Source organism: Chitinophaga sp. 180180018-3 (assembly GCF_037893185.1).
Taxonomy (GTDB): Bacteria; Bacteroidota; Bacteroidia; order Chitinophagales; family Chitinophagaceae; genus Chitinophaga.
On record NZ_CP140772.1, the window covers coordinates 519042 to 576712 of the forward strand.

At 46.1% G+C, this 57671-nt stretch carries 46 protein-coding genes and 1 tRNA gene (1 of these 47 only partly in view); 33 read left to right on the top strand and 14 right to left on the bottom strand.

Translation table 11 applies throughout. The features are described 5' to 3' along the window. The 4 genes from UNH61_RS02085 to UNH61_RS02100 all read left to right on the top strand — a co-directional run. Nucleotides 1-632: the final stretch of a RagB/SusD family nutrient uptake outer membrane protein gene (locus tag UNH61_RS02085; RefSeq protein WP_326990451.1), read on the top strand. The gene continues 967 nt to the left of window position 1, outside the view; 632 of the gene's 1599 nt are visible here — the last part of the coding sequence; its start codon lies beyond the left edge, outside the window; it ends in the stop codon at nt 630-632. Nucleotides 633-808: 176 nt separating this feature from the next. Then, on the top strand, nt 809-2233 hold the full coding sequence (locus tag UNH61_RS02090) for a hypothetical protein (RefSeq protein WP_326990452.1): 1425 nt from the start codon (nt 809-811) through the stop codon (nt 2231-2233). Between the two features lie 143 nt (nt 2234-2376). Then, nucleotides 2377-3537, top strand: coding sequence for a sialidase family protein (locus tag UNH61_RS02095; RefSeq protein ID WP_326990453.1), 1161 nt, complete (start codon nt 2377-2379; stop codon nt 3535-3537). A 114-nt stretch (nt 3538-3651) separates the two neighbouring features. Next, nucleotides 3652-4077, top strand: coding sequence for an SRPBCC family protein (locus UNH61_RS02100; protein WP_326990454.1), 426 nt, complete (start codon nt 3652-3654; stop codon nt 4075-4077). A 27-nt stretch (nt 4078-4104) separates the two neighbouring features. Here the strand turns inward: UNH61_RS02100 and UNH61_RS02105 are convergent, their stop codons facing one another. Continuing rightward, nucleotides 4105-4830 (bottom strand): methyltransferase domain-containing protein, encoded by a 726-nt coding sequence (locus tag UNH61_RS02105; protein WP_326990455.1) that lies wholly within the window; start codon nt 4828-4830, stop codon nt 4105-4107. A 103-nt stretch (nt 4831-4933) separates the two neighbouring features. Between UNH61_RS02105 and UNH61_RS02110 the strand changes: the two genes are divergently transcribed. After that, nucleotides 4934-5434 carry an anthrone oxygenase family protein gene (locus UNH61_RS02110; RefSeq protein WP_326990456.1) on the top strand — a complete coding sequence of 167 codons (501 nt, stop codon included), beginning with the start codon at nt 4934-4936 and terminating at the stop codon, nt 5432-5434. Here UNH61_RS02110 and UNH61_RS02115 read toward each other — a convergent pair. Further along, the gene (locus tag UNH61_RS02115) at nt 5431-5775 is read right to left on the bottom strand and encodes a YciI family protein (protein ID WP_326990457.1); all 345 of its coding nucleotides are present in this window, start codon (nt 5773-5775) and stop codon (nt 5431-5433) included. The genes UNH61_RS02110 and UNH61_RS02115 overlap by 4 nt on opposite strands. Before the next feature lie 100 nt (nt 5776-5875). Between UNH61_RS02115 and UNH61_RS02120 the strand changes: the two genes are divergently transcribed. Further along, nucleotides 5876-6763, top strand: a complete 888-nt coding sequence (locus UNH61_RS02120) for an aldo/keto reductase (RefSeq protein WP_326990458.1) — start codon at nt 5876-5878, stop codon at nt 6761-6763. Between the two features lie 14 nt (nt 6764-6777). Here the strand turns inward: UNH61_RS02120 and UNH61_RS02125 are convergent, their stop codons facing one another. Further along, nucleotides 6778-7677, bottom strand: a complete 900-nt coding sequence (locus UNH61_RS02125; protein WP_326990459.1) for an AraC family transcriptional regulator — start codon at nt 7675-7677, stop codon at nt 6778-6780. 253 nt (nt 7678-7930) lie between these two features. Between UNH61_RS02125 and UNH61_RS02130 the strand changes: the two genes are divergently transcribed. Further along, entirely contained in the window at nt 7931-10501 is a 2571-nt protein-coding gene (locus UNH61_RS02130; protein WP_326990460.1) for a hypothetical protein, read from the top strand. A 15-nt stretch (nt 10502-10516) separates the two neighbouring features. Further along, complete coding sequence (locus tag UNH61_RS02135) at nt 10517-12823, top strand: hypothetical protein (RefSeq protein ID WP_326990461.1); 2307 nt, start codon at nt 10517-10519, stop codon at nt 12821-12823. A 75-nt stretch (nt 12824-12898) separates the two neighbouring features. On the opposite strand, the gene UNH61_RS02140 is transcribed toward UNH61_RS02135, so the two are convergent. Beyond that, nucleotides 12899-15169, bottom strand: coding sequence for a tetratricopeptide repeat protein (locus UNH61_RS02140; protein WP_339070651.1), 2271 nt, complete (start codon nt 15167-15169; stop codon nt 12899-12901). Between the two features lie 233 nt (nt 15170-15402). Continuing rightward, complete coding sequence (locus UNH61_RS02145; RefSeq protein WP_326990463.1) at nt 15403-16824, bottom strand: hypothetical protein; 1422 nt, start codon at nt 16822-16824, stop codon at nt 15403-15405. Between the two features lie 169 nt (nt 16825-16993). Here UNH61_RS02145 and UNH61_RS02150 point away from each other — a divergent pair, with 169 nt between their 5' ends. Continuing rightward, entirely contained in the window at nt 16994-19717 is a 2724-nt protein-coding gene (locus tag UNH61_RS02150; protein ID WP_326990464.1) for a bifunctional YncE family protein/alkaline phosphatase family protein, read from the top strand. A gap of 64 nt (nt 19718-19781) precedes the next feature. On the opposite strand, the gene UNH61_RS02155 is transcribed toward UNH61_RS02150, so the two are convergent. Next, a tRNA-Asp gene (locus UNH61_RS02155) sits at nt 19782-19855 on the bottom strand. 280 nt (nt 19856-20135) lie between these two features. Here UNH61_RS02155 and UNH61_RS02160 point away from each other — a divergent pair. From UNH61_RS02160 to UNH61_RS02235, 16 genes are all read left to right on the top strand, one after another. Then, nucleotides 20136-20978, top strand: a complete 843-nt coding sequence (locus UNH61_RS02160) for a rhomboid family intramembrane serine protease (protein ID WP_326990465.1) — start codon at nt 20136-20138, stop codon at nt 20976-20978. Nucleotides 20979-21080: 102 nt separating this feature from the next. Continuing rightward, on the top strand, nt 21081-23972 hold the full coding sequence (locus UNH61_RS02165; RefSeq protein WP_326990466.1) for a triple tyrosine motif-containing protein: 2892 nt from the start codon (nt 21081-21083) through the stop codon (nt 23970-23972). A 40-nt stretch (nt 23973-24012) separates the two neighbouring features. Next, nucleotides 24013-24357 (top strand): DoxX-like family protein, encoded by a 345-nt coding sequence (locus UNH61_RS02170; RefSeq protein WP_326990467.1) that lies wholly within the window; start codon nt 24013-24015, stop codon nt 24355-24357. A gap of 9 nt (nt 24358-24366) precedes the next feature. Next, nucleotides 24367-25104, top strand: a complete 738-nt coding sequence (locus UNH61_RS02175) for a DUF2071 domain-containing protein (protein WP_326990468.1) — start codon at nt 24367-24369, stop codon at nt 25102-25104. Further along, nucleotides 25092-25841: a methyltransferase gene (locus UNH61_RS02180; RefSeq protein ID WP_326990469.1), complete on the top strand. Its 750-nt coding sequence runs from the start codon at nt 25092-25094 to the stop codon at nt 25839-25841. Before UNH61_RS02175 ends, UNH61_RS02180 begins: the two co-directional genes overlap by 13 nt. Next, on the top strand, nt 25825-26220 hold the full coding sequence (locus UNH61_RS02185; protein WP_326990470.1) for a hypothetical protein: 396 nt from the start codon (nt 25825-25827) through the stop codon (nt 26218-26220). Before UNH61_RS02180 ends, UNH61_RS02185 begins: the two co-directional genes overlap by 17 nt. Nucleotides 26221-26321: 101 nt before the next feature. Continuing rightward, nucleotides 26322-26891 (top strand): RNA polymerase sigma-70 factor, encoded by a 570-nt coding sequence (locus UNH61_RS02190; protein ID WP_326990471.1) that lies wholly within the window; start codon nt 26322-26324, stop codon nt 26889-26891. Nucleotides 26892-26978: 87 nt separating this feature from the next. After that, a complete protein-coding gene (locus UNH61_RS02195) occupies nt 26979-28067 on the top strand; it encodes a FecR domain-containing protein (protein WP_326990472.1) in 1089 nt (362 codons plus the stop codon). Between the two features lie 161 nt (nt 28068-28228). After that, entirely contained in the window at nt 28229-31549 is a 3321-nt protein-coding gene (locus tag UNH61_RS02200; protein WP_326990473.1) for a TonB-dependent receptor, read from the top strand. 17 nt (nt 31550-31566) lie between these two features. Then, on the top strand, nt 31567-33051 hold the full coding sequence (locus tag UNH61_RS02205; RefSeq protein WP_326990474.1) for a RagB/SusD family nutrient uptake outer membrane protein: 1485 nt from the start codon (nt 31567-31569) through the stop codon (nt 33049-33051). Nucleotides 33052-33069: 18 nt separating this feature from the next. Beyond that, the gene (locus tag UNH61_RS02210; protein WP_326990475.1) at nt 33070-33897 is read left to right on the top strand and encodes a LamG domain-containing protein; all 828 of its coding nucleotides are present in this window, start codon (nt 33070-33072) and stop codon (nt 33895-33897) included. Between the two features lie 8 nt (nt 33898-33905). Then, nucleotides 33906-35570: a glucoamylase family protein gene (locus UNH61_RS02215; protein WP_326990476.1), complete on the top strand. Its 1665-nt coding sequence runs from the start codon at nt 33906-33908 to the stop codon at nt 35568-35570. 10 nt (nt 35571-35580) lie between these two features. Then, a complete protein-coding gene (locus UNH61_RS02220) occupies nt 35581-36891 on the top strand; it encodes a glucoamylase family protein (protein ID WP_326990477.1) in 1311 nt (436 codons plus the stop codon). A 2-nt stretch (nt 36892-36893) separates the two neighbouring features. Then, nucleotides 36894-38660 (top strand): family 43 glycosylhydrolase, encoded by a 1767-nt coding sequence (locus UNH61_RS02225; protein ID WP_326990478.1) that lies wholly within the window; start codon nt 36894-36896, stop codon nt 38658-38660. Between the two features lie 24 nt (nt 38661-38684). Next, nucleotides 38685-40973 carry a beta-glucosidase BglX gene (bglX, locus tag UNH61_RS02230; protein ID WP_326990479.1) on the top strand — a complete coding sequence of 763 codons (2289 nt, stop codon included), beginning with the start codon at nt 38685-38687 and terminating at the stop codon, nt 40971-40973. A 358-nt stretch (nt 40974-41331) separates the two neighbouring features. Next, nucleotides 41332-42324 (top strand): hypothetical protein, encoded by a 993-nt coding sequence (locus UNH61_RS02235; RefSeq protein ID WP_326990480.1) that lies wholly within the window; start codon nt 41332-41334, stop codon nt 42322-42324. Nucleotides 42325-42382: 58 nt separating this feature from the next. Here the strand turns inward: UNH61_RS02235 and UNH61_RS02240 are convergent, their stop codons facing one another. Beyond that, nucleotides 42383-42826, bottom strand: a complete 444-nt coding sequence (locus UNH61_RS02240) for a DinB family protein (protein WP_326990481.1) — start codon at nt 42824-42826, stop codon at nt 42383-42385. A gap of 86 nt (nt 42827-42912) precedes the next feature. Here UNH61_RS02240 and UNH61_RS02245 point away from each other — a divergent pair, with 86 nt between their 5' ends. After that, the gene (locus tag UNH61_RS02245) at nt 42913-43182 is read left to right on the top strand and encodes an Ada metal-binding domain-containing protein (protein ID WP_326990482.1); all 270 of its coding nucleotides are present in this window, start codon (nt 42913-42915) and stop codon (nt 43180-43182) included. 1 nt (nt 43183) lies between these two features. Here UNH61_RS02245 and UNH61_RS02250 read toward each other — a convergent pair whose 3' ends face one another. Continuing rightward, on the bottom strand, nt 43184-43954 hold the full coding sequence (locus UNH61_RS02250; protein WP_326990483.1) for a DeoR/GlpR family DNA-binding transcription regulator: 771 nt from the start codon (nt 43952-43954) through the stop codon (nt 43184-43186). 367 nt (nt 43955-44321) lie between these two features. Here UNH61_RS02250 and UNH61_RS02255 point away from each other — a divergent pair, with 367 nt between their 5' ends. The 5 genes from UNH61_RS02255 to UNH61_RS02275 all read left to right on the top strand — a co-directional run bounded on the left by UNH61_RS02255 (nt 44322) and on the right by UNH61_RS02275 (nt 50456). After that, a complete protein-coding gene (locus UNH61_RS02255; protein WP_326990484.1) occupies nt 44322-44582 on the top strand; it encodes an FAD-dependent oxidoreductase in 261 nt (86 codons plus the stop codon). A gap of 172 nt (nt 44583-44754) precedes the next feature. Continuing rightward, nucleotides 44755-45996: a TolC family protein gene (locus UNH61_RS02260; RefSeq protein ID WP_326990485.1), complete on the top strand. Its 1242-nt coding sequence runs from the start codon at nt 44755-44757 to the stop codon at nt 45994-45996. Between the two features lie 6 nt (nt 45997-46002). After that, the gene (locus UNH61_RS02265) at nt 46003-46923 is read left to right on the top strand and encodes an HlyD family efflux transporter periplasmic adaptor subunit (protein ID WP_326990486.1); all 921 of its coding nucleotides are present in this window, start codon (nt 46003-46005) and stop codon (nt 46921-46923) included. 5 nt (nt 46924-46928) lie between these two features. After that, nucleotides 46929-49991, top strand: coding sequence for an efflux RND transporter permease subunit (locus UNH61_RS02270; RefSeq protein WP_326990487.1), 3063 nt, complete (start codon nt 46929-46931; stop codon nt 49989-49991). 72 nt (nt 49992-50063) lie between these two features. Then, nucleotides 50064-50456, top strand: coding sequence for a hypothetical protein (locus UNH61_RS02275; protein ID WP_326990488.1), 393 nt, complete (start codon nt 50064-50066; stop codon nt 50454-50456). 3 nt (nt 50457-50459) lie between these two features. On the opposite strand, the gene UNH61_RS02280 is transcribed toward UNH61_RS02275, so the two are convergent. Then, nucleotides 50460-51623 (bottom strand): hypothetical protein, encoded by a 1164-nt coding sequence (locus UNH61_RS02280; RefSeq protein ID WP_326990489.1) that lies wholly within the window; start codon nt 51621-51623, stop codon nt 50460-50462. Between the two features lie 5 nt (nt 51624-51628). Then, nucleotides 51629-51901, bottom strand: a complete 273-nt coding sequence (locus UNH61_RS02285; protein WP_326990490.1) for a hypothetical protein — start codon at nt 51899-51901, stop codon at nt 51629-51631. A 360-nt stretch (nt 51902-52261) separates the two neighbouring features. On the opposite strand from UNH61_RS02285, the gene UNH61_RS02290 reads away from it, so the two are divergent. Next, nucleotides 52262-52660 (top strand): hypothetical protein, encoded by a 399-nt coding sequence (locus tag UNH61_RS02290; RefSeq protein ID WP_326990491.1) that lies wholly within the window; start codon nt 52262-52264, stop codon nt 52658-52660. Here UNH61_RS02290 and UNH61_RS02295 read toward each other — a convergent pair. From UNH61_RS02295 to UNH61_RS02305, 3 genes are read right to left on the bottom strand one after another with little or no spacing between them, the layout of a single operon-like run. Continuing rightward, nucleotides 52657-53715, bottom strand: coding sequence for a response regulator (locus tag UNH61_RS02295; protein ID WP_326990492.1), 1059 nt, complete (start codon nt 53713-53715; stop codon nt 52657-52659). The genes UNH61_RS02290 and UNH61_RS02295 overlap by 4 nt on opposite strands. Before the next feature lie 2 nt (nt 53716-53717). Further along, the gene (locus tag UNH61_RS02300; RefSeq protein ID WP_326990493.1) at nt 53718-55295 is read right to left on the bottom strand and encodes a PAS domain-containing sensor histidine kinase; all 1578 of its coding nucleotides are present in this window, start codon (nt 55293-55295) and stop codon (nt 53718-53720) included. A 9-nt stretch (nt 55296-55304) separates the two neighbouring features. Next, nucleotides 55305-56084, bottom strand: a complete 780-nt coding sequence (locus tag UNH61_RS02305) for a TIGR00730 family Rossman fold protein (RefSeq protein WP_326990494.1) — start codon at nt 56082-56084, stop codon at nt 55305-55307. A 134-nt stretch (nt 56085-56218) separates the two neighbouring features. Between UNH61_RS02305 and UNH61_RS02310 the strand changes: the two genes are divergently transcribed. Then, entirely contained in the window at nt 56219-56617 is a 399-nt protein-coding gene (locus tag UNH61_RS02310) for a hypothetical protein (RefSeq protein ID WP_326990495.1), read from the top strand. 115 nt (nt 56618-56732) lie between these two features. Here the strand turns inward: UNH61_RS02310 and UNH61_RS02315 are convergent, their stop codons facing one another. Then, nucleotides 56733-57569 carry a universal stress protein gene (locus UNH61_RS02315; protein ID WP_326990496.1) on the bottom strand — a complete coding sequence of 279 codons (837 nt, stop codon included), beginning with the start codon at nt 57567-57569 and terminating at the stop codon, nt 56733-56735. Between the last annotated feature and the right edge of the window lie 102 nt (nt 57570-57671).

Consider the following 57671-nt stretch of genomic DNA (forward strand, 5'->3'; position numbering starts at 1 on the left):
AATATGAAGTCAATGATCCTCGTCGTGATGTTACCATCCTGAACTTTGGTGATAAATTCACTTACTTCGGATTAGACAAATCATATTTCTCTACCAACAGCCAATCCGGATTCCAGATCAATAAATACATGGAACCATATAGCTACGGTAAGAATGGAGATAGAACTACCAATCCAAACATCAACCAGAACGGCGACTATCCTACTACCACACTCAACCTGCCACTCATGCGTTACGCTGAGATCCTCCTGTTCAAAGCAGAAGCGCTGATCAAACTCGGCAGAGGCGGAGAAGCTGCTGGTCCGCTGAATGAAGTGCGAGCCCGCGTAGGACTTGCTCCGGTAGCTGCACCCACTATGGCCGACCTGAAGCATGAGCGCCGCGTGGAGCTTGCATGTGAATGGACAGACCGGTTCCAGGATCTGAAACGCTGGGGTGATTACGACAAAATCAATGCGCCACTGCATGGCCGTATCCATTCCAATAAGCAGGATCCGGCATCACCGTATGTGCTTAAGGAAGTATGGCCTGCCCGCCATTTCGATCCGAACAAACATATGGCATGGCCAATGAATCCGGATGAAGTAGCAAAAAGTGCAGGTGCTTACAAGCAGGTACCAGGGTGGAATTAAGAATTAAGAATTAAGTATTAAGAATAAAAGCAGAGGCAGTGGCAGAGTTGATCTTTGCTACTGCCTTCGCTTTTGTGGTTTATTAGAGAAATAAATTGTAACTTTTGATCACTATTAGCGAATACCCCCGCCTGTAATTAATTCGTAATTCGTAATTTTTAATTCGTAATTCTCCTATGCGTAGCTACATTCCCTTCCTGTTCCTCCTGCTTGCCGGCTGTACAACCCGTCCGGGGCTAAATAAGTCCACTCAAACAGATACGGCTGTTGTGGTCGGGAAACCCCTCTTTAAAGATTTTATGGGTATCAATGGACATGTTACTTTCAAACCGGCACTGTACGGGCAGGTATGCAGGCTTGTGAGGAACTATCATAATATCGACTGGGATGTGAATGCTCCCGGTGATTCCCTGACTATCCCGCTGACCAACAATAATATTAACTGGCAGAAAGATATATATGGCCCCTGGAAGACTACCGGCTTTGAAACGGATATCTGTATGCAGTTTCTTTCATTTGGTGTTGGCAATCCTGGTTATAAGAACCTGTGGGATGGACATCAGCAATGGGCTTATGATTACGGGAAAGCAATGGCTGCTTTTTACGGTCCGTCGGGATCGCAACAACTGGCTACCTCCCTTGAAATTGATAATGAGCCAGGCAGCCGGTTCGACACGGCACTTTTTAAAACCCTGTTCGTGAATATGACGCGGGGAATCCGGGCAGGCGATAGCCGCATGAAAATTGTTACGCCGGCGGTTACCGCCGGGAAGCCTGATCCTTATCTGCAGGCGCTGAACGGGATGTATGCCAACAGCGATATCCTGCCGTTATATGATGTCATCAATCTGCACACGTACCCTACGATGGAGCAGTCTGCCACCAATGAAAACAGCTGGAACAGAAGTTTTCCGGAAGATAATAGCCTGCGGTTTCTGAAAGAGGTTGATGATGCGGTACAATGGCGAAATCAATATGCAAAGGAAAAGGAGATCTGGGTAACGGAATTTGGTTACGACGCCTGCACACCGGAAGCTATGACACGTCGTAAAGACTGGGCCCTGAAACTTAATTGGCAGGGGGCTACTGATCTGCAGCAGGCACAGTATCTTGTACGTTCTTTCCTGATGCTGGCTACAAAGGATATTCAGCGGGCCTACCTTTATTTCTACAATGATGATGATGAAGCATCCTTTCATGCTGCATCGGGTCTTACCAGGCATTTTGAGCCTAAGATGTCGTTCTGGGCGGTAAGGCAACTGTATCAGACGCTGGGCGATTACCGGCTCAGACGTACCGTTAAAAAACAAGCTGGCGAACTATATGTACTGGAGTTTGAAAAAAATAATGATCCGCATACATTGATATGGGTGGCCTGGTCGCCAACAGGAACCAGTACCAATAAAAAAGACGGCTATCAGCCGCATGTTACCCAGGCAGTATTGGAGAACCTGCCAGCCCGGCCCCAACATATAACTGCCATGGTTACTGCCGACGGAGCTGCTCCGCAGGTGCAATGGAAGGAGGCCGGTAATGCTTCCATTAGCCTCGCGGTAGGTGAGAGCCCGGTTTATATCAGTATGAAAACCAGAAACGAATAATAGCCAGCTGTTCATTCATGTAAATAAAGCAGGGGAGTTAAACCGGGTTAATTATATTAGCCTGATGATTAATGCTCCGGCCCTGCTGCTGTTGCTGTACGCAGCAACAACAGCAGGTGGAATAGGATACCAAAATAATGAACATGAGAAAAGAGATGTTTTTATCGTTGATACTGCTGTTTATCAACCTGATTAGGGTGACTGCACAACAGCGGGAAGTACCTGTATTTGTATCGGGTACAGAGGGGTATAAAACATTCCGGATACCTGCTTTTATACGTTTACCCAACAATGATCTGTTGGCATTTTGCGAAGGCAGGGTAGACGGCCCCGCTGATTTCGGGAAAATTGATATTGTGATGAAAAGAAGTCAGGATGACGGTAAAACATGGTCTGCCTTACAGGTGGTAGTCAACGACGGGCAGCCGCAGCTAAGCAACCCTGCCCCGGTGCTGGATCTCACTGATCCTGCATTTCCCGGTGGGCGGCTATTTCTGTTTTATAATCCCGGCAACTCCCGGGAAGCGGATGTTCTCCGTGGCAAAGGCGTAAAACATTGTTTGTATAAAACCTCTGCTGATGGAGGCGCTACCTGGGCGCCTGCTGTGGATATTACCCTGGAGGTACACCGGCCTAAACAGCCGGTTATAGATCCCGCCTTTAATTTCGAAGAAGACTGGCGCTATTACGCTAATACACCTGGTCATGCGATGCAGTTCAAAAAGGGCCCGTATAAAGGACGGATCTTTGTAGCCGCTAATCATACTGTTGGGAACCCTTTACCGGGAAGCGGCAATAACTTTGCGCATGGCTACTATACGGATGATCATGGAAAAACATTTAAGCTGGGAAATAGTATATCCGTTCCCGGTAGTAATGAATCGACTGCTGCAGAACTGCCAGATGGAAAACTGATGATGAACAGTCGTAATCAGCGCGGAAATATCAAGGCCCGGATCGTATCCGTGAGCAGCGACGGAGGCGCCACCTGGGACACCAGCTACCTGGATACCCGGCTGCCGGACCCTGTATGCGAGGGGAGTCTGCTGAGCCTGGACAAAGGTATGCTGGCCTTTTCCAATGCTGCCGATACAACGGCCAGGAATAATCTTACAGTGAGTATCAGTAAAAACGGTGGTCGTACCTGGACTAAACGTATACAGATATATAAAGGAAATGGAAGAAAGCCTGGCTATGCCTATGCTGCCTATTCGGACATGGTGCAGCTGGGCCGGCGGAAGATAGGCCTGTTATATGAAAAAGACCAGTATTCCTCGATTGTATTTACAGCAATAGATTTTTAACGACAGTGGCTGTCGTATTTAATCCACTATTTTGTCGTATTTGGCCTGCCTCAAATTTGCCGACTCGTTTTAAGTTTGCATCAACAACATTCATCACGCTTAAAATTTAAACAAATGAGTACAGCAGAAAAAATCACCGTTAGTGCTACTGTTAATGCGCCTGTAGCTAAAGTATGGGAGGCATGGTCGGAACCCGAACATATAAAAAAATGGAACAGCGCATCTCCCGACTGGCACACTCCCCGCGCAGAGAACGACCTGCGCACCGGCGGTAAATTCTCTTCCCGCATGGAAGCCAAAGACGGCAGTTTTGGATTCGATTTCGGTGGTGTTTATGATGAGGTCAGAGTACATGAATACATCGCATATACTATGGAAGATGGCCGTACGGTAGTGATTGATTTTGCCGGTAATGGTAATACCACTAAAATCGCGGAAACCTTTGACGCAGAAGGCACCAATCCCGCGGAAATGCAACGCGCTGGCTGGCAGGCAATCCTGGATAATTTTAAGAAATATGCAGAATCGCTGAATCAATAATACCGGCAGATGGGCATTTCGCCATATTTACTTCTGCGCAACAACAATAAACCTGTCCTTTCTTACATCGAGGTACGGATTAGTTTGAAAGTAGCTGTTCAGCAGTTGAGTGATATGATTGAAATCGAACTCCTCATAGTTCTCAAATATATACGGCATCGAACGAATATAGAATAACAAAGCCTCTGTATCGTAGAAACGCATAAAACCTGCATCTTCCATTTGTAGCAGTATATGGAAAGGGCTGGAGTTGAGTTCATCTAATACGTAGCTGAGATTGAAATCAAGGTATTCCGTATTGGGTTTTGCCTGTATAACGTCGGCTATGGAGAGGTCGCTTTTGCCATCGACCTGTTGGGTAATGAAGTAGCCACCGGGTTTCAGGATACGGTATATTTCGTCGATGTCGTAGCTTTCGTGCCGGTCGGTTATAAGGTCGAAATAATTATCCGGGAAGGGCAGTTCTTCATCAGTGTATGTTGAAATCAGGGTGCCATTGAAGGTCCGGAGTCGTGCTGCCGCTACTGCTACATTGGGAGCGTATCCCTCTGTTGCATGGATGTGGAGGAGATCTTTATCCGGCAGTAGGCTGAGGAATTCGCCTCCACCGGTACCGAGGTCGAGCAGGGTGCATCCGGGCCTGAGCCGTTGGCATATTTGCATATAATAATTCCAGGGCAGTGGGCTTTCCATCATTCTGCCGGTATTGGTGAGATAGCTGAAATCCCAGCCGGAAGTTTTTTCGGGTTGCATGGTGTAGAAAAATAAATTACCGGCAATATAGGAAGCAATCAGGGATTTCCGTTAGTCAAACATTTGACTGCATATTCTATCTTCATACTTCAATATTACATGTATGACACCAGCTATCCTACCAATCATTTCAGGCGTTACCGCTGTATCCACTGCATTGATTGCGGGCCTGATTTACGCTTATTCCTGTTCTGTAACTCCCGGACTGGGGCGCCTGGCCGACAATGTCTATTTATCTGCCATGCAATCCATTAACAGGGCTATCCTTAACCCGGCATTTTTCGCGTCTTTCATGGGCTCGTTGATCCTGCTGCCACTGGCTACCTGGGCGCATTTCAGCTATTCTGTAACCTGGAGTGGCTGGAGTATGCTGGCTGCCACGGTGATATACGTTGCCGGCGTGTTTGGTGTAACTGTCGCCGGCAACGTACCGTTGAATAATGCGCTGGATAAAGCAGATCTCAGCGCTGCTACAAAAGAAGAGCAGACCCGGTACCGGCTGGCGTTTGAAAAGCCCTGGAACCGCCTGAATACTGTTCGTACAGCGGCTGCCATTGTTGCTTTGGTGCTGGTAATAGCCGGTATCCTCGCCGGCCGCAGTTAGTGTTTATCTTCAGGAGTCAGTACCGCTCTCACTTCCACGTTACCGCCCATTTTAAGAATGGGGTTTTCCATTGCCAGCAGTACGGCTTCGTCTATGCTGGCTGCTTTGACGATCATGTACCCTGCCACAAATTCCTTGATCTCTGTGTAGGGCCCGTCGGTAATGACGTTATTCGGGCGTACGGTTTTGGAGTTAGTGGCAGAAAGACGGTTACCCTTGTCGGCCAGCTTATTCTGTGCCGCAATACCGGCCATCCAGTTCATCCTTTCCTGCATCTGTTCCGGAGAAGGGGCTGCATGTGTGTTGTTGCTGTGTCTGAAAATTAATACGAACTCTTTCATAATAGTAATGTTTTATAGTTTTGAATGAATAACGAGGGAAGAAGAAGAAGGGGGACAGGAAATAGCATCTCTTTTATATTTGCAGTATATAATCTTTATTATGATCGACGAACGACTGGTACTTGGCACAGCAGCATTGGGGGGCGTTTGGGGCAAAATAAACCCGGATCACTCTGTAGCAGCGATCCTTACGGCACTGGAATCGGGAATACCGGCTATTGACACGGCGCCTGCTTATGGCGATGCGGAATTATTCCTGGGAACAGCATTGCGTCAGTGGAAGGGCCAGCGGCCCATTATCAGCTCCAAAACAGGCAGATTACAGACATTTGCAGCGCATGATGGCAAATACGATTTTACGGAAAAGGGAATGCTGACCGGTGTGGAAAACACCCTGCGTACACTGAATATTACCGCCCTTGATATCCTGTTTTTACATGATCCTGAAGTTATCAGGAAAGAAGATGCCGGTAAGATAATGGAAACCCTGATCAGGTGCCGGGAGCAGGGGCTTGCAAAATACCTGGGTACCGGAGGTAACCGTCCTGCATGGATGACTGATTATTTAAACGCCGGCGTCTTCGATGTCATGATGGAGTTCAACCGGCTGAACGCTGCAAACGTAGCAGCAATGCAGGACTCGCTGCCTTTTTGCAGGGATCGGCATATCCGTTATTATGCGGCGAGCCCGCTTAATATGGGGCTGTTGGGTAAAAGTCTCGATGCTTTCAGACAAATGAAGCCGGCATGGCTTCCGGCAGCAGCGCTGGGCACAGCAGGTAAGCTGGAAGAACTTGCTGCCAGTAATGGTATGTTGCTACGAACCCTGGCACACCGCTTTCTCATTTCACTTCCCTATCAGTTTAATATCGTTATTGGCCCCGAAAATAAAACTGAATTAGAGGACAGCCTGACCGATTTTGCTGCAGGCCCTTTACCGGAGCAGGTGCTGGAAGAAGTACTGCTTTGCAGCCAGGGTAAATTGTAATTGCAGGAGACAATTCAGGATGGTATGATATGTCCGGAAGCAGCTTTATTGCCGGCATCTTCATACTGCTTTAAAAACTCCCGGGGAGAAAGTCCTTTGATTTCCCTGAAGTGTTTGTTGAAGTTGGAGATATTATTATACCCACTGTTATAGCAAGCTTCAGACACATTGTGATGCCCTTCCAGCAATAGTTTGGCAGCATGACCGATACGCACTTCCTTCACAAAATCGATCAGTGTACGGTTGGTATTACGTTTGAAAAAACGACAGAATGCTGCGGACGACATGGGAATAAGATCCGCCACGTCCTGTAGCAGGATCTCCTCTCTGAAATGCTGGAAGATATAATCAAATACCTTGTTGATTTTTTTAGCCTCACCGGAATTTTCTACGGCATTGTAATAGGGCGATGATAACACCTGACAGGACTCAGACTGTCCCAATACATCGAGCAGGCGTATCATCAGCGATACCCTCACCAGCCCGGATGAAAACAACATCTGATGTAGTATCATCCTGGCTTCCTGCAACGTACCGTCCGTAAACAATACCCCTTTGGCAGCCCTTTCAAAAAGTTGATGCAAAGGCCTGGCCTCCGGTTTTTCGAGAAAATCTTTCCCCATAAAATCCGGAAAAAAATGTACTACGATGGCCTGCGGCGGCAACAACGGATCTATAGTTTTATAATACTGCCAGCAATGAGGCAGGTAGCTGCCCATCAACACCAGCTCCGGCCCCTCAAAATCATGGATGTGATCTCCTATAAATCGTCTGCCACTGCAGTTCTCCAGCAATGCTATCTCAAAGTTGACATGCGATCTCAATGCAGTATACTTCTTTATTTCAAGTACATCCGATCTGACAGTAAAAGACTGGTCCGGCGGAAATGTAAAATTCTCGTATATATATTGCATTGTACGTATAAGACTTTTAGGCGACCAAGCGGCTCAAATATAGACAAAACTATGCTAAATGGGCCGTCAGAGCCATACCACTCATGTAAAAATAGCATTTATAAAAGTCAAATTAGAGGTGGTGCCCTGGCTGGCTTCGCCCGATCTTTACCTTTGATGGCAAGTGTTATGGAAAACAGCGCACTACACTTACGCCCACATCCATTGTATACCGGGAAACTCGCGCGGTATATACTTTGAATAAACAGGATCAATGAAAAAAATAAGAAAACAACTGGTTGTTGCCACAACAATCATTATGATGCTTTTACTGCATGCCATGTATAATGGCGCAAATGCACAGGAACATATCTACCAGACAAACTATGCAACTTTTAAAATCAATAACGCCGGCTATATCACTTCTATTAAAGATAAACACACTGGAAAAGAATATTGCCCTGCGGGTTTAAGCTCTCCATTGCTAAGCCTTTACAGCCGCAAGACTTATATCCTGCCTGTTAAAGCTGTTTTCAGTGATCCGCTGCATACTATTACGCTTTCTTATACCGACGGCTCCGAGGCTGTTGTGAAAATAAATGAAAAACAACATTATCTCCGACTACAGTTACAATCGGTCAATAACAAAAGCGGCGCTGATAATATCGTCTGGGGACCTTATAAAACCAGCATTTCCAAAACGATCGGTGATATTATTTCGGTAGTACGTGACGATCATTTCGCCATCGGAATGATGGCGTTGAATGATAATACCATCAGTGGTCCTCCTTCCGATGGAGACATGAGTTTTATGTACTACTATATTCACTCTCCCGATCCCGTAAAATACCCGCTGCCTCCACATCTGAAAGAAGGACAAACGTTTAAGATAGGCGGCGATGGTATCAGTGATATTGCTTTTTATTCCCAGCCGGAAGAGTATTTCAGAATGTGTTATGGCGACGGAGCCCGGCTGGAACCGGCTTTCGGCTCTACCATCAGCCTGCACTCGCGCGACCGGCGAAAGGAACAGATGATACGTTTTCCGGTGCTGCCGGATAACCTCGACGGAGGATTCAACTCCGCCCGTTATCAGTTGGTAGCGCCCGTGGATGTGGATTTTAACGGTTCTGCTATTGCATTATATGGATGCCCGGACAACCTCGGTCTGAATACCATTGAAAAGATCGTGCTGAATGAAGGATTACCTCATCCGGAGATAGATGGTATATGGGTGAAAGATCCGCGTGCTTACCGGCCTGATATCGCCTGGTGGGGCGCTCACGACAGCCTCGCGTCTTATGCATCCCAGCTCGGACTTAAGGGAGTACAGGACGAAGGGCTGGGAGAGTATTATCCTAATCCTGCAAACAAATGGGGCCACAAGAAAGTGAATCTGAATAACGCGCCGATGGAAATTCCTGCATGGGGAAAACAAATGCAAACAGCAGGTATTCGTTACGGGCTTCATACCCTTTGCGAATTCCTGCAGCCGGACAATAACAGCGATGTAGCTCCGGTACCGAGTGATAGTCTGGCTATCATGCAACGCACCACTATCACTAACAATATTGGTATAAATGATACCATTATCACTGTGGCCGATACCTGTTACTTCAATGAATTCGGCGGATGGGAAGGCAATCACACCAATGTGTTGAAGATTGGAAAAGAACTGATCGAGTATAATGGTATCACTACCGGTAAACCATATACGTTTTTACATGTGAAGCGTGGATGGCAGGGTACCATGCGTGGCAGCTATCCGGCAGGCACCACCATTGTGAAGCTGCAGCCAAACTGCTATCGCGGCTTTGCGCCTGATATGAAGCTGCAGCCCGTTTATGCAGATTATTATGGAAGATGGCTGACAGATGGCGGCATGGATTATATCGACTTCGATGGCCTGGAAAGCTGTATCTATCAGGGACATGGCCAATACTCATTCAAACAATTCTTCAGAAAATTGTTTAATACCTACAAACAAACAGGCGGGAAATATCTCCGCGTAATGGGCTCCTGTGTGTATGAAGGCAACTGGCATTATATGAGTGTGTGCAATGTTGGCGGAGGAGATCATATGTTTGATCCCGTGCACAATAAATGGGGGATAGAAGGAAAGGACATGCGTTATGTTTTTGAGAGCAACTATTTCCCGGCAACTTTTGGTATCATCAATTATTCAGGCGCGTGGAGCCTGTATGATGCAGAGAATCTCCAGGCGAAGTCCATCGGCTGGAACACCACCTATATGCTGGGGCTCAGTCAACAGACGGTAGAGAAGAGCGGCGAAAAACAGGCTATATTCAAAGCTTACCGTAACTGGCAGGATGCCCGCGCGGCGGGGATATTTACCAAAGCGCAGAAAGAAAAACTGAAAGACCTGCATTACAAATTTCATCTTACAAAAAGTAACAATCGCACGTTTACATTACATACGCTGAAAGAAAGCCGTTTCGCAGATCTGCCGTATCATAACAATGCACAGGCAGTAACAACAGGTATGCTGCCAAATGAAAAACTGCTGGAGCTCACCATCAGGATACAAGCTCCGGAAAAAGCAATGGCAGATGGAATGAGGATCAGGCTGGCAGATGGGAAAGAGATAGTTGTTAAAAATCAGTTGTCTGGCGGACAATTTATTATCTGGAGGAATAATGAATGCTATGTAGCAGATAAGAATAGAAATAAGCTGGAACTACTGCCGGTAAATGGTTTGATAAGCAACAATAACGTGGCATCAGTAACACTGCTTCCGCTGCATGCAGCAACAGAACAGATTAAAATGGAGCTGGTGACAGTAGTAGAGAAATCAACGGAAATTATCAACACCAGGGTTAAGTGATAAACGGATAGATTTATGGCAGCTATCAGGAATGTTATATTTTTTTTATTGGCAGTAATATCGGTTCCGATTATTTCCACAGCGCAATTGCCGCAACAGGAAATCAGCAAACTGCTGAAACCGGTGAATGGATCCATCGTTTTCCTGCAACGACGTTATCATACAACAGATCAGATATCTGAGCAGGTATTACAACCTGTACTTCAGGCGGATACCGGCTTGTGGCGGCTAAGTATAGCCACCTCACCTGTGAAGGATAATAAAAATGCGCTGGATATTACAGCCACCTTCCGGTTAGTGAAGGAACAGGTAAGCGAGGCTACTGTGGCTATTGGGTTCAATTTCAGCGGGTGGAGTGAAGATAATTATCTGCTGGTGCCTGCATCCATATACAACGGAAACCGGTATAGGTCTATTGGCGACGGATATAGTCCATCATACCCGCGTGAAATGTATTATAATCCTGCTGTGCCACTGACGATTTCTAACAATCCGCGCCTGCAGCGGGAGAAGAATAAATCTTCTTTGGTGGAACTGCAAACAGGTAATATGGCCACACCTGCCGTTTGTTTTTTTTCGAAGAAGACAGGGAAAGGTGTTATCGTATTAACCGAACAACAGACGAAATGGGGAAATAGCGGTATCTCCATAAAGGAGGATGCGGGGAAAGAAAATTTATCATTTGATATTTCGGCACCTGCTGTGCGCAAGCTGGCACCTGGTTTCGGGGATTTTCATGTTAGCGGCGACAAAGCTCCTGACTGGAAGCAGGGCGATGAAGTTAAAATACGGTTACGCATATACGTATTCAATGCCGGAAGCATTCCCGATTTACTAACTGCCTTTATGAAAGTGCGGAAGAACGTAGCCTCCCCGCGTGAGCTGAGGAATATGTTGCCAATGAGCCAGCTCCTGGATTGGGACAGGGATATCTGCAGCCGCAACTTTTACAGCGGGTCGATTGGGAGTTACTACCGGCCGGAGAATAGTAACGATTTCCAGCTGGGCTGGGTCAGTGGCATGATCAACACCTATCCGATGCTGGCGTTGAATGATGCTGCCGAACGGAAAAGAGTGATGGACGAGCTGAATTTTGTGGTACATAAACTACAGGGAAAAAGTGGCTATTTTTTTGGTGGAATCAGAACGAATGGTGAGATAGAAGGAGAAAAAATGCATCCTGATTTTCCGAAAGTACAGGCAATGGTGAGGAAGAACGGAGATGCATTATTCTGGTTGATGAAGCATTTACTGCTTTTAAAAGATCAGGGGCATGGGGATCAGGTCAGTAAAGAATGGGAAGCAGCAGCTCAAAAGCTGGCGACCGCCTTTGCAGGAACCTGGCAGCAACATGGGGAGTTCGGACAGTATATAGCCCCGGAAACCGGGGAGATTGCAGTGTTTAATTCTACTGCAGGAGCCGTGGTGCCAGCAGGACTAGCACTGGCGGCCCGATATTTTAACCGGCCCGACTGGTTAAAAACGGCGGCTGAAGCGGCAGCATTTTACTATAAACGGGATGTGGCCGGGCAAGGCTTAACCGGTGGCGACTGCGGCGACATATCGCAGGATGCGAATTCCGAGTCGGCCTTCGGATTACTGGAATCGCTGATGACATTATACAGTAATACCGGTGAACAGAAATGGCTGAAAATGGCGGAAACACAGGCGGCGCTTTGTGCCACATGGACTTTGTCGTATGCGCCCGTTTTCCCGCCGGAGAGTACCATCGGTAAATTGCAGTGTAACATGACAGGAGCAGTTTGGGCAAGTATTCAAAACAAACATGCAGCACCCGGCATTTGTACTTCATCGGGCGATGGTCTCTTCAAACTTTTCCGGGCAACAGGAAACGCGCTGTATGCGGATCTGATCAGGGATATACAACACGCACATGCAGAAGCGGTAAACAGGCCGGGCCACATCACTAATAACCATCTCACCGGCGCTACGATGGAGCGCATCCAGCCAAGTGATGCTGAAGGTAAGGCTGCTGTTGGCAACTTTATTTACACCCGCAACTCCTGGACGGAAACTGCCGGTATGCTGATGGCACTTGAATTACCGGGCATATACATAGCAAAGGATAAAGCAATAGTATATGTATTTGATCATGTTCAGGCGGAGATAGTGAAAAAAGATAAGGGAGCGTTGGTATTGGAAATCAGAAACCCCACCGCTTATGATGCGAGTGTAACAGTAATGGCGGAGAATAGCCGCGAGGCTGCAAAACCATTACAACCCGGTGCTTTCCTGCGGTGGCAGAAAGTAATGGTCAAGGCAGGCGAGCCCATAAGGATTAGTATAAAAAGAAGCATTTAGGTAAACGAGAAATAAGCTATAACGTGAAATCAAGAGGAAAACGAAAGGGGGCTTAGCGCCCCCTTTTTATATTGTTTAAAAGAAGCTCCATCTCGACTTCCATTCTTTCAGTTTTTGTGCTGCTTCCTGGTGGTCTGGCACTTGCTCAAGTATTTCCTTCAGTATCCGTACTGCCTCTTTTTGCTGGCCGTCGTTCTTCAATGCAGTGGCCCGGACGAGGGCAATATTCGCCGTAACCTGATCCCATTTCCAGGTGTTACTGTCGTTTATTTCCAGGCTCTTAGCTGCATAACTGGCAGCAGCTTTATAATCCCCCAGCCCAAGTGCTGCTTCCGCCAGGTAGCCGTAAATATTGAACAGGTCAGAATCTACAGTTTGGGAATCGCCGGCGGTTAGTTGCTGTACCAGCAGCATATCCTGCATGCCCTTTTCGAAGTTACGGGTATGGATATACGCTCTTCCCCGGAAATAGTAGATCCGGGCCTGCGAATATACGGGGATCTCTTCCAGTCCTCCCAGTGATAGCCGGCTGGTGGCGCAACCTATGCAGTGCTCGTATTGTTTGTTCTCGTAATACAGCTGCATCAGATTGAAATATCCGTTGCTGTCGTCCGGATATTGTTCCAGGTGTTTTTCCAACAGTCGTATCCGTTGGGGCAGATCGCCCGGGCTTCCCTGTATCAGTCCACGGGAAGTGGTGATCTCATTCACCTGTTGCTGTGCGGCTTCCTGTTCGTCGGCGGGGAGCTGCGCAATTTCGTCCGACAGTCCGCCGTCGTACACTTCCATGAATTGGTCGTACCAGTAAGCTGCTTTCTCGTGGTTGCTCAGATTACTCATCCACAGATCTATCAGCAGATTGTAGGTGGCGGCCAGTTTCACCGGTTCCAGCATGTTACTGTATTCCAGCAGTGCGGCCCAATCTTCCGCTGCCTGATCGTATTTCCCGGCGTCCCGGCAGGCATAGGCTCTGGAGTCGAGCTGCTCCCAGAAAGGGGACATATTGTAGCCGATGGTATGTATTTCAACCGCTTCTTCATACCGGCCCAGCCGGGAAAGGTTAATGCCGTAGTTGTTGCAGCACATCGCAAAATGATGCGGATGATGGGCCTTGGCAGACCCGCTGTTTTCGAACCAATAAGCTTTATATAGTTTAATGGCGTTGCCGTAGAGATAATCCAGCATTAGTTCCCACTGCTTAGCGGCCTGCTTGCCCTTTACTTCCCATTCGCCGAATGCCACGCCCGCTTCGTACCAGTCGTACGGTGTATCGTGTATCGCAGGTGGATATGTTTCCGGAAATGAGCCGGTAGTCTTATACTTCGCGTAAGCCCAGCGGGCAACAGTCATAGGGTAAGGCCTGATGGCGATTCCTTTTTCTGTATAAGGCAGCGCATCTGCATATTGTCCGGCACGGAAAAGCGCGCGGCCGGTATAATTGCAGTAATACGCTTCATCCGGAAATTGCTGCATCAGTTTTTTTCCAAATGAAACCTGTTGCAGGGTAACATCTGTTTCATCTTCCGCTGTTAATACGATATCCGGGAAAGCAGCTGTAGATGTGCAGTACATAAGCGCCACCTTTGGCGGAACCGGGTTACTGCTATGATACAGTTGTTTGATGGCTTCCAGCAATTCTACAAATTCATCACTGACTTCTTCGAGGGAAGTAGGCAGTATGTCCAGTATAGAGGCCGCCAGATCATAATCGCCGTGATCCAGCGCCAGTTTTGCCACCGGCAGAAACCTCGACTGATAGGGGGAGTGCGAAAAAGACTGGCGATATTGTTCCAGTGCTGCCGGAATATCTCCCGTAACAGTTTCCAGTATCCTTGCCATAGAAAAATAAGTAGCCGACAGTAATTCATTGCGTTGTGGCTGATCGTTGGGATAGAAATTACCGGCTTCGGAGATAATCCGCTGCAGGTCTTCCAGCGCGGCTGCGGGATGCTGCTGCCGGATATAAGCCTGACTGCGCCATTCCAGGTACCTGGTCACCGACACATCTTTCGCCTGGTTAATCAGCGCGGTACAATCACTGATGGTTTGCTCTTCCTGACCTTCTATGTAGTAGCAGTATACACCGATATAAGCTCTGTAAGACAAGGCGCCGTTATGTGCGGGGTCTATAGCAAGTACCTCGCTACACAGTGCATATGCCTCTTTTATCTGCGCTGTGGACTGTTCCTGATCCTCGGTTCTTAATGACAATTCAAACAAGCAACGGGCTTTGATATACAACAAATCCTTGTTTGCCGGTTCCTGCGCCAGGGAGGCATTGGCTGCGTCCAATGCGGCTTCAAACTCCTGGTTTTCGTACAGACTTTCAATTTCTTTCATGTTCATACCGGTTAGTTATAGACGTATGGTGTCCGATCTATCATGCTGTATAGCTGCGCGAGGGGTGGCCTTATTGCCGGAGTTTGGATCGACGCCGGTACGGGCGAGGGTAACAAATACTATGCTGCAACAATGGTTCATCGCCAGATGAATACAGGATGATATAAAGTTTTTACGCGTCTAATATACGTATATCCGGAGATTTGGAAGGCATTATTGCATTTTCCGATATTGATACTTTATCGGATAATGACCACAGCAGCGCTGCCGGCAGGAATATTGATCACGAAGTTACCGTTTGAAGGAGTATAGGACGTGCCCGGTCCGGGTGTGAAATTTCCAGTTGCATCCGGCTGGCTGCCGGCAAACGTTACACCAGACGATGAGGTTAACCCAGGGGCGCTGAGTGGCAGCACCTGTGCCGATTGAGCCTTCATGCCGGGTTGTATGGTAATTGCTATTGATTGCTGCTCCTCCTTATTGATCAATGTAACATATTCAGTGCCGCCATCTTTACAGGCATAAACGCTTGCATTCAGCTGTCCGGTATTTACATCTGCCGGTATCAGGTTACCCACAGCACCGCTGTGGAATGCCAGCAATGCATAATATTCAGGACGTGCTACCGGAACGCCATTGGTCATGGCAATAGGTGTATATGCGCCTCCCTGCCCGCCGTGGAAGTTAACGCCCTGGCAATTATGCCCGGCGGCCGTCCACATAAAATCCAATGTCCATAATGCCGCCGCAAATACATCGCTGACACCTTTTCTGCCGCCGGAGTATACACTGTTACATTCTGAAATCCGGTAGGTAAGCTGATGGGCTTTCGCACTGTTATTCAGCGCATCGAGGTAGCCGGGTAATTTGGTATCAGCAGCCAGTATAGTTTTATACGTGATATTTGAATCACTGGCGGGGCCGGTTCGGTAATAATGTCCATCCAGCAGACTGATATGCTGGCTTTCGGCTGCCGAAAAATTGGCCACCCATTTGGTATTGTAGGCAACATCGGGGCCTGCAAATGCGCAGGATGGGCAAACAGTTTTAACAGCTTTGTAGTACAGTTCCCACTGCAACTGGTAATCGCCGTATTGATAGGTAGCAGGCCGGTGACCGTTGCGGGAGAACAGATCAGGCTCATTGCCACTTTGCCAGTAGGAGATATGGGCGCCGGTTTGGTTATTCAGGTAGTTCACTTCAGCGGCAGCACGATTGATATCAAATACACCCATATTAAGCCCAAAGATCACGGGCCATCCGGTAGCATTGATAAAAGCACTGAGGCGGTTCACATCGGTGGTAGTGAGAGAGTCTTTGCCGGTATTGTTGTTGCGTGGCGCGCCGGTCCACACCAGGTTGTCGCTGCTGTTGCCTCCTATACGCAGATATCCTTTCCCCAGATTTTGTATTAACCGGATTAAAACACTGTTGGACGGAGTAAGAAAATTACTGTCAGTAACAGCTCCGGTTTCGTAGCTGAAGCCGGTAAAGGTGGCGGGTATTGCAGATCCGGGCTGGTCGGGGTGAAGTGTTATGTTCACTGGTGTTCCGGTCAGTGGCGGCGGTACAATAATGGAAGTAGTACTTTTCCTGCAGCTGGCAGATAGCAGCCACAACAGGGGTAGCAACAGGATGTAGGAAAACGCGCTTTTCTGCATGTTTTATTTGTATAGATGGATTGGAATGGGGAGGGTTTAATGGTGTTGATGGAAACTTGCCGAAACACATAACAATTAGATAATGGGGAATTACAGGAGTTAGCTATTAAATATTTTCTTTTTGCATAGAGATCCGATGATCCTTGTCAATATATCAACCACTCGAATTATGAATATAAAAAGAGTCACCTATTTTTTCTTAACTATTATTTTGACTGGTTCCCAGGCCTGGGGCCAGCAGAAGCGTGATACTCACCAACCGGCTACTATCCTTGTTGTTCCGGGGCAAAATCAGTACTGCATTATTGATACTGCCGGGAAATCTGTATTGCCAAGTGGCAGATTTATAACACCTGTCGGTGAAACCATACGCATTACAAATGATCCGTTTGGCATGGCACTTTCCCCGGACGGGAAAAAGATAGTGACGCTGCATGATGACGTGTTCACCATTATAGATGTGCCAACAATGAAGCATACCAGGGTACCTTCTTACGATCGAAGTATTCCATCAACGCTGGCAGATGGATCGTTTCTGGGTGTGGCATTTGCGCCAGATTCAAAGACTATCTATTTAAGCGGTGGAGATAACGGATCTATCATTGTTTATGATATTGAGCATTTTAAACGTATAGATTCTATCTCGCTGAATGGCCCTGTTAATGGCGTTGAGTATGACGACAGCTTTACTTCCGATTTGGTGTATAATGAAAAAGGAAACGAGTTACTGGTGTTAGACAAAGGTAATTTCAGAATGGTGAGGATCGATGCCAGCACTCATAAAATCAAGAGTATGGTAAATGCCGGTCGCCTGCCTTTTGGTATTGCATTAAGTCCTGATAAACAAACAGCCTTTATAGCCAACGTAGGTGCATACGAGTACCCACTCATTAAAGGGCTTACAAAAAAGAATTATGATTCCTTATTGATCCCATATCATCCGTATGGAGATAATACACCGGAGTCTATAAACGGAACCATAATAGATGGTAAAGAAATTCCCGGTGTGGGTAGCCGTCAATCTTCCGAGGCAATGAGCGTGTTCACCATCGACCTGAAAACAAATAAAGTAATAGATAAATTCAAAACAGGCCATCAGATCGGCCATTTCATTGACGATATCGAAGTAGTAGGCGGTGCCAGCCCCAACTCTATTGCCACCGGCAGTCGCTATTCCTATGTCACCAATGCCACTAACGATAACATTTCCATCATTGATTACAAGAAAAGAAAACTCGTTGGCCATATACCCATCACTACAGACAAGCGAATTGATAAATATCGCGGTCTGCTTCCTTTTGGTATTACCCTGAGCAAAGATGAAAAAACACTGTACGTGGCCCTTTTAGGGTTTAATGCGGTAGCTGTAATTGATGTGCCAACCCGTACTACCAAAGGGTTGATCCCAACTGGCTGGGGGCCGGCAAGGGTGTTGCTCAGCAATGATGAGCAGGAGTTGTATGTAAGCAGTTGCCGGGGTTATGGAGCAGGACCAAACGGAGGAAAACATTTCGTGCGCCCTGTGCAGGGTGTTTATATTGGAGATATTCAGTTAGCGACTTTTCAGAAAATAAAAAACCCCTCGCCTGACATCTTGCAGCAATACACCAAACAAGTGATAAGTAATACATTTCAGGAAATACCAGCCAATCTGAAGGAAAAAAATCCACTACCTCCTTATCCTAAAGCCTACGAAAGCCCGATAAAACATATTGTTTACATTACAAAGGAAAACAGGACATATGATGAAGTGTTTGGGCAGCTTAGCCAGGCTAAAGGGGATGCTACTCTTGCGCGTTATGGGGTAGGCGTAAACGTTATAACGAAAACTGATACTATTCTCAATGCGGATATTATGCCGAATCACCATAAATCTGCAAAACAGTTTTCCTTTTCTGATAACTTTTATTGCGATAGTGATGCATCTATCCACGGGCATCACTGGATGATGGGAGTGATACCCAATGAGTGGGTAGAAACTAATTCGAATGCAGGCAAGACAGCTAAATATTTTTCTAAAGCTCCCGGACGCAGGTTTCCTGGAAGCACCGGTAGTATGGATCCTGAAGACTATGCAGAAATTGGCGGACTGTGGGAAGCATTAGACAGGAATAATATTTCCTTCTACAATTTCGGGCAGGGAAATGAAACAGCACACGTCAGGGAAGCCTGGCGCGATACAGCTACAGGAGCTGCACATGGTGTAATGGTTCCTATGCAGAAGGCGTTGTGGCCACGTACCAGCCATGACTATGCTGGCTTTAATACTAATATCCCCGATCAGTTCAGAATGGAACAATTTGAAAGAAATTTTACGGAGAAATGGCTGACCGGCAAAGAGAAGATGCCGCAATTGTTAACAGTGATGATACCCAATGATCATGGTGCCGGGACAAGACCAGAGCATGGTTATCCGTATGTACATTCATATATGGCTGACAACGATCTGGCAGTAGGAAGAATTTTACATTTTCTTAGCCGCACCCCTTATTGGAAAAATATGCTGGTTATTATTACCGAAGATGACCCGCAGGGTGGAGTAGATCATGTGGATGCACATCGCTCTGTACTGATGATGGCAGGCCCTTATGTAAAAAGAAACTACGTATCAAATACCCACGCAAATTTTGGTGCTATTCTCAAAGTAATCTATAACGTACTTGGTATTCCCTATGTAAATCAGTATGATGTTACAGCATCGTTATTGCAGGATTTCTTTACAGAACAACCAGACTATACGCCTTATACACTAACCTTTCCTGATAAGAGAATCTTTGATGCGCAGAAAGCTATGGAGCGTTATGACCGGAGTATTGATTGGCGCAAAATAGAAAAAGGGCCGGAGATGGATAATGAGAGGGAACAAAGAGAAGAACATTATAAGCAAAAATAGTCAGCGATTGCTAAAAACGAAAAAGCGATACAAAATCCGATGATGAATTTTGTATCGCTTTTTGCGGACCGGACGGGACTCGAACCCGCGACCTCCGCCGTGACAGGGCGGCATTCTAACCAACTGAACTACCGATCCTTAATACAGACGCGCTTTTCAGCCAATCCATATCCCCGTTTGGGATTGCAAATGTAGCAACATTATATTCAAACCTCCAAATTTTTTTTCAGAAAATTAAAATTTCGCCCAGGAACAGCCACCAGCAAGTTACCGCAACATTCCGAATATGACGTACAGCCTTCCCCGTTATTGTACAGCTGACCCACTTGCTTTTTTCCGGATATTTTTAATATATTTAAACTATTCTACATATTGTAGATCTGTTTGAAAATTGGCCCGTAAATCAAAGTCCTGATCAATGAACCATACCGGAACCATCAGCCTGATTATACTCCTTGCGAACTTCATCTTTTCCTATAAAGGCTTCGCTAACCGGGCCTTCTTTGAACGGTATTCTTTTGAAATAGAACGGGTATTGGTTTTCCGGGAATACCGCCGATTGATTACTTCAGGTTTCCTCCATGTCAGCTGGAGTCATTTTCTTTTCAATATGATATCCCTGCTGGCATTCTGTTTCCTGCTGGAAAAAGGCCTGGGCAGTATACAATTCTGTAGCATTTACTTCGGCAGCCTGCTCACAGGAAATCTGTTATCGCTGCTGATCCATCGGCACGATAGCGACTACAGCTCTGTAGGAGCTTCAGGAGCCATCTGCGGGGTAATCTTTGCTACCATTGCCATATACCCTGGCATCAGCATCAGTATAATGGGGTTGCTGGCTATACCCGGCTGGCTATATGGTTTGTTCTTTGTACTGATATCTGTATATGGCATCAAATCCCGGCAGGACAATATCGGCCACGATGCACACCTGGGTGGTGCGCTCGCCGGAATGCTGATTGCGCTCTTCTTTGAACCCCACGCTATCTGGCAGAATTTCACCACTATTCTTGCTATCAGCATTCCCTGCCTGTTTTTCATCTACATTATCATTACCCGGCCTTACCTGTTACTGGTTGATAACCTCTTCTACAGGAAACATCACAACTTCGCCAATATAGATCACCGCTATAATTTTGAGCGTGCCAACAAACAGAAAGAATTAGATATGCTCCTGGAAAAAATTCACACTAAAGGAATTAACAGCTTATCTAAAGCAGAACGGGAACGCCTGGAACAATATTCACAGGAGATGAACTGACAACTCGGGTCTTTGTTTATTCCGCCGGAGCCCGCATCCTTTTTTTTCAATTGGCTGATTAATGATAAATTTAAACTACATCAACCAGGGAATTTACTTGCTATGAAAAATTTGTGGCTGATCTTTTTACTGATGGGATGCTGTCAGATCCTGGCCGGGCAAAACACTATCGGCTTGCCCCAGATCATCAATTATAATAAAAGTGACTACCAGGCTGGCACCCAAACATGGGATATTAAGCAGGATAGCCGGGGGATGATGTATTTCGCCAACAACGAAGGGATGCTTACTTACGATGGTAGTCATTGGAAGATATACCCACTGCCTAACCGTACTATTGTACGCGCACTGGCCCTTGATGATCATGATAAGGTATATGCCGGTGGACAGGGAGAACTGGGATTTTTCTCCCCGGACGCTAATGGTAACCTCGTTTATACTTCCCTGAAAACACTGGTGCCTGAAGCCCATAATAAGTTTGCTGATATCTGGAAGATAGAAATATACAAAGAGTCTGTCTTCTTTCAGGCTACCGACAGGATCTTCGAATATCGCAACAACAGCATCAAGGTATATCCCAATGAATGGATGTACATGAAACTCGCCGGGAATAAACTGTATGCACAGGACAAGCAGAATGGCTTGCTACTTTTCCGGAATAACGAATGGGTACCGGTGAATACAGGACTGAAGCTGAATAATATGCTGATTACTGGTATGGCAGAAATCGGGCACGACAGCCTCATGATTAATACCCAAACCAGCGGTGCTTTCCTGTTGAAAGACGGACTGGTAACAGCCCGGCAATCGCCCTTCACCGGCGGTAGTGTGAATACTTCCGCCCGTATTAACGCTGGTGAAATGGTATTGGCTACCTCGGCGGAAGGCTGTATGGTGGTTGATTTCAATGGTAAAGTGGTGCAGAAGATATCACGTGCAGAGGGACTGCAGAATAACGATGTGATTGCATTGTACCTCGACAGGAACAGGAACCTGTGGGCAGGACTCAATAACGGTATCAGCTTTATCGCCTACAACGCCGCGATTAAATATATTACTCCCAGTAAAAGTAATGAGTTGCCTGGCAACTCTACCCGCATTTATAATAACGAATTGTATGTTGCCACCTCTGATGGGGCCTGGTATGTGCCCCTGAGCAGTACTACCGGCGATCTGAGTTTTTGTAAGGGAGAATTCACCCGCGTGAAGAACACCCGCGCGGAAATCTGGAGGATGGATGTGGTGAACAATCAGCTGTTGTTTGGACAACATACCGGCGCTGCCGTTTTAGAAAACCACAGCAGCGTACCATTGTTTTCGGAAACGGGCGCCTGGCTATATAAGCCAATGGCCGCAGTGTTTCCGGCCAGCGAAGTGCTGGTGGGTACTTATACCGGCATCCGTAAGCTGGAATTTGCGCAGCATACATTCCACGATAAAGGCCGGTTGGAAGGAGTGAATGAATCGTTGCGGTTTCTCGAAATCGATAACAACAATGTGATCTGGGCATCTCACCCTTACCGTGGCATATACCGGTTCGAGCTCTCTGCCGACGGCAGCAAACTGAGTTCCCATCTGTATGCCGACAGTGCAGGGCTGCCATCTGCTTTGAGCAACTATGTTTTCAGGGTGAAGAACCGGGTAGTATTTGCCACCAGTAAAGGGATATATGAATTTGATGCTGCCAGCCGCCGTTTCGTTCCTTCCGCTTTTCTTGCACCGGTTTTCGGAAATATGGAGATCCGTTATCTGAATGAAGATGCCGATGGGAATATTTGGTTCTGTAGCGGAAAATCTGCCGGGGTCGTAAATTTCCATCGGCCCTCTGGCAATAAGCCATTTACCATTACCTGGATTCCTGAGCTTACAGGCAAGATATTACTTGGCTTCGAGAACATCTATCCCTATAACAGAGAAAATATTTTCATTGGCTCAGAAAAGGGAACCATTCATCTGAATTATGAAAAATATACCGCCAATAAGCAAACAGTGACGGTATTACTCGGTCAGGTAAAGGCTTTCGGCCGGCCCGACAGCATTATTTTCGGCGGCTACTTCCACCAGCGTAACGCCACAGGATACCTGCAAAGTGCAGAAGAAATTATTTCACTGCCCGATAGTTATAACTCTTTTCATTTTGAATATAGCTCTCCCGCTTACGGCTTGCAGAATACTATTGAGTACAGTTACCAGTTAGAAGGATACGACAGCCGCTGGTCGGCCTGGTCATCCAAATCTGAAAAAGAATATACTAACCTCCCCGCCGGACGGTATACATTCAGAATAAAAGCGCACGATAATCTTGGCCATGAATCAGATGCGGTGGCTTATGCATTTACAGTAAGACCGCCCTGGTATAAAACCATCTGGTCTTATATTCTCTACGTACTGCTCTTCCTCGGAATACTATATCTGCTAAACCGATGGCAGCAGCGGGTATTGCGTATACAACAACGCCGCTTCGAAGAAGAGCAGCAACGCCTGAAATATATTCATCAGCTGGAACTGGAGAAAAATGAAAAGGAAATCATCAAGCTGCAGAATGAAAAACTCGCCAGCGAAATTCATTTCAAAAACAATGAACTCGCTGATGCGTCTATGCATCTGGTAGAACGCGGCGATGCCCTGGGCAAAGTAAAAGAAATACTGGCCTCCATCTACAAAAAAAATGGCAATAATCCGGAAATAAAAAATGCATTGCTCCTGCTTAACGATGCAGAGAAAAACAGCGATAACTGGGACCAGTTTGCCGCGCATTTCGACGAGCTCAATAACAACTTTCTCCGGAAACTGAAAAGCCGGTATCCCGCGTTGACCAATACAGATCTGAAGCTTTGCGCCTATCTGCAGTTGAAGTTATCCACAAAAGAAATCGCTCAGCTGATGGCCATTTCCGTACGGGGCGTAGAAATCAAGCGTTACCGGCTACGCAAGAAACTAAACCTGCCCACAGAGAAATCCATGACCGAATTTTTAAACGAGATTAGTCTTTAGCCATTTTATTTGTATGCTTCGTAATTCGTAATTTCACTGCATGTTGAAATTTTTCATCGCCCTGGTTTGGCTGATAAACGGCTTATATTGTAAATTGTTGAACGGAGTACCGCGGCATGAATTGATAGTAGCGCGTATACTTGGGCCGGAATCGGCGCCATTGTTAACCCGGATCATTGGCTTTCTGGAAATTTTAATGGCGGTATGGATAATATCCGGTATACGATCGCGTTGGTGCGCAGTGCTGCAAATATTGCTGGTGGCTGTTATGAATGTGATCGAATTTATATGGGCGCCGGACCTGTTATTGTTTGGCAGGATTAATATCATTGTGGCAGCGGCGTTTATTAGTCTGATTTATTGGAATGAATACAGGAATTCGTAAAATGAACATATGCTGACCTTTCTGAAAAATCATCCTTTTGCTGTGGAGGCTTTCTTTGAAAGTTCGCTGGTGCTTACCTATGCGCTGCCGGTTGACGTGTTGAGACCATTGGTGCCGCCACAGCTGGAGCCGGATACTTTTATGGACCAGGCTTTCCTGGCAGTGGCAATAGTGCAGACAAGAAACCTGCGACCAAAGGGTTTTCCGGCTTTTATGGGAAATGATTTTGTGTTGACGGGATACCGGATATTTGTTCGTTATACAAACAGCGATGGCCGGCGCCTGAGAGGATTGTACATACTCCGGTCGGAAACAGATAAAAAGAAAATGGCCGTGCTGGGTAATATTTTTACACATTATAATTATCAGACCACAGATATCAGGGTAACGGAAGATGGGAATACGCTGCAGGTGTTATCGAAGCAATCAGATCTGGATATCTCTGTAAATATGGCTAACCCTGATGCAGCATTACCGGCAGGTTCTCCCTTTGCCAGCTGGAAAGAGGCACGGCGTTTCGCAGGCCCCCTGCCGTTTACCTTTACCTGTGATCCCGGATCCCGTAAAGTATTAATCATTGAAGGCGTACGTGAAAACTGGACACCCCATCCGGTAGAAGTGATCGGCAGTAAGGCCGGGTTCCTGAACAGACCGGAGTGGAAGCAGGCAAAGCTGGCAAATGCATTTATCATCCGGAATATTCCTTATTATTGGAAAAAAGGGAAAGTGGACATATGGAAGCAATGAACAGGAAACCATTTCAGGGAATCTGGAATATCATTCGTTTTAACTGGCACTTCTATGTGATAGCGTTGTTGTTGCTGGCAGCAGGTGTCTGTTTCCGGCAGTACTTTCCTGTACTTTTGTTGTTATGGTTGCTGATAGTCAGTTTGCTGTTGTCTTTGACCGTGTCGTGGTACATATACGATGCGTCCGGGCTGTATGATCTGCAATGGCTGGATATTCCGGAAAACGGCGCCCGGTTACTCATGGTGAACATCAACGCAGGGTTCGACGAAACCAGTCATTTACTGGCCGGAAAATACCCGGATGCCAGGTGGAAGGTGTTCGATTTTTATGATCCGGAAAAACATACGGAAGTATCCATCAGGCGGGCCAGAAAAGCTTATGCAGCTTATCCCGGCACGCAGCAGATGCGTACGGATGGAATTCCACTCGATACAGCATCTGCAGATGTGATATTCCTGTTGCTGGCCGCTCATGAGATCCGGGATCACGGGGAACGGTCCGGTTTTTTCACTGAATTAGCCCGCGGGCTGCATGAACAGGGGAAAATAATAGTGCTGGAGCACTTGAGAGATACCCGGAATTTTATCGCATATAATATCGGTTTTCTGCATTTCTTCTCCCGTGAACAATGGCAGCAGACCTTTGAGGCTTCAGGTCTCAGGGTAACAGCAGAACAGAAAATAACCCCTTTTTTATCGGCCTTTATATTACAAAAAAATGGAACTGCATATTAAGATTACAGGATATCTTTTAGTGATATTGTCTTTTGTTCACCTGGTATTTCCCAAGTACTTCAACTGGAAAAAGGAGTTCTCGAAAGTCAGCCTCCTCAGCAGGCAGATCATGTATGTGCATACATTTTTTATTGGCCTGATCGTATTTCTGATGGGCATCTGCTGCATCTATGCCCCCGATGATATATTGCACACAAAGCTGGGGCATATGTTTGCGATAGGACTATTTATTTTCTGGGGTTGCCGCCTGTTGTTTCAGTTTTTTGTATACTCTCCGGAATTATGGAGAGGCAAGCGGATGGAAACAGCCGTGCACATTGTTTTTTCACTGTTGTGGGCCTACTTCAGCGCCGTATTTCTACTGGCTACTAATCGATGATGACAGACTACTGATAATGAGGTCGCTATGATAATGTCATGAAGGTTGACAGTGAGGATAAGAAATTTTTTTCTTTACTTTGATCCGGTAAGCAGTACTTTATGCTCCACGCTAATGAGATCAGAGAATTGCAGCGTCGTATATGCTTATACGATGATGAGGTGGCCTACAGGGATTTATTTATTCATCTGTACAAACCCCTCCTGAAGTTTGCTGTCTCCTTTGTGAAACTACCGGAAGTCGCAGAAGAAGTGGTGTCTGACGTGTTTATCAGCTTCTGGGAGCGCCGGCAGCAGCTGGAGAAAGTGGAGAATCTCCAGGTGTATCTCTATGTAGCCGTAAAAAATACCGCGCTCAAATATCTGCTAAAACAACAAAAACAAGCTTCCATTACCATCGACGATCTGGCGGTAGAGCTGGAAAGTCCTCTCCAGAATCCTGAACAGTTATTGCTGACCGCTGAAATGCTCTCTCGTGTGGAAGCAGCCATCGAAGGCCTGCCACCCCGATGCAAAATAATTTTTAAGTTGATCAGAGAAGATAAACTCCGGTATAAAGAGATTGCGGAAATTCTGAATATTTCCGTTAAAACCATTGATAATCAGCTGGCTGTGGCCATTGCCAGGATCGGAAGAGCGCTGAATATCCAATTGAAAAAAACGCCCCGCTGAACCAGCTTCAAAATTTTTTTTATTTCCCTTTAGTAGATTTTCCCCGGAACAGGTACCTCTAAATAAGCAGCTGTACTAAAAAACGTTATGAACAATAAGCGTATCTGGGAATTGATGGGACGAAAACTTGCCGGCGAAGCCTCTGCGGAAGAACTGCAGGAGCTCGACGCAGCACTGCGTGCCCAGCCCGATTTGCATTTCCCCGCAGAAGCTATTTCAGATATCTGGAAAACCGCTCCCGGTTATACGGACAGGGCTGCAGCTGAAGAAGCCCATCAGCGCCTGATCAGCCGTATGCAGGAGCGCGGCATCAATATAGGATTACCTTCCGAAGAGCAACAGGCAGCTGTTTTTCAGCTGAATGATCCACCCCGCAGAAGAATATGGCCCTGGCTGGCAGCAGCCGTCGTAACCGGTGCTTTGGTACTGGCCGGAGTATGGAAGCGCATGCCGGCAGGCAAGCCACAATCACTCGCCGCACTGAGCGAAGTGAGCACCAGGAATGGTTCCCGTACCTCCATCCGCCTCCCGGATGGATCTCAGGTATGGCTGAATGCAGGAAGTAAACTCATTTACGGAAAAGACTTCGGTAATGGCAGCAGGGAAGTAACCCTCAGCGGAGAAGCCTTTTTTGATGTAGCCAAAAATGCAGGATCACCCTTTATTATCCATACCAACAGAATGGACGTAAAAGTATTGGGAACCAGGTTCAATCTGAAAGCATACCCGGAGGATGAATATACCGAAGCAGCCCTGATACAGGGCAGTATTGAAGCCTCCCTGAACAGCAGACCGGGTGAGAAAATTATATTAAAGCCAACAGAAAAGATACAGGTCACAGAGGAAACCAGTTCCCTGCATCAAACCAGCCCGGGCGCCAACCCGACGATGGCAGTGGGGCATCTGACCTATTACGCAGAAACGGCAGATGCAATTGTAGAAACCTCCTGGATGGACAATAAACTGGTTTTCAGAGACGAAAATTTTGCCAACCTCGCCGAACAAATGGAACGCTGGTATGGCGTCTCTATTAAGTTTGCCGATGAACATAAAAAGACACTTCGTTTTACCGGCGTATTTGCCCAGGAAAACATACAACAAGCCTTGCAGGCATTACAGATGACTGCCGCGTTTAACTTTAGTATCCACGGTACTGAAATTATTATTAACCAGTAATTATTTCCGTTATGAAAAAGGAGATCAAACTCAACTCTTCCTGAACACACTGGTAATAAAAAAGGGAAATGCGCCAACATTTCCCTCAAGAAGTAGAACAGGAAGCTGACCAAATCCAGAAACCGGGCGGCTTCCATTTTATTACCTCTAGATCTAAATGTATGAAAAAATCGCTAATTACTGCGAAACGACCTTCCCATGCCTTCACCAAAGCACTATTAATTATGAATTGGACCGCCGTACTGCTGCTGGCAGGTGTGCTCCAGGTATCCGCCAGCGCAAAGGGACAAGGAAACGTAACACTCCGTCTGAAAGAAGCTGAAATAGCCAAGGTATTAAGTACGATAGAAAAACAAGGCGAATATCGTTTTCTGTATAACAACGCGCTGAAAGATATCCGGAAAAAAGTAAATGTGGATGTGGCCAACACACGTCTGGCAGATCTCATGAGCACTATTCTGAGCGATACAGATCTCAAGTACAAGATCATAGAGAATAACCTGGTGGTGATCATGGCAAACACCCCGGAATTACAGGATATACGCATTACTGGTAAAGTTACCAGCGCAACGGATAATTCTCCGCTGCCCGGCGTAACCATCAGCGTAAAAGGAACCTCCCGCGGCGCTGTTACCGGGGCGGATGGTACTTATACCATGACCGTTCCTGAAAACGCCACCCTCGTGGTTTCATTTATCGGATTCAGTTCGCAGGAAATTCCGGTAAACAGTAAATCAGTTATCAACATTGCCCTCAAAGAAGCCATCAGCCAGGTAGAACAGGTAGTGGTAGTAGGGTATGGTGTACAACGTAAAGTGGATGTAACCGGTGCTATCGGCCAGATAAAAGCGGAAGAAATCAATAAACAACCGGTTTCCAACCCTATTAGCGCATTGCAGGGAAAAGTACCAGGTGTGCAGATCACTAATAACGGAAAACCCGGCGCCGCACCTGAAATAAGAATCCGTGGTGTTGGTTCCGTTTATGGCAGCAATAGCCCGTTGTATGTGGTAGATGGAGTCTGGTACGATGATATCTCCTTCCTGAACCCTGCCGATATCGATAACATGAGCATCCTGAAAGATGCCTCCAGTGAGGCTATTTATGGTGTGCGTGCGGCTAACGGCGTGGTACTGATCACCACCAGAAGAGGTAAGGCCGGTGTTGCTACCGTGAACTACAACGGCTACATCGGTTATCAGAAACCTACCAACGATGTGAAAATGGCGAATGCCAACGAGTACGCCATACTGACGAATGAATTGATGGGACAGGTAGGCAAGCCGCCATTACTGGATCCTTCCCAGTTCGGAAAAGGAACCGATTGGTATCATCAGGTGCTGAGAAACGCTATGGTAACTAACCATCAGCTGTCTGTCAGCGGTGGCTCTGATAAATCAACGTATAATTTCTCCGTAGGATATTTTAATCAGCAGGGCCTGGTAAGATCCAATGACTTCACACGTTTTACCGCCCGTTTGCAGAATGATTTCCAGGTATTTGAACCTTTGAAAATCGGATATACCGTGACCGCTTCTTCCGGTAAATCAAATGATATCCCCGATGGTATCTGGCACCAGCTGTTTGCTGCCAGTCCTGTTGTGCCGGTTCGTTACAAGGATGGCGCTTATGGCGATCCTAATGACTTTAACCTGGGTGATGGTGCAAACTTCAACCCTCAGGTTACCCTGGATTTCTTTAACCAATACACAAAAAGGCAAACCGTAACTGGTAGCGTCTATGCAGACCTGAGGATCGCGAAACATTTTGTATTCCATTCCAGCCTGGGTGGTGAATATACCGACAGCCTGATGCGCAATTATGTACCGGTTTATGCTGCCACACTGTCACAGCGCAGCACCAACAGTAAACTTACACGCGATGGCACAAACATCCGCAACTGGATATTGGAAAACACACTGACTTACGACAATAAATTTGGCGATCATAACCTGAAAGTGATGATAGGACAGGGAGCACAAGGGTTACAGTTTTATAAACTGACAGCCACCGCACCAAATGTGCCTAATAACAGCGAAGGTGATATGTACCTGAAACTGGGTAGTACAGCCGGCAGAGAAGTGAAAGATGCGGGGGCGAAATCTACGGTGGCGTCTTATTTTGGCCGCGTGAACTACTCCTACAAAGACAGATACCTGCTCACGGCTTCTCTGCGCGCCGACGGATCTTCCAAGTTCTTCGGTAACCATCGTTGGGCTTATCTGCCTTCTGTTGGCGTGGGTTGGGTAATCAGCGAGGAAAAATTCATGAAGAATCAGGATTTCTTCAGTAACCTGAAACTCCGCGGTAGTTGGGGACAAATAGGAAATGCTTCTGTGCTTGCTGATATCTCTATATTGAGAGTGTCTCAGGATCCTTATCTGACGGCTATTTTCGGAGATGTGCCTTATACCGGAGCCAGTATCACGATGGTGGTTCCTCCCACCACTTTCTGGGAAAAAGGTGTGGGAACAGATGTAGGACTGGAAGCAGCTATGCTGAAGAACAGACTGTACCTGGAAGCGGGGTACTACAACAGGAAAACCCAGGACGCCATTTTTGATGTGGCCATTCCAGGCTCTGTAGGTACTACTTCCGGCAACATTGTTGCTAACCAGGCAACTTTCCAGAATCGTGGTGTGGAAATATCACTTTCCTGGAAAGATAAGATAGGAAAGGATTTCACGTATTCCGTAGGCGGTAATGTTGGTTATAATGCCAATAAAGTACTGGATGTAATTTCCAGGACACCGATTTACGACGGTGGCGGCGGATTGACTGGTGGCGCCAGGAGTACCCGTACGATTGTTGGCCGCCCCATCGGTGAATTTTATGGATATATCGTAGATGGTATTTTCCAGACAGATGCAGAAGCAGCGGCTTCCGCACAGCCTACCGCTAAAGCCGGCGACTTTAAATACCGTGATGTGAGCGGTCCGAAAGGTAGCCCGGATGGCGTGATCGACTTTAACGACCGTGTGCCGTTAGGTAATCCGAATCCAAGATATACCTATGGTATCAATACCTTCTTCTCTTATAAACAATTTGATCTGACAATCGATCTGCAGGGGGTTTCAGGTATGGAAGTGTATAACGCCAATCTGGGTGCGCGTTTCGGAAACGAGAATTTTACAAAGGATTTCTATAACAACCGCTGGCATGGGCAGGGTACTTCCAATACCTATCCGTCAGCGAATATCGGTGGCCGCGACAACTATCTTCCTAACTCTTTCTTCGTGGAAAACGGTAGCTACTTCAGGGTAAGAAACCTGCAGCTGGGATATAATATTCCTTCAGCACTTGCTGAAAGATGGAGAATGAAGAACCTGCGTCTCTATGTAAACGCGCAGAACGCATTTAACTTCTTCCACTATAGAGGCTTCTCTCCGGAGATTGGTGGAACTGTGAGAAACATAGGTATCGATAACAATGTATATCCGCTCTTCGCTACCTACAACTTCGGTGTAAACGTTACTTTCTGATTAAAAGCTGAATGACCATGAAACGAAATATTAATCTTCATATACAACGTTTAGCCGGTGGCGTTATATTGCCGGCTGTATTGCTCATCTCCGCCTGTGGTAAAAGTTTTCTGGATGTTCCTCCGCAGGGGCAACAGCCCAGTGAGCAATTCTGGAAGAATGAAGGAGATGCAACAAAAGCTGTGAATGCCATCTATGCCAATCTGCGCGAATGGAAGCAGGTAGGTTTCGCATCAATTGCTGTGGAAAGCCTGGGCTCCGATGATACCGAAAAAGGTAGTAGTGCGTCAGATGCCACCTTCCTCAATAAATACGACGATTTCACAGTGACGGCTACAGAAGGCCAGATCCAGGATTTCTGGAAGGCGCAGTACCAGGAGATCAACTTCTGTAATCAGGTGCTGGACAATGTTCCGGGTATCAAGATGGATGATGCACTGAAAACCCGTTATCTTGCGGAAGCAAAATTTGTCAGGGCATATGCCTATTTCCGCCTGGTGCGTGCCTTTGGAGATGTGCCCCTGAGGTTGAAGCTTCCGGTTGGTGCAGAAGACTATAACATGGCCCGCACACCCAAAGCCGAAGTATGGGCTGCCATTGAAAAAGATCTGACAGATGCAGCAGCTGTACTGCCGCCATCCTATGGAGCTGCAGACCTGGGCCGGGCTACAAAAGGCGCTGCGTTGTCGCTGCACGCAAAGGTGGCGATGTACCAGAATAAATGGGCGGATGTACTGAACTACACCAATCAGGCTATGGGATTGGGCTACACCCTGTTCCCCAACTTTGAACAGCTGTTCCGCATCCCTAATGAAAATTCAAAAGAATCCGTATTTGAGATTCAGTGTAAGCTTATCCTCGATAGTAAAGATGCTTCCAACTCACAATACTCCCAGATACAGGGTGTAAGAGGCGTAGTTGGAGGTGGCTGGGGTTTCAATGTACCTACCCAGGATCTGGTAAAGGAATTTGAACCCAATGATCCGCGTCTTGGCGGAACTATTATCTTCCGTGGAGAAACTACTGCTGAAGGTGATTTTATCCCTGTAGTGGGCGATAACCCGATGTACAACAAAAAATCGTATGTGCCTTTCAGGTTGTTTGTTACCGGTTACACCGAAGGTGCTGATCAGAATATACGGGTAATACGTTATTCAGAAGTATTGTTGATGAATGCTGAAGCAGCAAATGAGCTGGGTAACTCCGCTCAGGCGCTTCAATCCCTTAACGCGGTGAGAGCACGCGCCCGCCAGGGTAATCCTAACATTCTCCCGGATGTAACGGCGACTGATAAAGCAGCGTTGAGAAATGCCATCTGGCACGAAAGAAGGGTAGAACTGGCCATGGAAAACGATCGTTTCTTCGATGTGATCCGTCAGGGCAGAGGCGCCGCCGTATTTGGTCCTAAAGGATTTAAAGCCGGAAGGAATGAGCTGTGGCCCGTTCCACAGAATGAAATCGACATCAGTTCCGGCAAACTGACTCAGAATCCTGGTTATTAATCTTCAACAATCTTCATCATGAAATTCAAACTTCAATCATACGCAATATTAGCTGCCGGCGCCTTGCTGCTGTCGGCCTGCTATAAAAAATTCGATGCTGCCAGCTATGCCCCGGCACTGTCCATCGGCGGCTATTCCAGTAGCAACGCTATTGCCCCGGGCAATCTGGTAGCTTACTGGGGATTTGAAGGCAGTCTTACAGACAGCATCTCCAAAACTACAGGAGAAGCCAGTGGCACTTCTTTCACCGCAGGCATCAAAGGCAGCGCGCTAAAGGGCGCCGATCAGTCTTATGCCTTGTTTACTCCCGGCACATCTATCACCAGCCTCAAAGCTTTTACGGTGACCATGTGGGTGAATAATCCGCAGAATACTAAAGGCATCGTGGGCCTCTTTACTATCAGCAACACTAAATCCTTCTGGGGGAACCTGGATATCTTCTTTGAAAATGGAAGTACTGATACGAAAGCCGTCCTCAAAATACACGCCAGCAACAACAATAAAGACGCATGGCTGGGAAACTACGAAGTGATGAACATCTGGAATAAATGGGCAAGTATTGCGGTGTCTTACAACGGTGCGGATACTTTTAAAGTATATGTGAATGGCTCTAAAATAGATACAAAGGTTATCACAGGCTACGGTCAGCTCCAGTTTACTAATCCGGGTAAGATTGTATTCGGTACTTCGCAGTTCCAGACAGTGCCAAGCCTGACTTCTGCCTCCACTGCGCAGGACTGGGCCAGCTATCTGACAGGAGCACTCGATGAAGTAAGGATTTATAACAAGGCGTTGGAAGAAAATGATATCAGCGCACTTGTGAAACTGGAAGGACGAGGTAAATAGCAGACGCTATGAAACGAATATTATTATATCACCTGCTGCTGCTGCTGACAGCAGCATGCGGCAAAAGCGGAGGCGACAAGGCGTCGCCTCCGCCTGTTACACCGGTGGCACTGAGTTTTACATCCCTGAATGTAGACGGCCAATCTTCCGGGTTTAGCTATGTTGGTACTGGTACCAGGCCAGTGATTAAAATTACATTTACAGACGCCATCTCGCGCAATTCTGCAACGGTGGCCTGTTCCTTCAATGCCGCCGGCGGGGCAGCTGTACCATTTAATGTCGGCTGGGAACAAGGCGATAGTACTATTGTGCTGCAACCGGTATCTGCGCTAACTAACCTCAGCGACTATACGATTACCGCCGGTACGGGACTTACGTCTGTGAAAAATGCCCGCCTCCTGTCGGCAATTACGGTGTCGCTGACCACCGCCATTGATACAACAGATAAATTTCCACGCATCAACGATGATGCCCTGCTCACACTTGTGCAGCAGCAAACATTCAGATACTTCCGGGAGCTGGCCCATCCGGTTAGCGGTATGGCCAGAGAACGCAACACCAGCGGAGAAACCGTTACTACAGGCGGAACCGGATTCGGTATCATGGCAATCGTCGCCGCAACGGAGCGCAATTTTATTAGTCGCAGTGAAGGGCTGGCCATGCTCACAAAAATTACCGGTTTCCTGACCACCAAAGCAGCCCGCTACCACGGCGCATTTCCGCACTGGATCAACGGCAGCACAGGAGCAGTCATTCCCTTCAGCGCCAAAGACGATGGAGCGGACCTGGTAGAAACCTCTTTCCTGATACAGGGCCTGCTAACAGCCCGGCAGTATTTTAATAAAGCAGATATAACGGAAACGCAGCTACGAAACAACATCACCAATATTTATAACGCTGTCGAATGGAACTGGTTCCGGAAAAATAATGAAGATGTGTTGTACTGGCACTGGAGTGAAAAGTACCAGTGGGACATGAACCTGCCGATAAGAGGATGGAACGAATGTCTTATTACCTACGTACTCGCAGCCAGTGCACCTAATCCTGTTCCCAACGTGGTATATAACAACGGATGGGCAGGAAACGGCGCCATACGGAATACTGCGTCGTTTTATGGCGTTACTATTCCATTGGGGCAGCCTTCCGGTGGACCGATGTTTTTCTCGCACTACTCTTTCCTGGGTATTAACCCGATAGGATTGAAAGATCAGTATGCAGACTATGAGCAACAGGTGAAGAACCATGCCCGCGCCAACTATGCTTATTGTGTGGCTAATCCGGCCCGCAATTATGGCTATGGGGCCGATTGCTGGGGACTTACAGCAAGCGATATCCCTAACGGCTATACGGCAAGCTCGCCGGGTAATGACGTGGGCGTGATTGCTCCAACAGCAGCACTGGCCAGTTTCCCTTATACACCTGTGGAATCCATGCAGGCACTGAAATTCTTTTATTACAAACTGGGAGATAAGATCTGGAAAGAGGATGGATTCACAGATGCTTTTTCACTGCAACGCAAATGGTTTGCAGACTCTTTCCTGGCCATAGACCAGGGGCCGGTTATCGTTATGATCGAAAATTATCGGTCAGGGTTATTGTGGAAATTATTTATGAGCTGCCCGGAAGTAAAAACCGGTATGCATAACCTGGGCTTTAGCAGCCCGAATCTTTAAAATAATAATCATGAGATATATCGCATTTATATGCCTGTTCTTTATCATGCAGCCACTGACGGCGCAACAGAAAAAGACGGTACGGCCACAGCAACTGACAGATGAACAGTTATTGGAGCTGGTGCAGAAACAGACGTTCCGCTACTTCTGGGATTTCGGACATCCGGTATCAGGGATGGCCAGAGAACGTAGTAACAAATCATTCGATTACGGAGATGAAGTAGTAACTACCGGTGGCACCGGCTTTGGCGTGATGGCGATTATTGTTGCCACGGAAAGAGGATGGATCACCAGAGAGGCAGCAGTGGAACGCATGCTGAAAATGATCAACTTCCTTCGCAAGGCCGACAACTATCATGGCGTATTCCCGCACTGGCTCAACGGGGCAACAGGAAAAACTATTCCATTCAGCCGTAAAGACGATGGCGGCGACCTTGTAGAAACTTCTTTCCTCTTTGAAGGCCTGTTATGTGCCCGGCAGTATTTCAACCGGGATACACCTGAGGAAAAAGAGCTCCGGAATAAAATCAACTGGACCTGGAATGAAACAGAATGGAACTGGTATACACAAGGAGGAAGAGATGTACTGTATTGGCATTGGAGCCCTAATCAGGGTTGGAGCATGAACCACGAAATCAGGGGATGGAACGAATGCCTGATCACTTATGTACTCGCCGCATCTTCTCCCCGTTATGCCATCAGTCCGGATGTATATCATAAAGGCTGGGTGAATAATATCTACTTCAGGAACGATCGCAGTTTTTACGGCATCAAACTTCCGCTGGGATTTGACTATGGCGGCCCGCTGTTTTTCTCTCACTATTCTTTTATGGGACTGGATCCCCGCGGCCTGAAAGATCGTTATGCTGATTACTGGGAGCAGAACCGGAATCATACCCTGATAAACCGCGAGTATTGTATGCAGAATCCTAAGGGCTTTAAGGGATACGGAGCCGACTGCTGGGGACTTACAGCCAGTGATACTTACAACGGTTATAACGCACATTCACCGGAGAATGATTGGGGCACTATCACTCCCACTGCGGCGCTATCTGCTTTTCCGTACACGCCGGAATATTCTATGCAGGCGCTGAAATATTTCTACTACAAACTGGGCGATAAGATCTGGAGCGATTACGGATTTACGGATGCGTTTAACGAAACAAAACAATGGTATGCTACTTCCCATCTGGCTATTGATCAGGGGCCGATTATAGTGATGATAGAGAACTACCGTACCGGTCTGATGTGGAAATTATTTATGAGTTGTCCCGAAGTACAGCAGGGGCTGCAGCGGCTTGGCTTCCCGGAAAAAAAATAAAGATGAAAAGGTTATATGTTTTTATATTGATGTTATGGTGCATCGTCTGTTTCCGGATTCAGGCGGAGGCACAAACTACTTATTGCAATCCGGTGAATATAGACTATGGTTATTGTCCTATTCCTAATTTCACTACCTGGGGAAAACATAGGGCTACAGCCGATCCGGTGATTGTGAACTATAAGGGCGACTATTACCTTTTTTCCACTAATCAATGGGGCTATTGGTGGAGCCCGGATCTGTTGAACTGGCATTTTGTTTCAAGGAAATTTCTGAAACCATATCATCATGTATACGACGAGTTATGTGCACCTGCCGCCTGGGTAATGGGAGATACATTACTCGTTTTCGGATCTACCTATACGAGTGATTTTCCTATCTGGATGAGCACCAATCCCAAAGCCAATGAATGGAAGGAGGCAATAGATTCACTGCAGATAGGAGGCTGGGATCCCGATTTTTTTACAGATGATGATGGCCGGTTGTACATGTATAACGGCAGCAGCAACCGTTATCCGTTGTATGGTGTGGAAATGGACCGGAAAACCTTACAACCCAAAGGTACCCGGAAAGAAATGTACCTCCTGGAGCCGGAACGGTATGGCTGGCAGCGATTTGGTGAAAATATGGACAATACTTTCCTCGATCCTTTCATAGAAGGCGCCTGGATGACCAAACATAACGGTAAGTACTATCTGCAATATGGCGCACCGGGAACGGAATTCAGCGGCTATGCAGATGGCGTTGTAGTAAGTGATCATCCTCTCGGGCCCTTTAAGCCACAGCCGCATAACCCCGTTTCGTATAAGCCTGGAGGTTATGCCCGTGGAGCAGGCCATGGCAGCACCTTCCAGGATAATAACGGATACTGGTGGCATGTATCTACTATGGTTGTTGCCGTTAAGAACAGTTTTGAACGCCGCCTGGGCTTCTGGCCTGCAGGATTCGATGGCGATGATGTGATGTATTGTAATACTACCTTCGGAGATTATCCACATTATACTCATCGTGGCCCGGCCGATTCGGCAGGTACTGCCGGGTATAAAGCCTCCGGCTTCACTGGTTGGATGTTGCTGAACTACAACAAACCGGTAACAGTATCTTCCACACTGGGAGGATACTTACCTAACAATGCAGTGGATGAAAGTATCAAAACTTATTGGAGTGCAGCTACCCGTAACAAGGGAGAGTGGATACAGTCGGACCTCGGGACCGTAAGCACCGTACGCGCTGTACAGATAAACTACGCGGATCAGGATGCACCTTTCATGGGAAAACAAACGGATATCTTTCATCAGTATATGCTTTGGTATTCCGTTGATGGAAAGCATTGGAAGATATTAGCGGATAAGAGTAAGCAGCGAAAAGATGTGCCGCATGATTACATTGAATTGCCCGCACCTGTACAGGCGCGGTATGTGAAGATGGAGAATATTCACATGCCCGGTGGAAAATTTGCACTGAGCGGTTTCCGGGTCTTCGGCAATGGCAACGGTGCTATACCTGATACCGTAAAAGATTTTGTAGTGCTTCGAACGGAGAAGGATAAACGAAGCGCATGGATAAAATGGTCGCCCGTGGATAATGCCTATGCTTACAACATCTACACAGGTATAGCGCCGGATAAGTTATACAACTGCATCATGGTACATAATAACAACGATTATTATTTCAAGGGAATGGATAAAGAACTGCCTTATTATTTCTGTATAGAAGCGATCAACGAAAACGGCGTATCTGTTCGCACACAGGTAATTAAATCAGAATAAAGTATTAACGATAAATAAAGCATTATGAAGAAAGTAGTTTTCTCTTTAACAGCGCTCCTGCTGGGTGTTTACGGGCAGGTAGCCGCGCAGAAAACAGACGCAAAGATGAATACTTTCGTAACCGGATTAATGGGTAAGATGACGCTGGAAGAAAAGATCGGACAGTTGAACCTGTTAACCCCGGGTGGTGGAGTGGCCACCGGAGCGGTAGTAAGTACTGACGTAGAGGCAAAAATCAGTAAAGGAAATGTAGGCGGATTGTTTGGGGTGATAGGAGTGGATAAGATCCGTCAGGCCCAGGAACTGGCGGTAACTAAAAGTCGCCTTAAGATTCCGCTGTTGTTCGGGTCGGACGTTATTCACGGATATAAAACAACCTTCCCCATCCCACTGGGACTTTCCTGTAGCTGGGATATGAGCCTGATTGAAAAGAGCGCCCGTGTGGCAGCTGTTGAGGCCAGCTCGGATGGCCTGAACTGGGTGTTTTCACCTATGGTGGATATTGCGCGCGATCCCCGTTGGGGCCGTGTTGCAGAGGGCTCCGGAGAAGATACTTATCTTGGCTCCAGGATTGCAGCTGCTATGGTAAAAGGATACCAGGGAAATCATCTGGGCGATAAATACAGTGTGATGGCCTGTGTGAAACACTTCGCACTTTACGGCGCAGCTGAAGGCGGGAGGGATTACAACACTACCGACATGAGCCGCATTAAAATGTATGAATATTACCTGCCCCCTTATAAAGCGGCAGTTGACGCAGGAGCAGGCAGTGTGATGACCTCATTCAATGAAATAGACGGCGTGCCTGCATCGGCTAACAGGTGGCTGCTAACAGATCTGCTGAGGAAACAGTGGGGCTTCAAAGGCATGGTAGTAACAGATTATACCTCCATCAATGAAATGATAGATCACGGTTTGGGAGATCTGCAAACGGTATCGGCACTGGCATTGAAAGCCGGTGTGGATATGGATATGGTTGGAGAAGGTTTTGTAGGGACCCTGAAACAATCTCTCAAAGAGCATAAGGTTACACAACAGGAAATAGATGATGCCTGCCGGAGAGTACTGGAAGCAAAGTATAAGCTCGGATTATTTGAAGATCCTTATCGCTACTGTGATGCATCGGCTGCTTCGAAAGAAGTAGGTAGTGCCGGTAAGAGGCAGGCGGCCAGAGAGTTTGGTACAAAAGCATGCGTGTTGTTGAAGAACGATCGTCAGGTACTGCCACTGAAAAAATCGGGTACAATCGCGCTGATAGGGCCGTTGGCAGATAACCGGAATAATATGCTGGGTACCTGGGCGGTAAGCGGAGATATCCAGACTTCAGTACCAGTATTACAGGGAATGAAGCAGGCAGGTGGCAGCGGAGTGAATGTTCTCTATGCTAAAGGCGCTAATATCAGCGACGACAGCAGCTTTGCCCAAAAGGTGAATGTATTCGGAGAAAGGATTGATATTGATAAAAGAACTCCGGCTCAGATGCTCGACGAAGCAACCGCTACTGCAGCTAAAGCAGATGTGATAGTGGCGGTAGTAGGAGAGGCATCAGAAATGAGTGGAGAAGCGGCCAGCAGATCTGATATCAGCATTCCGGAAAGCCAGCGCAAATTACTGGCGGAACTGGCCAAAACAGGTAAACCCCTTGTAGTGGTGCTGATGAGCGGCCGGCCACTGACGCTGACAGCAGAGAATGAAGAAGCTACTGCACTCCTGCAGGTTTGGTTCCAGGGGCATGAAGCGGGTAATGCCATTGCGGATGTGCTGTTCGGTAATTATAATCCTTCCGGAAAACTCACGATGAGTTTCCCGCGTAACGCAGGGCAAATACCTGTTTACTACAATCATAAGAATACCGGTCGCCCGCAGCCTGAAGGAAAACCAGCGCAAAAGTTCAGGTCTAACTATCTGGATGTATCTAACGATCCGCTGTTCCCGTTCGGCTATGGGTTGAGTTATACTACATTCAAATACGAAGGACTTAAACTCAGTACTTCGAAAATAAATAAGGAACAAACAATTAATGTCTCTTTTACACTCACTAATACCGGCAATTATGCAGGAGAGGAAGTAGTACAGTTGTATCTGCACGACCGCGTTGCATCCGTAACCCGGCCGGTGAAGGAGTTGAAGGATTTTCAGAAAATTAGCCTGCAACCAGGGGAAAGTAAAACAGTGCAGTTTGTAATCAGTAAAGAAAAACTGTCTTTTTTTAACAGTCAGCTACAATGGGTAGCCGAACCGGGAATGTTTGATCTGATGATAGGAGCATCTTCTGCAGATATCAGGTTGCGGGAAACTTTTGAATTGTTATAATGGATCATAAATACTACTGTTACGAACGACCGGGGATTCTTCCCCGGTCTTTTTTTTACGGGTAACACATTGTATCTTCATGTCTTGTTAACCATTCTGTAAATATTGTTTGACTACCTATACCTGGTAAGTTATCATGTGAACTAATAATAATTTTCAGAGGGTGCTGTAGTTTTTTTAATCCTTAAACCTAATTGAAATGAAAACGACTTTTAATTTTCTGCTTACATTAATGTTGGTTGGTTTAGCTTGTCTCAAAAGCACAGTTGCTGCCGCTCAGGATCCGGGATGGGTTTTGTTGGGCTCAATTAACGCGCCGCTGCCCCCCTATGAGCTATGCTATTATAAAATTCTGCAGATGAATGCAACAACGGATCGATATGCGTCTGTGATAGAATTAAATGTACAGGCCAACCCTAACTATTATAATCAACAGGGAATCTATCGGATTATGGTGAGTAAATATGAAGGGTTAACGGATCGCTTTAATGGCATGGAAATAAAATGTATTGGAGGAAACCCTGGCGTTGCTACTTTCTATGTATATAATAATGCATTGTGGGTCCGGGCCAATTATGGCTGGGGTGTAATACAATACCGAAATATCAGCCAGGCTTATAATTCTCCGCTTGTACCAACGCCCTTCGGGCAAACTATAACAGCGCCTGCCGGGTATATAGCAACGGCGGATTTTTCGGGTTTGAAATGCGATTTTGTTAACAATGTATTTTATAAACTACCGGCAACCAGCTCAGGTGGCGACGAAATTATTTCAGGGAAAATGGGTATTGGGCTGACGCCAACGTATCAATTACATGTGTCTTCTCCCGCCAATCCCTCTGCCGCGGCTGCCTACATCTGGGGCGAAAATTACGGCACTGCAATCGGCACACTCGATACCACTTCTGCCCGCTATGCCTTTTCGGTTTTTGGCAATTCATACGCTGACGCAAGTGCACGGGCAGGAGGTCGCAAGCAACTTTTTTTCGTACGAGGCGATGGTAATGTTGGCATCGGCACCGCCGCTCCGCAAAGCAAACTGGCCGTAAATGGAGATATCACCGCGAGAAAAATCAGGGTAACCCAGTCCGGTTGGGCTGATTTTGTTTTCCAGCCCGGCTATCAGCTGCCATCATTAGGTGAGGTAGAAGCATATATCAATGCACATCAGCATTTGCCGGGGATTCCTTCCGCTGCCGAGGTAACAAAAGATGGGATTGATTTGGGAGATATGAATAAACAACTGTTGCAGAAGATAGAAGAACTGACGTTGTATATTATTGAACTAAAGAAAGAAATGCAACAGCAGCATAGTGAAATAAAGCAATTGAAAGCTACGTTGAATAAATAGCATTGTGCAGTAGCCCAAAGTGCTTATCGGATGGCACTTTGGGCTATTGCACAATGTTTTAATAGTTGATGATCTGACGCAAATGATGTTCCATATGTGCTACATAGTCGTCGATAATAAACGCCAGTGTAAAAGGCTTTCCTTCTCCGCCAATTCCAGTCTGCGTCAACGCTGCTTCCGGAATGTGTTTTATCAGAGATAACAGGAAGCGGTTATACGTAGTCCACGTATCCAGCAGCAACGTTGCCGGTTGCAACTGATGCCGGCTGTATTTATTCCAGTCGTTCTGATTATAGCGTATAACGGGTTCGTCTTCCACCTGTATCCTTACAAAACGTTGATGATTATTAGCGGCGCTATCTATCAGATGGCCGAGGATCTCTTGTTTGCTCCATTTTTCAGGGCTGGGTTTAAAGCGCCATTCTTCTTCGTTCAGCTGGCCCAGCACAGTTGGAATGTTTTCCAGCAGCCAGGCAAGACGTATAGTAGCGGTATTTTCCATAAAAGCTGATTTGTAGTAAGTGAAGGTAATTAAACATCGCAATATCCGGGTTGATCAGCTACAAGCGATGTATTAGTTTTGAGGTTATGTTCTATCATCATAAACTGGGCAACTCTCCCGGCGCGATCAGGCAACAGCTGAGCCGCCTTATACACAGCGGTGAAATAGCTTTGGGCGGCTATAGCAAAGGAAAAATCTATGGAACATTGCACTGCAGCGCTGGTAAACGGATGAATATCATAAACAGGGTATTCTTTAAAGATGAAGCAGAAGCGTTGCAGGAAGGGTACCGGCCTTGTGGACGCTGTATGCCTGATAAATACAGGCAATGGAAAATCCGTCTCGCAGCCGGATAATTTACACCACCGTTACTTTTACACCCATATCTTCCATTAGCCTGACAGTATGTTGGGAAATACTGCTGTCGGTGATCACTTCGTCGATATCTTCCACACTGCAGATTCTTCCAAACCCACGTTTGCCGAATTTACTGGAATCGGCCAGCACAATGGTTTTCTGAGCGGTGGCCATCATCTTCTGATTCAGATGTGCCTCCATGATGTTGGTAGTGGTGAGCCCAAATTCCAGGTCTATGCCATCTACTCCCAGGAATAACTTGCTGCAGGAAAAATCATCCAGTATCTTTTCTGCATAAATGCCGGTTACCGACGTAGATGTTTTACGAAGATATCCTCCGAGTTGTATAACTTCTATATCCGGTCTTCTTAATAATTCCAGCGCAACGTTTAGTGCACCGGTAATCACCGTCAGGTGGCCTTTGGGTTGTATATGCTTTGCCAACGCCAGTACAGAGGTGCCTGAGGCAATAATGATAGCGTCGTTGGGAACAATCTGTGCGGCAGCTGTTTGACCGATTAACGTCTTTTCATCACGACGGATACTTTCCTTTTCATTGACCGGTTTATCGATGGTGTAAGGGTTATGAATAGTAGCGCCGCCATGCGACCGGAACAACAGCGATTTATCTTCCAGTAACTTCAGATCTTTTCGTATAGTCACGCCAGATACATCCAGCTCCTTGCACAGTTCAAGTACATTCACATATCCCTTCTCATGCAATCTGCTGAGGATAAATTTATGGCGTTCTGCAATATTAATCATAGACATATACTATAAAAATAACTCATTATAAGTCTGCCTGTATCCGCTTGTCAAACATCGCACCCACACAAATATCAGGTAATTTGGTTTCATATTATTATAGGATGTTGTTTTACTGCCGAAAGAATATACAATATTTATCCTTTCATTTCCTTTAAATGAAATAATATGAAATTACTGATGTTTATATTGAATTTATAAATTTAATATTATCAACTATATAGATATATTTAGATCATTTCCTTATCATTCAGCATTCATTCTTTTGAAATTTCATTTTATTTTCTAATTTATTTTCAAATAGTTTCTTTTTATTTCTATTTGTGTGTAAAATGAAATAAATGAAAGAAGTCAAAAGGATTGTGATAATAAAATGAAAAGAATTGAATCAGTAAAAAAACTGAAAGCTGCCGGAGACAAGCCCTGGGATGTGGTCATTATCGGTGGTGGTGCTACAAGGTTGGGAATCGCACTGGACGCTGCTTCCAGGAATTACAGCACACTGTTGCTGGAGCAGGCCGACTTTGCCAAAGGTATCTCCAGCTACTGGAAACAGACACAGCTGCAGATTTTTACGGCCACGGCTAAACGTTATCTGCTCAATACGAATGAAAATAAAATGATAACGGTATAGTATATACGACTATCCTAACAGATTGCGTGAATCAGGAATTTAACCCAAAATTCCTGATTCTTTTTACTTCAGAACTTAAACAGAATTACCTCCTACATTTGTTATATCTTAAAAGAAGAGTTTGCCTGCAATTGTTAAATAATTCGTTAGCAGCAATTAAAGATCTGACAAGATGAAACAAGTAGGACTTTTATTACTGATTGTTTTCCTTTCTGTCCGGGCCATATGTCAGGAAAAAGATCTTGGTTTTTACGTGGAAAAGGCTAAACAGAATAGCCCGCTACTTAAAGATTATCAAAACCAGATCAGGTCGGCCGGGATAGATAGCCTTCGTTTAAGGGCTGCGTACGGACCACAGGTGAATGGTGTAAGCACCAGCACATACGCCCCGCTGATACACGGCTATGGATATGATAATGCTATCACAAACGGCGCACAGGTGAATGCACTGGTATCTGCATCCAAAGAACTGAATGGAAAGAAGAACCTGCGTAATCAGTTGCAGGGAATTGATATCCAGAACCAGGGAACCCGCAACACCGCAAAGATCTCCGAACAGGACCTGAAGAAGAGTATCATTGCCCAGTATATTATCGCGTATGGCGACTGGGCGCAGTATAGTTTCAATAATGAAGTGCTGAGCCTGCTAAGGGAAGAGGAGGTGATATTGAAGAAACTAACGCAAACGGGTACTTATAAACAAATTGATTACCTGACTTTTCTCGTAACGCTGCGGCAGCAGGAATTATTACTGAAACAGCTCCGCGCACAGTATGCCAACAATTATGCACAGCTGAATTATCTTTCCGGCCTTACCGATACTTCATTTACGCCATTACCCGACCCCGCGCTGCGGATAGAGCACCTGCCCGGGCTCGAGAATACCGTGTTCTATCGTCAGTTTATCGTCGATAGCCTCCAGCTGCGGAATGCAGATGCTGCAGTTAACCTGGCTTACCGTCCGAAAATAAACCTGTTCGGGGATGGCGGATTTAACTCCACCCTGGCCATAGATCCTTACAAGAATGTAGGTGTAAGTGCTGGGCTTAGCCTGGTGGTACCGATATATGACGGAAGGCAAAGAAAAATGCAGCACGATAAAATAGCCATCTCGGAAGAGACAAGGAAGAATTATCAGGATTTCTTTTCCCGCCAATACAATCAACAGGTGCAACAGTTGTTGCAGCAGTTGACGGCTGCACAACAACTGATTGATGATGCCCGCACACAGATCACCTACGCTGATGGCCTGATGCAGGCAAATAAGCTCCTGCTCGTACATGGTGATGTAAGAATTGCGGACTACGTGATAGCGATCAACAATTACCTGAACGCAAAGAATGTGATCACCCAGAATATCGTCAATAAATACCAGCTGATTAACCAGATTAACTACTGGAATAGCACTAACTGATAAGCTATGAAACTATTTCCATTGCTACCGGCCGCGTGGCTTATGATCGCTACAGCCTGCAACAGTAAAGCCCCTGAGGCGGGCGACAAAGCATCCGTTCCTGGTACGCCTGTAACGGTGGTGTCGCCGGAAACGGGTATGATGGGCGATTCTGTGGAATTGAACGCAACAGCTGCTTTTCTGCTTAAAACAAATGTCAAAGCCGTTGCCAACGGCTACCTGCAGGTATCGAATATAAAACAGGGGCAGCATGTTTCAAAAGGACAGGTGTTGTTCATGCTCAAAACAAAAGAAGCAGAAAACCTGGGTAATACCATCAACCGGCTCGATACTTCTTTTCATTTCACCGGCCTCATCCCCATCAGGGCTACCGGTAACGGCTATATTACACAGCTGTCTATGCAGGCCGGCAGCTACGTACAGGACGGAGAGCAGCTGGCTACCATATCGGATGACAACAGTTTCGCCTTTATCCTTAGTTTGCCATATGAGTATACGTCGCTGATCCCCGCCAACCGGCAGGTAACAGTGGTACTGCCCGATGGCCAACGGCTGCCTGGCATCATGAACGAGCCATTACCCACAGTCGATTCTGTTTCGCAAACGCAGAACTATGTGATCAGAGTTGTTTCTGCAAAGGTGATCCCGGAAAATCTTATCGCCAAAGTGCGATTGCTCAAAAGTGTAAAAACAAATACTGTATTTGTACCCAAGGCGGCTGTACTTTCTGATGAAGTACAGAACGAATATTGGATCATGAAGATGACCGATAGTACAACGGCAGTGAAAATACCAGTCACGAAAGGAATGGAAACAGACGGAAAGGTAGAAATCCTCTCACCTGCGTTGACTGCACAGGATAAAGTATTGACCAGCGGCAATTACGGGCTGCCAGACACTGCTACCGTTTCCATCATTAATAAATGAGCGGCATGAAGAACTTTTTCACGGCATATAAAAACCCGGTCGCCGTACTGCTGGTGATCATCATAGCAGGCGGATTGTTTGCTTACAGCAGAATGCAGTCGGCCCTGTTCCCGGAAATCACCTTCCCTAAAATCAAGATCATTGCCGATGCGGGGCAGCAACCTGTCAATAAAATGGCGATCACTGTAACCCGGCCACTGGAGCTTGCTATCAAGCAGGTACCTGATCTGAAGCTGATACGCAGTACTACCAGCAGAGGAAGTTGTGAGATATCAGCGTTTATGGACTGGAATGCCGATATCAACATCAGTCAGCAACGCATTGAATCCAAAATTGCCGAAATAAAGAATAACCTGCCTCCGGATATACAGATCACCGTAGAACGAATGAATCCTTCCATACTACCGGTTAGCGGCTATACGCTGGAAAGCCATAACCGGTCGCCTATCGATCTGAAATACCTGGCTACCTATACGATTAAACCTTTTCTGTCGCAGGTGGAAGGCGTTTCCGAGGTGAGGATCATAGGAGGAAAGAACAAGGAATACTGGGTGCAACTCGATATGCAGAAGATGAATACATTTGGTATCACTCCTGATCTGATCAATACCGCGCTCAGTCAAACCAACTTCATCCGCTCGAACGGATACCTGTCGGACTACCGGCTGTTGTACCTTACCGTTACTGATGCTGTAGTGGACACCAAAGACAAACTCGAAAAGCTGGTGGTCAGCAACAATGGTAAACGTATTGTTACCCTTGCCGATATAGCTGCGGTAGAAATAAAAGAAGCAAAGGAATATATCAAGATCAATGCAAACGGTAAAGATGCTATACTCATAGCGGTAATCAAACAGCCGAATGCTAACCTGGTGGATCTTTCCGATAAGATGCAGGCGAAGATTGAAGCCCTCAGGAAGACATTGCCGGCAGATGTGAAAATATCACCGTATTACATACAGGCCGATTTCGTGAAGGATGCCATCAGAAGTGTAACAGACAGCTTATGGATCGGGCTGCTCCTCGCTATTGCTGTGGCCATCATCTTCCTTCGTTCTCTGAAGGCCAGCAGCACTATACTGATTACTATACCTGTTACGCTGCTGCTGACACTGATAGTGCTGTACGCCACCGGACAAACGTTCAACATCATGACGCTGGGTGCAATGGCCGCAGCAATAGGGTTGATCATCGATGATGCCATAGTGGTAGTAGAACAAATACACCGCACGCATGAAGAGCATCCGGATGAACCAACGTTAATGCTCATACAAAAAGCGATCAACTACCTGTTCCCCGCTATGCTGGGCTCTTCCCTCAGCACCATCGTTATCTTCCTGCCGTTTTTGCTGATGACAGGAGTAGCAGGCGCTTATTTCAAAGTAATGACCAACACCATGATCATTACGCTGGTGTGTTCATTCCTTGTAACATGGATAGGGCTTCCCGTTATTTATCTCCTGCTAACAAATAATAAAAAAGAAAGAAAGTCCATTGCTGCACATTTGAGACAAGGACATGATGTAAAGCGACAGCGCTGGGTTACCTGGTTTATTACCAGGCCCTGGGTGAGTTTGGCCCTGATACTGATTACCATGGGGCTCATCGTTTTTATTGGTCCGCAGTTGGAAACAGGCTTCCTGCCTGAAATGGACGAAGGTAGCATTGTATTGGACTATAGCTCGCCGCCTGGTACTTCGCTGGAAGAAACAGACCGCATTTTGCAGCAGGTGGAAAAAATCATTACCAGCACTCCTGAGGTAGCTGCTTATTCCAGGCGCACCGGCACACAGATGGGGTTCTTTATTACGGAACCTAACAAAGGGGATTACCTGATACAACTGAAAAAAAACAGGTCAGCATCTACCAATGAGGTGATTGATAAGATCCGTAAACAGATAGAAGCTACACAACCCTCTCTGCGTATTGATTTCGGGCAGGTGATCGGCGATATGCTGGGCGATCTGATGACGTCGGTACAACCGGTGGAAGTCAAAATATTCGGCAACGACCAGCAAACCCTGCACGACCTTTCCCACAGAGTGGCGGCCGTTATCAGCGAAGTACATGGCACTGCAGATGTGTTCGATGGTGTGGTGATAGCAGGTCCTTCTGTGAGCATGGAGCCCAATAGCCGGTTGCTGGCTCAATATGGTATTACTCCTGCCAGCCTGCAGTTTCAGCTGCAAACAGCATTGGAAGGAAATGTGGCAGGTGCGGTGTTTGAAAAAGAACAACTGTCTAATATACGGCTTGTATACCCCGGTAATACAAAGCTAACGGTAACGGATATAGGACATTTGCAGATATTTATGCCCGATGGTAAATTGAGACCGGTAACAGACCTTGCCAGTGTGAAAATCAATAGTGGAGAGGCCGAGATGCAAAGAGAAAACCTTCAGTCGATGGGTATCGTTACTGCCCGGCTGGATAACCGTGATCTTGGCTCCGTTATGAAAGAGATTTCCCAAAAGGTAAGCACGGAAATAACCCTGCCTCAGGGATACAGTATCAGTTACGGTGGCGCATATGCTGATCAGCAGCAATCGTTCCGTGAATTGTTGATCATACTTATTACAGCAAGCCTGCTGGTGTTTGGCGTGATCCTTTTCCTTTACCGCGATTTTATGGATGCCCTGATCATATTACTGGTAGCGGTATTGGGAATTGCAGGTAGTTATGTGGCATTATATATCACGCATACGCCACTGAACGTAGGCAGTTATACCGGTCTGATTATGATAGTAGGTATCATCGGGGAGAACGGTATATTTACCTTCCTTCAGTTCAGGGAATCGCTGACGCATTCACAGAGTGTAGATGATGCCATTGTATATTCCATCTCTACGAGGTTAAGGCCCAAGCTGATGACGGCGCTGGGAGCGATAGTGGCGTTGATGCCTATTGCATTGGGCATTGGCACAGGTGCCCAGCTGCACCAGCCGCTGGCTATAGCTGTAATCGGAGGCTTTATTATTGCGCTGCCGTTGTTGCTGATTGTATTGCCCGGATTAATGAGAATCAGATACAAGGGAAAGCAGCGTCGTATGAATGAAAGCACCATTTAAATATGTATCTTTATAATAACACGTGAGCACTGTTATTGATAAGCAATATCTGTATACCTAAACTGTTACAATATGAACTGGAGTTTAATCTTCAAGCTTTCCCTTTTCGGCCTGGCAATGGCACTCGGGACGGTTTATTTTATCCCATCGAACATCGAGCCGGTTTGCTGGCTGGTTATCTTTATCATCTGCGCATATATTATTGCGAAGAAATGTGAGGCCCGGTATTTCCAGCACGGCTTTATGGTGAGCATCTTCAACTGTGTGTGGATTACTACTGCGCATATCTTGTTGTTCGGCACCTATATCGCCAATCACCAGAAGGAAGCGGAAATGATGGCAAAGATGCCGATGCCCGACAGCCCGCGACTGATGATGGCGATGACAGGACCTGTGGTGGGCATCGTATCGGGCCTGGTACTCGGATTGTTTGCTTTCGTTGCATCGAAGATAGTGAAGAAGTAATCATCACGTTTTCTTCAGCCAGTCGAAATTTGAACGGATACTCAGGAATCCGAGCACATTGCCGTTCTTTGGATCGTATTTTATATCCACCGGTATCCAGATGTCGTTCGTGATCCGCACCCGCAGGCTGCCTTGTCCGGTAAATTTACTCCTGTCTTCATTATCATATTTTCCCTGCAATACATTATTGTAGGCAATGGCGCCTTTCAACTCAATAATGGATTTCCTGTTTTTGTTTTTCAGGATGATCCAGTTGAATCCGCCGGCAAAAGAGAATAACTGACGCTGCCCTACATCAGGTTTATGAATGATGGCAGTATCATCTCCAAAGATCATGGATGCTTTCAGGTTAAGTTCGATATTCATCTTACTGTTATGCCTTAGCATGCCCTTCAGGTATTCGGTGTTGATATTGATGGCTGAGAATAATTTACCTTTATTATCACTGGAAAAATTTCCTTCAAGGGTCCATAATCCGCGGTTCTCCACATAGTTGGCCATCAACGCATAATTCTTCTCCATAATACCCCGGAAAGCCTCGGGTGTAAGATCTTTAAAGTGCCGGCTGGTACGCATATGTTGCTGCATAACGGCTACAAATGCGGCTGGCAGCTCCTGAACGGGCGTTTGTGGTGTGTCCGGATCATTGGCATCAACAAAGAAATTCAACGCCTTGTCGTAGTCCGCATCGCTGGGATGAGTGCCCAGATATTCGTTCAATATAGCATTTTTTAATGCTGCATGTTCTTCTCCGAAGTCGGTGGCAAAATCAAATACTGTCTTATCCCGGTTATTGATCAGGGCATATTTCAGCCCGATTGTATTGCCTTTAAACCGGAAATTGGTATCCAGTTGAGGGGCAACGGAGAAGACAAAATTTCTCGCAAATTTCTGGCGGATATAGTTAGTGTCTACCCAAAGTTTATCGTCTGTTTTTACTTTGATAGCAAAAATAGACGATTGAAATTTCAGGCTTTTCTGAGGGCCTGTGAGATCATTAAACGCCAGCTGGAAAAAACTGATCAGTACATCCTGACTGTTCCCTGATTTAAGATCAGCAGCAGTTCTGATAGTACGCTTTACAGAATCGGCTTTTGTCTGGGCCTGTAGCAACACCGGCAAAAAACATAGCAGGTTAACAGCAATAAATAACAGGGGTTTACGCATAAATGTTAAATTGTGATTTTGAAATACCGGGAATAATAACCCTCGCTGCTGATAGTTCTGGTGGCGAAAACTGCATCATCTATGTACAGGGTGGCAGTAGTACCTCCTGCAGGAGAATTGCCTTCAAACATAATGGTATAAGTACCCGGGCTGGCAAGTTCATATTCAATACAACCGGAGGCAGCAACTTTTTCAATACCATAATTGGAGGGTACTACGTTTACGTAGGCATGTCCTTTCCCACCACGGAACTCGAGGCATAAGGTTACTTTTTTCATAGAGTGTGTTTATTTAGGGTGTTCGAGCTTACAGAAGGTTAATATACATTTTAAAAACTGACGACGATAGCTACTGGTTTTCTACAGTGAATTTACGGAAAAAATTGATTGTGTTTCGTTTTTGACACATTTAATAAATAATACAGATAAAGATATAGCATTACGAGCCAGGAATAGCCAGAAGCTGGCCACTATCTGACAAAGATCATTATTTGTAAGAATCAGGATCATATTTCCCGGGAGAGCTATTGTCTAACTTTGAGTCAATAAATGGAAAATATATTGATGTGATCATGATCAGCATAAATCCTGACCATGATCATGTATAGGTTTATTTTGCTGTGTTAAATTGACCCGGAAATGTCAAAACTAATAACGAAGATGACGGATGATCTGAAAAAACTGTTGATCCAAAATGAAGATTGGAAACTTGTTTTGAAAGAAATGGAAGAGCGGAATATTTATTTTAAAACCAGGTTGGCTGATGTGCTGGCTTCGCGTTTACGGCGGGAGGAATTGGACACACTGGAGGCATTTCATAACAGGTTCCTGAAACAGGATGAACAGATTGGTCTTTTAAGGCATGAAGTCAATGAGTTACGAACAATGATAGGGGACGCAGATTCTGCGTCCCAGGTAAAAGTAATAAGCAATATGCAACGTGGCATAGCAGGGCGTATCACACTTACCTGGGATATATTTGACAGGTTGAATTCAGATTTCAGTAACTATCTTGATGGCAGATTTCCTAATGCTTAGCCCAGCATGTTAGTCAGTTTCTTTTCATCGAGGATAATTACCTGGCTTCCCCTTATCTCAATGAGATTTTCGTCTCTGAAGTCGCCTAATGTGCGAATGAGCGATTCGGTTGCTGTGCCGGCAATAGAAGCGAGATTTTCCCTGCTCACGCCGATTGTAAAGGGAGGTTCTTTCCCTTCGTTGTATTTTTTATGAAGATTGATAATAGCTTCCGCTACTTTTTTCCTGAGTGAATTATAGGCAAGTCCAAGCAATTGCTGTTCCTTCGTTGTAATATTTTTTGCCAGCATACGTATTAGCTGAATGGCCACTTCATGATTATTGTTGATCAACTCTTCAAAATCGCTTAGCGGGATAACCGCTATTTCGCTGTCTTCAAGAGTGGTGGTACTTTCTTTATACGGACTGTTTTCCAATAAAGCGGTGTATCCAAAGAAATCGCCTTCGCTATAGAGATCTATGACGAGTTCTTTGCCAAAGTCGTTACTCTTATAAGCTTTCACTTTACCTTTCTGAACATAATAAAGACGGGTAGGGCGGTTACCTTCGAGGTAAATGGTTTGTTTCTTTTTGTACTTATCGATGTTCCTTCCGTCAGCCAGGTTTTTCAGCGTTTCTCTGCCTGTAGCCTCGTACATCAGTTTGTTCAGTCCCTGCAGGTTAGGCGAGAATTCCTGTTCACGGATGGCAGCCTTCTTTAATCTGCTCGCCACGGCATCCCACAACTCGGTGCTGGTAAATGGTTTCGTGATATAGTCATCTGCTCCCATACCCATACCTTTTCTTATATCCGCCCGTTCTGTTTTGGCAGTGAGGAAAATAAACGGGGTGTTTTTTACATTTTCAAGCTGATGCATCAGGTGCAATACACCAAATCCGTCGAGCTCGGGCATCATGATATCGCATACAACCAGGTCTGGTTTCTGTTTGAGGATTGTTTCAATACCTGTTTTGCCATTCTCGGCGGTGATAACCTCGTAGCCGGCTATCGACAGGATATCGGCTGTGTTCTCACGTAATTCATCATTGTCTTCGATGAGAAGAATCGTTTTCATGATCAGGGCTTTTTGTTTTCCTGAGGGAATGTGATATTAAAAGTGGTGCCTTCACCCAGTTTGCTTTCACAGGAGATACTCCCAAGCATTAACTCGGTGTATTTTTGAACAATATGCAGTCCCAGTCCGGTACCTTGTATGTTACTTACATTAGTGCCGCGGTAAAATCTTTCAAAAAGATGTTGCTGATCTTCCTGCGACATACCGATGCCATTATCTTTAATGGTAAAAAGAAATTCGCCGTTGGCGGTAGCTGTGTGTAAAGTGATATGACTGTCTGCTTTAGAAAATTTAATGGCATTTCCCAGCAGGTTCATAACTATATGTTTCAGGAGGGAGGCATCTAACGACACAATAAGATCACCGTCATGTTTGTACTCGACTGTCTGGCCTTCTTTGACCATGCCCTGCATTTCCTGTATAATAGTATTAAAATGTTCCTCTACACCAAATTCCGAATAGCGGACCTGTATCTTACCTTCCTCTATTTTTCCTACGGAAAGAAAATCATTTAAAGTGTCAGTAAGAAGGCTGACAGAATTTACGATCCGCTGGATATGCTTGTTGCGTATAGGCTGATCCTGGTCTTCGCCGTAGTGCTTCACCAGGAATGCAGAAGAGAGTATAGTACTGAGCGGCGTTCTGAATTCATGGGAGGCCATAGATACGAAGCGCGACTTCAGATCGCCCAGTTCTTTTTCCCGGCCAAGTGCAACGGTCAGTTCTTCTTTGGAGTGTTCCAGGTCAGCCAGCGCCTGACGGAGCTGCTGTGTTCTTTCCTCCACCATGTTTTCCAGTTCGCTGTTGAGTTGGGCAATCTTTTCTTCGGCTTTCTTTCTTTCAGTGATATTGTTGATATAGGCAATAACAAAATTACCTTCCTCATTTGAATAATGGCTAAGACTGATTTCCACAGGGAATTCTGCTCCGTTTTTATCAATAGCAAAAAGGTCCAGACCTATACCCATAGGCCTGCTTTGAGGATGAGCGTTGTAATGTTCGCGATGTTTTAAATGGCGTTGATGAACCCGTTGAGGAATCAGTATCTCTATTTTTTTGCCGACCAGTTCTTCCCGCTTATACCCAAATTGTTCCAGCGCAAAACTGTTGATCATAGTGATCTCTCCCTGTTGATTGGTAACCAGGATTCCTATGCTGGCATAGTCGAACAGCGCGCCGAAGCGTTGTAACTCCTCTTGCAGCTGTTGCCGGTAGTTGCGTGTCGAAACGACATCTGTAATACGGAAAAAACAATATTTTTTTTGTTGATGCTTCAGTAGTATTTCTTCATAAATGCCGGTGAAAACCTCATTCCTGATATTTTTCCACTTACCTTCCTGGGGAGGTTTTCCTATACCGTCCTTTACACTATTGCCGGTTCCAAGTCCATTCTGTGTTATCAACAGTTCAAGAGCAGCGTAATCATCCGTTCCCAGCAGGGATATTCCGGTTTCATTGATATACATCAGTTGATCCTGGCCAAGTTCTTTTACTGCAACCAGTCCGGGTATCCGTTCCATGATTGCAGCAAATATGCTGAGCTGGAAGTTTATGTCTAAGTCGTTAACGGAAATGCTCATAGGTCGTTTTTATTGTGGAGCTGATTCTCCCAGCAGGGCAATCGGCCTGAGTTCTTTATGCTGCATCAGCCTGTATTTGGTTACCACAAACTGTTGCAGATGTTCCAATGCCTCTGTTACCGAATCAGTAAGCAATATATACTTCATGATGTCCGGTTCCAGCATGTAACTGTCAATCATCTTATGAAACAGCGGCATTAATGGCTCCCAGTACCCTTTGCTCATCAGAACGATCGGAAAGTTAAGAATTTTATGCGTCTGAATCAAAGTTAATGCCTCAGAAAATTCGTCCAGCGTGCCTATCCCGCCTGGCATGATAACAAATCCGTAGGAATATTTAAACATCAGCACCTTCCTGACAAAAAGATAGTGGCAGTCGAAATGCCGGTCCATCCACTGATTCGGTTGTTGCTCTGCCGGGAGCTGTATATTACAACCAACAGACTTGCCGTTAGCTTCCCGTGCGCCCCGGTTGGCCGCTTCCATGATACCCGGTCCGCCTCCTGTCATTACGGAAAAGCCAATACCGGCTATGCCCGCCCCCATCTGACGGGCCATCTCGTAGTATTCGGATTCCGGTTTTACCCTGGCAGAGCCAAAAATAGCGATACAGGGCCCTGCAAAATGGAATACCCGGAATCCCCGGATAAATTCGGTGAGCATTCTTAAGGTAAATTTCAGTTCCTTCAACCTTGAGCCTGGCCCCTCTAGGAAATGCTTTTCTTCTTCCTGTAAGACCAGTTTTTTTACGTTCTCCGATTTGCCCGGGGAAGTGTATAACGGTTCCATGACTAATAATTTGCATTGTCAATTTCCACCCGTTTTCCCGTCTGGGTTATGACCTGGATCATAATAATATCTGATGTTACTCATTTTTCTACGAAAGACAGCGTGCTATTATTGTAAAAGAAAAAAGTAGTGCTATGAAAATATATATAAGCGAAGAAGCTGTTGTGGCGGATATACAAGATAAATTCCACGAACTTTACCCTTACCTGAAACTGGAGTTTTTCCGCGAACCTCACGCCGATAGAAAATGTTCTCCCCAGGAGAACGCTGTGCCGGCAGATACGCCCATTGAAAAAATCAGGATACAGCATAGCTTCGGATGGCTGGATGTTGGCAACTATCGTACTGCGCTTGCCATTGAACATGATTTTCGCCATTTATTCGGGTTAAGTGTTCAGATATTGAGAAGATCCGGCGATTTGTGGCTGGAGGTGACAGGAACCAGCGATTGGACGCTTGAAAAGTTGAATGCGGCCGGTAAACCGGATAATCCGGAGGTATTCAGTTTACCTGATGAAGCAGATTCAGAATAATATTACAAATAGATTTAAATGCATGAAGCCTGGCTATTATAGCCAGGCTTCATGCCTGAAGGATGCCCCGCAATGTGATGATAAAATTGCTTGTTTCATATCATGACATTTAAAATTAGTAATGTGTGATGAAAACAGGATACGCAAGCGTCTTAATTAAAAGGTCTGCATAACTATGCCTGAACAACCGGGACAAGGTACTACGCCCATATGCTCCCATTACAACCATAGCATGTTTCTTTTTGAGCAAATAATCAAAAAGCTGCTGCTCTGCGTCGCCCTTCAGGGTAATGATATCTGTATATTCAAAATGCCTGCTCAGCCATTTGCTAATTCTTTTTTTATCATCTATAGAGATTTCCTCTTTACCAATTTGTAATACTGTAGCCCTTGCATTATCGAATTCCGGAAGTATATAGGAGAACTGTTTCATAGCAAAGATGGAAGATGCACTACCGTCGTAACAGAAAATAACTTCATTCACCGGTGTAAACGCAGACGGCGCAATTACTACCGGGCACTGTGCAGATGCCAGCAATTCCTGCAGTAGGGTAGAGGGAGCGTCCTGTGCCACCGGAATATGGGATACGGTGGCGTCTGCAATAATAAGATCTGCAAATTTGCTCTCTTTGATCAATTGCTGGAGTGTAGGTTCTTCCAGGTATTTTGAAGTAGCATGAATGCCTTTTTTTTCGCAGGTTTCTTCGAACGTCCTGATATGACTCTTCAGATCTGATTGCTTTTCAGTATACTCAGGATAATCCTTGTTGGTAATGCTCTCTACATAGGGAAACCCCAGCATGGTTTTCATTTCCGGCTTGTCTGCATGCAGCTCTTTCTCAAAGAAGTAACCTGTAAGTTTTGAACGGGTAATGCCTGAGAGGTAACAGGCGAAGTTTATAGCATGTATAGTGGGATTGGAACCACCTGCCATGAGCAATATCTTTTCCATAGTTTTTTTTCTAAAGATAGAAATGTAAGCAGGGGATTGCCATGATTATCGTCAGCTGATATCATGATACTGGATAGCTGCAACGCTACTGACTAAGATCAG

Bases quoted from the DNA above. Each gene is read 5' to 3' on its own strand.
- UNH61_RS02090 (WP_326990452.1), top strand. From the start codon at position 809: ATGCGTAGCTACATTCCCTTCCTGTTCCTCCTGCTTGCCGGCTGTACA.
- UNH61_RS02095 (WP_326990453.1), top strand. From the start codon at position 2,377: ATGAGAAAAGAGATGTTTTTATCGTTGATACTGCTGTTTATCAACCTG.
- UNH61_RS02100 (WP_326990454.1), top strand. From the start codon at position 3,652: ATGAGTACAGCAGAAAAAATCACCGTTAGTGCTACTGTTAATGCGCCT.
- UNH61_RS02105 (WP_326990455.1), bottom strand. From the start codon at position 4,830: ATGCAACCCGAAAAAACTTCCGGCTGGGATTTCAGCTATCTCACCAAT.
- UNH61_RS02110 (WP_326990456.1), top strand. From the start codon at position 4,934: ATGACACCAGCTATCCTACCAATCATTTCAGGCGTTACCGCTGTATCC.
- UNH61_RS02115 (WP_326990457.1), bottom strand. From the start codon at position 5,775: ATGAAAGAGTTCGTATTAATTTTCAGACACAGCAACAACACACATGCA.
- UNH61_RS02120 (WP_326990458.1), top strand. From the start codon at position 5,876: ATGATCGACGAACGACTGGTACTTGGCACAGCAGCATTGGGGGGCGTT.
- UNH61_RS02125 (WP_326990459.1), bottom strand. From the start codon at position 7,677: ATGCAATATATATACGAGAATTTTACATTTCCGCCGGACCAGTCTTTT.
- UNH61_RS02130 (WP_326990460.1), top strand. From the start codon at position 7,931: ATGAAAAAAATAAGAAAACAACTGGTTGTTGCCACAACAATCATTATG.
- UNH61_RS02135 (WP_326990461.1), top strand. From the start codon at position 10,517: ATGGCAGCTATCAGGAATGTTATATTTTTTTTATTGGCAGTAATATCG.
- UNH61_RS02140 (WP_339070651.1), bottom strand. From the start codon at position 15,169: ATGAACATGAAAGAAATTGAAAGTCTGTACGAAAACCAGGAGTTTGAA.
- UNH61_RS02145 (WP_326990463.1), bottom strand. From the start codon at position 16,824: ATGCAGAAAAGCGCGTTTTCCTACATCCTGTTGCTACCCCTGTTGTGG.
- UNH61_RS02150 (WP_326990464.1), top strand. From the start codon at position 16,994: ATGAATATAAAAAGAGTCACCTATTTTTTCTTAACTATTATTTTGACT.
- UNH61_RS02160 (WP_326990465.1), top strand. From the start codon at position 20,136: ATGAACCATACCGGAACCATCAGCCTGATTATACTCCTTGCGAACTTC.
- UNH61_RS02165 (WP_326990466.1), top strand. From the start codon at position 21,081: ATGAAAAATTTGTGGCTGATCTTTTTACTGATGGGATGCTGTCAGATC.
- UNH61_RS02170 (WP_326990467.1), top strand. From the start codon at position 24,013: ATGTTGAAATTTTTCATCGCCCTGGTTTGGCTGATAAACGGCTTATAT.
- UNH61_RS02175 (WP_326990468.1), top strand. From the start codon at position 24,367: ATGCTGACCTTTCTGAAAAATCATCCTTTTGCTGTGGAGGCTTTCTTT.
- UNH61_RS02180 (WP_326990469.1), top strand. From the start codon at position 25,092: ATGGAAGCAATGAACAGGAAACCATTTCAGGGAATCTGGAATATCATT.
- UNH61_RS02185 (WP_326990470.1), top strand. From the start codon at position 25,825: ATGGAACTGCATATTAAGATTACAGGATATCTTTTAGTGATATTGTCT.
- UNH61_RS02190 (WP_326990471.1), top strand. From the start codon at position 26,322: ATGCTCCACGCTAATGAGATCAGAGAATTGCAGCGTCGTATATGCTTA.
- UNH61_RS02195 (WP_326990472.1), top strand. From the start codon at position 26,979: ATGAACAATAAGCGTATCTGGGAATTGATGGGACGAAAACTTGCCGGC.
- UNH61_RS02200 (WP_326990473.1), top strand. From the start codon at position 28,229: ATGAAAAAATCGCTAATTACTGCGAAACGACCTTCCCATGCCTTCACC.
- UNH61_RS02205 (WP_326990474.1), top strand. From the start codon at position 31,567: ATGAAACGAAATATTAATCTTCATATACAACGTTTAGCCGGTGGCGTT.
- UNH61_RS02210 (WP_326990475.1), top strand. From the start codon at position 33,070: ATGAAATTCAAACTTCAATCATACGCAATATTAGCTGCCGGCGCCTTG.
- UNH61_RS02215 (WP_326990476.1), top strand. From the start codon at position 33,906: ATGAAACGAATATTATTATATCACCTGCTGCTGCTGCTGACAGCAGCA.
- UNH61_RS02220 (WP_326990477.1), top strand. From the start codon at position 35,581: ATGAGATATATCGCATTTATATGCCTGTTCTTTATCATGCAGCCACTG.
- UNH61_RS02225 (WP_326990478.1), top strand. From the start codon at position 36,894: ATGAAAAGGTTATATGTTTTTATATTGATGTTATGGTGCATCGTCTGT.
- bglX (WP_326990479.1), top strand. From the start codon at position 38,685: ATGAAGAAAGTAGTTTTCTCTTTAACAGCGCTCCTGCTGGGTGTTTAC.
- UNH61_RS02235 (WP_326990480.1), top strand. From the start codon at position 41,332: ATGAATGCAACAACGGATCGATATGCGTCTGTGATAGAATTAAATGTA.
- UNH61_RS02240 (WP_326990481.1), bottom strand. From the start codon at position 42,826: ATGGAAAATACCGCTACTATACGTCTTGCCTGGCTGCTGGAAAACATT.
- UNH61_RS02245 (WP_326990482.1), top strand. From the start codon at position 42,913: ATGTTCTATCATCATAAACTGGGCAACTCTCCCGGCGCGATCAGGCAA.
- UNH61_RS02250 (WP_326990483.1), bottom strand. From the start codon at position 43,954: ATGTCTATGATTAATATTGCAGAACGCCATAAATTTATCCTCAGCAGA.
- UNH61_RS02255 (WP_326990484.1), top strand. From the start codon at position 44,322: ATGAAAAGAATTGAATCAGTAAAAAAACTGAAAGCTGCCGGAGACAAG.
- UNH61_RS02260 (WP_326990485.1), top strand. From the start codon at position 44,755: ATGAAACAAGTAGGACTTTTATTACTGATTGTTTTCCTTTCTGTCCGG.
- UNH61_RS02265 (WP_326990486.1), top strand. From the start codon at position 46,003: ATGAAACTATTTCCATTGCTACCGGCCGCGTGGCTTATGATCGCTACA.
- UNH61_RS02270 (WP_326990487.1), top strand. From the start codon at position 46,929: ATGAAGAACTTTTTCACGGCATATAAAAACCCGGTCGCCGTACTGCTG.
- UNH61_RS02275 (WP_326990488.1), top strand. From the start codon at position 50,064: ATGAACTGGAGTTTAATCTTCAAGCTTTCCCTTTTCGGCCTGGCAATG.
- UNH61_RS02280 (WP_326990489.1), bottom strand. From the start codon at position 51,623: ATGCGTAAACCCCTGTTATTTATTGCTGTTAACCTGCTATGTTTTTTG.
- UNH61_RS02285 (WP_326990490.1), bottom strand. From the start codon at position 51,901: ATGAAAAAAGTAACCTTATGCCTCGAGTTCCGTGGTGGGAAAGGACAT.
- UNH61_RS02290 (WP_326990491.1), top strand. From the start codon at position 52,262: ATGTCAAAACTAATAACGAAGATGACGGATGATCTGAAAAAACTGTTG.
- UNH61_RS02295 (WP_326990492.1), bottom strand. From the start codon at position 53,715: ATGAAAACGATTCTTCTCATCGAAGACAATGATGAATTACGTGAGAAC.
- UNH61_RS02300 (WP_326990493.1), bottom strand. From the start codon at position 55,295: ATGAGCATTTCCGTTAACGACTTAGACATAAACTTCCAGCTCAGCATA.
- UNH61_RS02305 (WP_326990494.1), bottom strand. From the start codon at position 56,084: ATGGAACCGTTATACACTTCCCCGGGCAAATCGGAGAACGTAAAAAAA.
- UNH61_RS02310 (WP_326990495.1), top strand. From the start codon at position 56,219: ATGAAAATATATATAAGCGAAGAAGCTGTTGTGGCGGATATACAAGAT.
- UNH61_RS02315 (WP_326990496.1), bottom strand. From the start codon at position 57,569: ATGGAAAAGATATTGCTCATGGCAGGTGGTTCCAATCCCACTATACAT.